The sequence below is a fragment of the Sphingopyxis sp. GW821-FHT02C12 genome, from assembly GCF_059421785.1.
In genome coordinates this window covers 2,984,179-3,040,928 of the sequence record NZ_JBWKVQ010000001.1, presented here as the reverse complement: position 1 = coordinate 3,040,928, position 56,750 = coordinate 2,984,179, and the positions used below count along the sequence as shown (strand labels likewise).

The window sequence follows — 56,750 nt, the reverse complement described above, 5'->3', positions numbered from 1 at the left end:
GGGGTGCTCGACCAGCCCGATTCCACCCGCGCCAATTATCGCAAGGGCGTGCAGGCGGTCATCCGCGCGCTGATGGACTGCGAAGTGCCGATGATCGCGGCGGTCAACGGCCATGCCATCGGCCTCGGCGCCGACCTCGCCTGCACCTGCGACATCCGCATCGCCGCCGAGAGCGCGAAATTCGCGTGCAGCTTCATCAAGGTCGGCATCGTCCCCGGCGATGGCGGGGCGTGGCTGCTCCAGAAGATCCTCGGCTATCCGCGCGCCGCCGAACTATTCCTCACCGGCGACCGCTTCGACGCGGCGCAGGCCAAGGAGTACGGCCTCGTCACCGAGGTGGTGCCCGACGAGGAACTGCTCGACCGCGCGATCGCCATCGCCGAGCGCATCGTGTGCAACCCGCCGCGCGCGTTGCGGCTCACCAAGCGGCTGCTCCGCGAGGCGCAGCACAGCCGGATGAGCGATATCCTCGAGCTGAGCGCCGCCTATCAGGCGATCGTCCACGAAACCGCCGACAACCGCGAGGCGATCAACGCTTTCGTCGAAAAACGCCCCCCCGTTTTTACAGGAGACTGACCATGATCGCCGAGCGCGTCCTGCCGCTGTCCGGCATCCACAATTTCCGCGACTATGGCGGCTATGACGTCGAGGGCGGCGGCAAGTTGCGCAGCGGAATGCTGTGGCGCTCGGCGCACCATCAGGATGCGACCCCGGCCGACCTCGGCACGGTCGATGCGCTGGGGATCGAGACGATCGTCGACCTGCGCGGCGACGACGAACGCGCCGCGCATCCGTGCAAAAGGTCCGACGGTTTTTCAGCGCGGGTGCTGTTCGCCGACGGCAACACCGCCGGCCTCGCCCCGCATCTGCAAGCCGCCAAGGGCACGATCGACAACGACACCGCGCGGGCGCGGATGATCGATACCTATGCCGGCATGCCGTACCGCCCGGTGCTGGTCGCGACGCTGCGGCTCTACCTGTCCGCGCTGGCCGAATATGACGCGCCGAGCCTCGTCCACTGCGTCGCGGGCAAGGACCGCACCGGCTTTGCGGTGGCGATCGTCCACCGGCTGCTCGGGGTGCATGAGGACGATCTGATGCACGATTATCTGCTCACCAACAGTGCGGGCAAGATCGAGGAACGGATCGCGCAGGGCGGCGATGTCATCCGGGCGCGCTACAATGCGGACATCCCCGATGACGCGATCCGCACTTTGATGTCGGTCAATCCGATCTTTCTCGAGGCCGCATTGGCGACGGTGCGCCGCGACCATGGCGACATTCCGACCTATGCCGAGACGGTGCTGAACTTCACCCCCGAGATGCGCGACGCGATCGTCGACAAGCTGGTGGTTTACTGAGCGCCCTCGTCGCCCCCGCGAAGGCGGGGGCCGCTGGAGATATATTCAACGAAGCCGGAAAAGGCCGATAGTGGCCCCCGCCCTCGCGGGGGCCACGGGGATGATCAGCCGCCCTTCACCAGCACGCCGCCCTTGACCACCGCATCGACATCCTCGAGCTGGCGCACGTCGGTCAGCGGATCGCCATCGACCGCGATGATGTCGGCGTAGCGACCGACCGCGATCGCCCCGACGTCCTTTTCGCGGTTCAGCGCCTGCGCGGCGTTGCGCGTTGCGGCCTGAATGGCCTCGATCGGGGTCATCCCATATTCGACCATGACGCGGAACTGCTTGCCGACCTGACCATGCGGCATCACCCCCGCATCGCTGCCGAAGACCATGCGGACACCGGCCTTGTGCGCCTTGCGGAAATTGTCGCGCTGCGCCTGCGCGATCTCGCGATCCTTGCGCAGATTATCCTCGAGCACGCCGTTCTTCGCACCCTCGGCCTGGGTATATTCGGTGTTATAGATATCCATCGAGAACCACACGGGCTGCTTGCGCGCGACGGCGAGGCGGATGCCTTCGTCGTCGACCAGGCTGGCATGCTCGATCGTGTCGATCCCGGCGTTGATCGCGGCGCGGATGCCCGCCGCGCCATGCGCATGCGCGGCGACGCGCAGGCCCCATTGATGCGCCTCGTCGGCGATGGCGCGCAGCTCGACCTCGGACACCTGCAACTGGCCGGGTTCGGTGTTGCGTGAAAAGACGCCGCCGGTGGCGCAGACCTTGATGACCTCGGCGCCATATTTGCGCTGGCGGCGAACCTGATAGCGCAGTTCGTCGGGGGTATCGCCGATCCCCTCCTTCTTCGCGTCCTCCTTTTCGAAGCTCGGCGGGAAGAAGGTCGAATCGCAATGGCCGCCGGTGGCGCCGAGCGCATAACCCGCGGGCACGATGCGCGGCCCGACCGCATAACCGGCCTCGATCGCCTGCTTGAGCCCGATGTCGTTGCGGTCGCTAGAGCCAACATTGCGCACGGTGGTGAAACCGGCGTCGAGCATGTCGTGGGCGTTCTTGACCGCGGTCATGCCCCAGAAGCTGTCGGTGAATTCCAGCCCGTTGTATCCGCCGATATCAGCGGGGCCGTCGAGGTGGACGTGCATGTCGATCAGGCCCGGCAGCAGCGTCTTGTCGCCGAGGTCGATATGCTTGACGTTCGCGCCCCATTTCACGGTGCGCGCATCGGCAACCCCGGTGATGCGGCCATCGGCGCCGACGAAGATCGCGGGATAGTCGATCGTCTTGCCGGTCAGCACATCGACATAGCGCGCGGCGGTGATGACGGTCTGGCCGGTCGAGTCCTGGGCCTGCGCAGGGGCCGCCGCGACGGCCAGAAGCGCGGTGCCGCCAAAAGCGATTCGCCGCAGAAAAGTCCCGAACTTCACACTGGATTGCATGTCTGATCCGCCTGTTTTTGTTGCCCGCAACGGTGATGGCAAAGGCGGGGAAATTAGGACAGCGGAAAATGACGGATGAACGGTCCTCCTTGTGGCCGAAGGCCATGGGGAGGTGGCAGCGCGAAGCGCTGACGGAGGGGCCGACGCCGTCAAAGGCCGGTGCGAGGCCGTCGCCCCTCCACCACCGCTTCGCGGCGGTCCCCCTACCCATCGCTGCGCGACAGGGAGGATCAATTGCTCAGAGGTCGATCTTGAACCGCGCCAAATAATCATAATCCGGCCGGCACGCCTCGGCGACGGCCTGCGCTTCCGCCGTCAGTTCGGGGATCGGCTTGTCCGGAACCCCGAAACCCGTGCTCGACATCACCGCGTCGTACCAATGCGAGGCCCAAATGCCGTCGGTGTCGCGCAGCCCTGCCTGCCAGTGCAGCATCGCCGGGTCCCATTCGATGCCGAGCGCGGCGCATAATTTCGCGAGCATCGCGGGCGGGTCGCGCAGGATGTCTGCGCTGTCGATCACCGGCGGCGCATGGCCCAGCCGGTCGGCCTCGCGGTCGAAAAATTCGACCTGCTTGTCGGTGCCGAGATGGTCGGGGCGTACCGATACGCGCTTCGCGGCATAGCTCGCGACGACGCGCGCCGGGTCACGGATCAGGAAGGCGTGGCGCAGCCCCGGCAGGTCGTCATGCCTTATGGGGCCGACCATATGGTGCGCCATATGTTTCTGGTACCAGATCTGCGTCGCGGCGGTGTTCGGGCCGGTCATGCTGCGCGCGACGCCAAACCAGTCGCAGTCCATCGACGCCATCACTTCGTCCATCATCGGCTGCGGATCGCCAGTGTGCCGCAGGTACGCTCCATAAAAGGGTTCGTCGCTGACATGGGTATCGGTCCGGCTGCCGAAGCTGCGCATCATCGCCGTCGACAGGTTGCGCGGCCCCGACCACATGGCGATGCGGATGGTCATTGCTGCCTTTCCCTTCCTCCGTTTGTGCCGAGCGAAGTCGAGACACGCTTGGCGCCAACGTGTCTCGACTTCGCTCGACGCAAACGGGATTGGGGGTGCGATTTAGCCATTTAACTCGCCCGAAATGTCGCGCTCGATCAATATCTTGTAGAGCCCTTGCAACCGCTCGACCATCGGCCCCCGCCCCTCGGTCAGCACACGCCCGTCGATAGTATGCGCGGGCACCACCCCCGCGAAGGTGCCGGTCACGAACGCCTCCTCGGCGCCATAGACGTCGGTGAGCGAGAAATTCTTCTCATACACCGGGATGCCCGCCTCGCGGCAGATGCGGATGACGTTGCTGCGGGTGATGCCGGCGAGGCAATAATCGCCGCTCGAGGTCCATACCTCGCCCTTGCGCACGATGAAGAAATGGGTCGAATTGCAGGTCGCGACGAAGCCGTGCGGGTCGAGCATCAGCGCCTCATCGGCGCCCGCCTGCGCCGCCTGGATGCACGCGGTGATGCAGTTCAATTTGCTGTGCGAATTGAGCTTCGGGTCCTGCACCGCGGGGTCGCCGCGGCGGACATGGACGGTAAACAGCGACAGTCCCTTTTCGACCGTCGCGGGCAGCGGGTCCTTATGTTCGGCGATGATGACGATCGTCGCGGGCGAGATTACGACGCGCGGGTCCTGATAGGGGGTCGAGCGGATGCCGCGAGTGACCATCAGGCGGATGTGACAGGCGTCCATCTGGTTGCCCGCGATCGTGTCGTAAAGCCGCTGGATCAGCGCCTCTCGCGAAATCCCGATGTCCATCGCGATCGCCTTCGCACCCTCGAACAAGCGGTCCATATGCTGGTCGAGGAAGGCCATGCGCCCCTTGTGGACGCGGATCCCCTCCCACACCCCGTCGCCGAGCATGAAGCCGCTGTCGAACACCGACACGCTCGCATCGATACGGGGCACCAGCGTGCCGTTGACGTTGATCAGGATCGCGTCGTTGCGCGGATCGGGGACGAAATCGTGGGTGCCTTGAGCCATGGCGCGAGCCTAGCCGCTGGCGCGACGCTGTCGAGAGGTGTCAGGCGACCTTGCGGCCGAAACTGCCCGGCGGCGGGCGGTCGAGACGGCCGCGGGCGGCGCCCTCGAGCGGGTCACGGCGCGCCGCCGCGCGTTCCTCGGCGGTGGCGAGCTGGCGCGGCGGCGGCGGGCCGCCCTCGACCGCGCGGCGTTCGTCGAGCACCTTGTGCCAGACCGCCCCCGCCTCGCGGTGCGGCATCGCGAAGATTTCGATCGCTTCCCCGACGAGCGGCACCGCGCGTTCGACGAGCTTCAGATAACCGAGCGGGAGGCGCAGCTTGCGTTTGCCCGCGATGCCGCCCTTGTCGCTGTGGATCACCAGCATCACCGGTCCCGGGATCGGCAGACCCGCCGCGCTGAGAAAGAGCGTTTCGGCGCCGACATGGGTATAATGATCGAAGGAGACGAAACGCTTGGTCCAGAGCGTGCGGATTTCGAGGCCGCGCGCATGCTGGGTGATCGCCGCTTTGTCCGGCGCCATCGCCTTCCACAGCGCGCGGCATCCATAAGCGATCAGATAGAGCCCGAGCGGCGCGCCGATCAGCGTGCCCATCAGCGCAAAGCCGCCGAAGAAAAACAGCAGCGCGCGGGTGACGAGCTTGCCGCCGCTATACTGGACGATCACCATCGGCGATCAGCCGATCTTGCGGCCGAACTGCGGGCGCGGCGTGTCGGCGGGTGGCGACGCTTCCTCGGGTACAGCGGGCGCTTCGCCGCGCTTGCTCATATAGCGCGCGAAAGCGGCGTCGGCGTCGAACCCCTCGGTCGCCGGCAGGTCGTCACCGACCTTGACCGCCGCACCGGGCACGCGGTTCGCGCCCGACGCGACGCGGAGCAGCTTGACCAGCGGGCCGATCAGGAACAGCAGCGCGATGATCGACAGGCCGAGCACGGTCGGACCGAGTCCGATGCCGACGATGCCCTCCATCGAATTGCCGCCGACGCCCATGAAATGCCACAGGAAGAAACCGATATAGGCGACCGGAATCAGCGCCAGCAGCCAGCGGAACACCCCGCCGATCGAACCACCCATAGGAAAACCCTCCTCTTTCCAAAGAGGGTCGTAGCGCCAAGCGGTTAGGATTTTCTTATGTCGCGGGCCGGCCGCGCCGCACCCAGGCGGCACCGAGCAGCGCGAAGGCGGTGCCGAGCATCGTGCCGCCGACGATGTCGCTCGCCCAATGGACGCCAAGCATCATGCGCGAGGTGCCGTTGAGCACGATCATCACCCCCGCAAGGCTCCACGCCGCGCGGCGCCAGCGCGGCGGCACCAGCCAGGCGAGCATCAGATAGACGACCGCGGCGCTCGTCGCATGGCCGCTGGGATAGGAAAAGCTCGTCTGATGGTCGAGATGCGGGATCAGGTCGGGGCGTGCGACGCCGAAAGCCATTTTGAGCAGGCTCGACACGAGATTCGACAATAGCGACGCCCCCGCCAGTGCGACCGCACAGCGCGGCCCGCAGAGCCGCCAGACGAGCGCGGTCAGGCCGATGACGATGACCCAGCGCGGCGCGCCGCCGCCGATCCAGCTCGCGCCCTGCATGAAGGCGATGAAAGCGGGGTCGCTCTTGCCGACATGGAGGACAAGGTCGGTCGAGATGCGCAGGTCGATCGCCCGGGTCCAGCCCGCGACGACCGCGAAGCCTAGCAGGATCACCGCGAGGAGCAGGACGGCGGCGGCGATGAGGAAGCGGTTGGTCTTGTTCGGCATCAATCCCCCTTCGCCATCCCCGCGCAGGCGGGGATCCAGCTGTCCACGTTGAAGGAAAAAGCTGGATCCCCGCCTGCGCGGGGATGACGAGGTTGTGGTCAAATATGCAAAGGCCGCCCGAACGCCGCGAGCACGCCTTCGTGCATCGTCTCGCTCAGCGTCGGATGCGGGAAGACGGTGCCGATGAAATCATCCTCGACCAGCTCGGCGGTCTTGCCGATCGTATAGCCTTGGATCAGCTCGGTAACCTCGGCGCCGATCATGTGCGCGCCGAGCAGTTCGCCGGTCTTGGCGTCGAATATGGTCTTGGTGAAACCCTCGGCCTCGCCGAGCGCGATCGCCTTGCCGTTGCCGATGAAGGGGAAGGTGCCGGCCTTCACCTCGTACCCCAGTTCCTTCGCCTTGGCCTCGGTCAGCCCGACGCTGGCGATCTGCGGGCGGCAATAGGTGCAGCCGGGGATGTTGCGCGGGTCCATGGCGTGCGGGTGGTTGCCGGCGATCGCCTCGACCGAAATGATCGATTCGTGCATCGCCTTGTGCGCGAGCCACGGCGGCGCGGTGACGTCGCCGATCGCCCAGAGGCCGGGCACGTTGGTGCGGCACATCGCGTCGGTGTCGATATGGCCCTTGGTGGTCTTCACGCCGAGCGCTTCGAGCCCGATATTCTCGGTGTTCGGGACGATGCCGATCGCGACGATCGCGTGGCTGAATTCGGCGCTTTCGGTCTTGCCGTCCTTGGTCTTGATCTTCGCGGTAACGCCGGTCGCGGTCGCCTTCAATTCCTCGACGCCGGCGCCGGTGAAGATCGTCATGCCCTGCTTCTTGAGCGATTTTTCGAGGAAGGCCGACACATCGGCGTCCTCGACCGGGACGACGCGGTCGAGCATTTCGACCACCGTCACTTGGGCGCCCATGTCGCTGTAGAAGCTCGCGAACTCGATCCCGATCGCGCCCGAACCGATGACGAGCAGCTTCTTGGGCATTTCGGGCGGGACGAGCGCGTGGCGATAGGTCCAGATGCGCTTGCCGTCGGCGGGCGCGAACGGCAGGTCGCGGGCGCGCGCGCCGGTCGCGACGATGATGTTCTTGGCGGTGAGGGTTTCGCTGCCCTTCTCGCCCTTCACCTCGAGCTTGCCCGGCGCCGTCAGCTTGCCCTCGCCCATATGGACGGTGATCTTGTGCTTCTTCATCAGGAAAGCGACGCCCTGGCTCAGTTGCTTGGCGACGCCGCGGCTGCGCTTCACCACCGCGTCGATATCGGCGCTGATCTGCTGCGCGATCAGGCCGTAATCGCCGGCATGCTGCATATAATGATAGATTTCGGCCGAACGCAGCAGCGCCTTGGTCGGGATGCAGCCCCAGTTGAGACAGATGCCGCCGAGATTCTCGCGCTCGACGATCGCGGTTTTCAGGCCCAATTGGGCCGCGCGGATCGCCGCGACATAGCCGCCGGGCCCCGAGCCGAGGACGATGAGGTCGTAGTTGGTGTCAGCCATTATGGGCTCCTTCTAAAGCCCCTCTCCCCTTACGGGAGAGGGGTTGGGGAGTGAGGTCGGCGCGCGTCTGCGCGCCAAGAGAATCGATGGCGTGCAATATGGCTTCGGCAACGCCGTCGCTATTGTTCAATACGTCGTTGTTCCAGAAACGCAGGATGCGAAAGCCTTGCGCGGCCAGATAGGCGTCGCGACCGGCATCATAGGCGTTTTCCGCATGCTGTCCGCCGTCCGCCTCGACGATCAGCCGATGCTCGAAGCAGACGAAATCGGCGATGTAGAGGTCGTCGATGATGACCTGACGACGCCATCTCAGGTCGGCCAGCCGTTTGGCGCGCAAGATCGACCAGAGCCGACGTTCCGCATCGGTCGGACTGGATCGCATGTCGCGGGCGCGTTCCAGCAAGAGTGATTTTCGGGCGAGAGCGTCGGTTACAGTCTTGTGCGCCGCAGACGCGGCGCGGACCCCACTCCCCAACCCCTCTCCCGCAAGGGGAGAGGGGCTTTGGCCCCTTGCGGGCATTTTACGCCACCAGCCCCAGCGGGTTCTCCACCAGGTCCTTGAACGTCTTCATCAACAACGCGCCATCGGCACCATCGATCGCGCGATGGTCGAAGCTGCCGGTCGCCGACATGACGGTCGCGATCGCGATCGCGTCGTCGACGACATAGGGCCGCTTCTCGCCCGCGCCGATCGCCATGATCATGCCCTGCGGCGGGTTGATCACCGCGGTGAACTGCTTGATCCCCATCATCCCCATGTTCGAGATGCTGGCGGTGCCGCCCTGATATTCGCTGGGCTGGAGCTTGCCCTCCTTCGCCTTCGCCGCGAGTTCGGACATTTCGGTCGAGATTTTCGACATCGACTTGCCGCCGGCATCGGTGATGATCGGGGTGATCAGCCCGCCGGGGATGCTGACCGCGACCGAAATGTCGGCGCGGCTGTACTGGCGCATCACATCGCCGCCGAAGCTGACGTTGCACGCCGGCACACGTTCGAGCGCAACCGCGAGCGCCTTGATCAGCATGTCGTTGACGCTGAGCTTCACCCCGCGGCCTTCGAGGCTGGCGTTGAGTTCGCCGCGCAGCTTAAGCAGCGCATCGAGGCGGATATCTACCGTCAGGTAGATGTGCGGCGATTGCTGCATCGATTCCGTCAGGCGGCGCGCGATCGTCTTGCGCATGCCCGACAGCTTGCTGTCCTCGTGCGGGATGCCGAAATCGGGGATTTCGCCGTGCGCGGCAGGGGCGGGAGCCGCGGCGACGGGCGCGGCCGACGGGGCCGCTGCGGCCGGAGCCGCGGCGGGAACAGCCGCGGCGCCGGCGGGGGCGCCGTCGAGGTCGTCCTTGACGATGCGGCCGCCGGGGCCGGTGCCGGTGATAGTCGACAGGTCGATGCCGCGCTCGGCGGCGAGGCGCTTGGCGAGCGGGCTCGCCTTGATGCGGTCGCCCGATGCGGCGGACGCCGCAGCAGGGGTCGGTGCGGGTGCGGGCGCCGCTGCGGGGGTAGCGGCGGGTGCCGGAGCAGGCTCAGCCTTCGCCTCGGGAGCAGGCGTCGCAGCGGCGGGCGCCGCCTTGGCGCTCCCCGCATCCTCGCCTTCGCCGGTGATCGTCGCGATCACGGTGCCGACCTTCACATTGTCGGTGCCCTCGGCGACCAATATCTGCGCGATTACGCCATCGTCGATCGCCTCATATTCCATCGTCGCCTTGTCGGTCTCGATCTCGGCGAGCAGGTCGCCCGACTTAACCGTATCGCCCTCCTTGACCAGCCATTTGGCGAGCGTGCCCTCCTCCATCGTCGGCGAGAGCGCGGGCATTTTGAGTTCGATCGGCATGGTGAGGCATGTTCCCTGTCAGTCTGGCAGGTTGCCCCTGCCGTTACGGCCTGTACCTCTCCATAAGCGGAGCCGGGGTCAAGGTCCATCGGGTCAAACTTGCCTTTCATACGAATGTGACGCACTCTCCCCTCATAAAAAGCATAGCGGGGGTCGGGGCGATGCGGACTTATCTGGTGGTGATCGACGACAGTCCGGAGGCCAGCCTCGCGCTGCGCTTCGCCGCGCGGCGCGCGGCGCGCACGGGCGGCGGCGTGATGGTGCTGGCGATCATCCCGCCACAGGACTTCGTCGCGTTCGGCGGGGTGCAGGCGACGATCGAGGCCGAGGCGCGCGAACATGCCGAAGCGCTGGTGGCGGCGGCGGCCGACACGGTCGCGCAGGAAGCCAATGTCACGCCGCAGATCATGGTCAAGTCGGGCAAACCCGCCGAGGTCGTGTGCCAGGTGATCGCCGAGAATGACGAGGTCGCTGCGCTGGTGCTGGCGACGGCGGCGAGCGGCGCGCCGGGGCCGCTGGTTGCGCATTTCACCGGACAGGATGCGGGAACGCTCCCCTGTCCGGTGATGCTGGTGCCCGGCGGGATCGATATCAGCCGGCTCGATGCGTTGAGCTAGGCGGTCGCAAGGCGCGGCAGGGCGGCGGCGCCCTTCGCTTCGAAGAAAGCCAGATCGAGCACGACCAGCGCCTGCACCACGACGACCGCGATGCCGAGCCATGTCATCTGGCCGGCGAACACCGCGAGGACGCCGAAGCTCGCGGCGACCCAGCCGATATTGCCGACCGCGATCAGGTTCGCGAGCCCCTTGCTCGGCGCCTTCTGCGTGGCGACGAACAGCATCAGCAGGGCGCTCGGCAGCCCGATCCATCCCGCGACGGTCACGACTTCGGAGGGGAGGCCGAGAAGTGCCGCAACCGTCGCGGTCGCAAAGACGCCCAGCACGAACAGCCCCGTGCAGGTGATGGCGTCGATGATCAGGACATTCTTGAGATTGAAATAGGACATGACGGGTTCTCCTTTCGAACTGGGCCCAATTATGCCGCGAAACAACGCCAGTCGATTACGCCCGAGGTAATGGAAAAGAGGAAGATGGAGGTATAGCTCCCGCAGCGAAGGAGAAGGTCAATGCAGGTTGCACCGCTGGGCGAGCAATTGCGCGAATGGCGTACGCGGCGCCGGATGAGCCAGATGGACCTCGCGCTCGACAGCGAGATTTCGACCCGCCACCTGAGCTTTATCGAGACCGGGCGGTCGAAACCGAGCGCCGCGATGCTGGCGCGGATCGCCGATTGCCTCGAAGTCCCGCACCGCGCGCGCAACGCCATGCTGCTCGCGGCGGGTTACGCGCCCGATTATCAGGAACGCGCGCTCGACAGCGCCGAAATGGCGGGGATGCGCGCGATCGTCGAGCATGTATTGAAGGGGCACGAGCCCTATCCGGCGCTCGCGGTCGACCGCCATTGGAACATGGTCGCGGCGAATGATGCGATCGCGATCCTGATCGAGCAAGTAGCCCCCGCCCTGCTCGTCCCGCCGGTCAACGTGCTGCGGATCGCGCTGCACCCCGACGGGCTGGCGCCGCAGATCGTCAATTTCGGCGCGTGGCGCGCGCATATCCTGCACCGGATCGACTTGCAGATCGAGGCGAGCGCCGACGCGGGGCTGATCGCACTGCGCGAGGAACTGGCGGGTTATGACCGGCAGGCGAACGACAATGACGGCGGCCCGGTGAGCGGCATCGCGGTACCGCTGATCCTCGACACCATCGCGGGGCGGATAGCGTTCGTATCGACCGTGACGATCTTCGGGACGCCGGTCGATATCACGCTGTCGGAACTGGCGATCGAGGCGTTTTTCCCGGCGGATGCGGCGAGTGCGGCGTTGTTGGCAAGGTTGGCGGGGAAATCTTGAACCTCGTCATTGCGAGCGAAGCGAAGCAATCCAGGGCGGTTACCGCCACTCTGGATTGCCGCGTCGCCTTCGGCTCCTCGCAATGACGAGATGCGGTTTAGCGCCGCCGCCCCTTATGCTTGATATTCGCCGGGCGCCCGCGCTTGCCGACGCTGTGTTTGCCCGCCTTGTCCTTCAACCCGTCGCGGCGCGGCGGGCGGCCCCGGAAACCGCCTTCGGGCGCGTCGGGCAGTTCGAAACGCAGAGAGCCGCTGACCGGGTTGGCATCGACCAGCCGCAGATCGAGCCGTTGGCCGGTGGTGAAACTCACCCGCCCATGCTCGCTGTCGAGGCTGCGCGCCGCCTCGTCATAGAAGAAGCGCTCGGCTCCCAATGTCGACACCGGCACCAGCCCGTCGCCGCCGAGGCCGTCGACGGTCGCGAAGAAACCGAACGGCTGCACCCCGGTGATCCGCGCCTGGACGATCTCGCCTTTCCGGCTCGACAGATAGGCCGCGACATAGCGGTCGATCGTTTCGCGCTCGGCCTCCATCGCGCGGCGTTCGAGGGCGCTGATCGCCTCCCCGATGCGCGACAGGCCCTTGGCGTCGGCCTCGCCGAGCCCGGTGCGCTCGGGCAAGCCCTTGGGCTTGCCCGGCACTTCGAGCTTATAGCCATCGACGAGCGCGCGGTGGACGATCAGATCGGCGTAACGCCGGATCGGCGAGGTGAAATGCGCGTAGCTGCCGAGCGCGAGGCCGAAATGGCCGGCGTTGGCGGGACCATAATAGGCCTGGGTCTGGCTGCGCAGGATCGCCTGCATGATTTCGGGCAGCCGGTCGTCTTCGGAAAAGCCGTCGATCAGGCGGTTGAACACCGCGGGGGTGATCACCTGTCCGAGCGCGAAACTCTGTTCGAAGGTTTCGAGATAATCCTTGAGGCTGACGAGTTTCTCACGGCTCGGCGGCTCGTGGATGCGGTACATCACCGGCGATTTCTTCGCCTCGAGCGCCTTCGCCGCAGCGACGTTGGCGGCGATCATATAATCCTCGATCAGCCGCATCGAATCGAGCCGGTCGCGGACGCGGATTTCGGCGATGCCGCCCTTCTCGTCGAGGATGACCTGGCGTTCGGGCAGGTCGAGGTCGAGCGGCGCGCGGGCGGCGCGCGCGGTCGCCAGCAATGTCCAGCAGGCCCAGAGATTGCGCAGCCCCGGCAGCACCTCGGCGTCCCAATCGTCCCGCGCCGTATCGGCATCATAGGCCGCCTGCGCATGTTCATAGGCGATGTTCGCGCGCAGCCGCACCAGCGCGCGGGTGAAGCGCCATGACGTCACCTTGCCATGCTTGTCGATGACGAGGTGGCACGCCATCGCGGCGCGGTCCTGCCCGGCTTTCAGCGAGCAGACACCCGCCGACAAAGTCTCGGGCAGCATCGGCACAACCTGATCGGGGAAATAGACGCTGTTGCCACGCCGCCGCGCCTCGCGGTCGAGCGCGCCATCGGGGCGGACATAGAAGCTGACATCGGCGATCGCGACGATCGCGCGCCAGCCGCCCTTGTTGGTAGCATCCTCGTCGGGCGCCGCCCAGACGGCGTCGTCATGGTCGCGCGCGTCGATCGGGTCGATCGCGACGATCGGCAGGTCGCGCAGATCCTCGCGCCCGTCGGGGGTCAGCGGGAGTTTCGCGGCGACCTCGGCTTCGGCGATTGTTTCGGTGCCGAAGACATGCGGGATTTCATGGCGCGCGATCGCGATCATGCTCAGCGCGCGCGGCGCGAACGGATCGCCGAGGCGCTCGACGACTTTCGCCTTGATCGCCGGTCCGCGGCCGCTCAGTTCGGCGCGCACCAGATCGCCGACATTGGCATCACCCTTGTCGGCAACCGCGAAGTCGTAGCGCGCGCGCTTGTCGGCGGGGCGCAGCCACAGGATCGGCTTGCCGCCGGGTCCCATATCCTCGACGAGAACGCCGATCACAGTCTCGCCGCCCGTCTGCAATTTCTTCATCGGGTGCGCGACATGGCCGCTGCCGCGTTCTTCGGTGCGCGCGAGGATGCGATCGCCAACGCCAAGCGCGCCCTTGCGGCCCTGCTCCATCACGCGCAGCCGCGGTGCGGGACCGGCGGCTTCCCAATGCTCGGGGACGGCCCAGACGGTGCTGCCGTCGATCGAGGTGACGCGCAGCACGGTAACGCGCGGCAATCCGCCGTGCTTGTGGAACGAACGCCCCGCCGCGAGATCGACGAGCCCCTCGTCGGTCATATCCTTGAGCAGCGCCTTCAGCGCGATCTTCTCGGCACCGTGCAGCGCGAAATGCTTGGCGATCTCGCGCTTGCCGACCGGACCGCTGCTCGTTTCGATGAAACGGAGGATCTGGTCGGGCTTGGGCAACCCCGCGGGCCGTTGCGCTTTTGCCAATTAATAGGTCCGTCCTATCAGCACGCGTTCGACCGCGGGTTCGCCGGTGAAGAAGCAGGCGCCGTCGGCGGGTGCGGCATCGAGCGGGGTGTTGCGCATCGTCAGCTTGAGTGCCTTCAACTGCTCGACGATCTTGTCGAGCGCGACGCCGGTCGGGCGCGACCATTGGACTTCGGCCCAGCCGACAAATTTGTCGTCGCCGGCAAAATGCGCTTTCAGATCCGTCACATCGCGGCGAATATTGTCGTCGAGCCGCGCCTTGGCCTCGGCGTAGAGGCTTGCCTGGATCTCCTCAAGCATCGCCACCGCGCCGGCGGCGAACGCGTCCCTGCCGACGAACGCCGTGTTCAGCTTGCCGTCGTCCTTGTACAGCCGGTCGCGGCGGATCACCGCGACATTGCCGCCCGCCATGTCGCGCGGACCGATTTCGACGATGATCGGCGCACCCTTCTTGACCCAGCCCCAGCGCTTGGTCTGCGCCTTGGCGCCGCCGGTGTCGAGCAGCACGCGCACGGGTTCGCGGAAGGCGTCGAGCGCCTTGAGGCTCGCCTCGATCCCGCGGCAATAATCGAGGATCGCGGCGTCTTCCTCATTGTCGCGGAGCATCGGCACGATGACGATCTGGTGCGGCGCGATGCGCGGCGGACAGCGCAGGCCGTCGTCGTCGCCGTGGGTCATGATGACCCCGCCGATCATCCGCGTCGACGTGCCCCAGCTCGTCGTGTGGCACAGGCTGTGGCCGCCATCCTTGTCCTGATAACGGATGCCCGCCGCTTCGGCGAAACCGGTGCCCAGGTAATGCGAGGTGCCAGCCTGCAACGCCTTGCCGTCCTGCATCATCGCCTCGATCGAATAGGTCGCGACGGCGCCCGGAAAGCGCTCATTCTCGGGTTTTTCGCCCGCGACGACGGGCATCGCCAGCACATCCTCGGCGAAGGCGCGGTACATTTCGAGCGCGCGCAGCGTCTCGGCCATCGCGTCGGCCTTGTCGGCGTGCGCGGTATGGCCCTCCTGCCACAGGAATTCGCTGGTGCGCAGGAACATGCGCGTGCGCATTTCCCAGCGCACGACATTGGCCCATTGGTTGACCTTGAGCGGCAGGTCGCGCCAGCTCTGCACCCAGCGGCTCATCGCCGCGCCGATCACCGTCTCCGAGGTCGGGCGGACGATCAGCGGTTCCTCGAGCTTCGCTTCGGGATCGGGGACCAGCTTGCCCTTGTCGTTGGCGATCAGGCGATGGTGTGTGACGACCGCCATTTCCTTGGCAAAACCATCCACATGGTCGGCTTCCTTTTCAAAGAAGCTCAACGGGATGAAGAGCGGAAAATAGCAATTCTGGACCCCGGCATCCTTGATGCGGGCGTCCATCACCGTCTGGATGCGTTCCCACATGCCATAGCCCCACGGCTTGATGACCATGCAGCCGCGGACGCCCGATTCCTCGGCAAGATCGGCTTCGGCAATGACATCCTGATACCAGGCCGCAAAGTCGGCCTGCCGGGTTACGCTGAGCGCATGTTTGACCATGATATTCGTTTTTTCCGTCGCTGAGGGCGGGAGAAGCCCTGCTTATTTCTTCTTGGCGAGTTCGGCCTTGAGCTCTGCTACTTCGGCCTTGAGCGCCGCGATTTCGGCGTCCTTGGCCTTGCTGCCGCCCGCGCCTGGAATGAAGGCGCCCGCCGCCTGCTGGAACATCTCCATGTTGCGGCGCGTCAGTTCGGCGAGCGGGTTGGCGCCGAGCGCGCCTTCGAGCGCCGAGCGCACGTCCTGCTGGTTCTTGCGGAACGCGGTCATCGAGGCTTCGAGATATTGTGGCACCATCGACTGCATTTTGTCGCCGTACATACCGATCAGGTGTCGCAGGAAATTGACCGGCAACAGCGTCTCGCCGCGCGTTTCCTCGTCCATGATGATTTGCGTGAGCACATTGTGCGTGATGTCGTCGCCGCTCTTGGCATCGAGGACGCGGAATTCGCGGCCGTCGCGCACCATCGTGCCGAGATCTTCGAGCGTGATGTAGCAGCTGCGTTCGGTGTCATAGAGGCGCCGGTTCGCATATTTCTTGATGATGACCGTGTCGCCATCGGCGGACGCCTTGGACTTCGCCATGGTGATGCTGCTCCCTGATCCGGTGGCAAAGGCGACCCCGCCGCTCCGGGCTTTTGAATAGTGAGTTACGGGCATTAGCACCAATCTATGATGCATCGCAACATGAGGCGGCGCGGCGGCCGCGATTCGCTTTGGTGCCGTCGCGACACTGTCTTAATCCGCCGGATCGCCCTCTCCCGAACGAGAAGGCCTGACAGGCAGGGGCCGCGGACGCGCTGCCGTTAAAGTAACATAGTTTCAACCGAAACTGTTATTACGACACAATTGTCGTATCAAAGCGTCATGACCGACCACTTCATGTCGCGCTGCAATAAGCTTATTATTTGACGGTTTTTCGACACAAGCCTTGGCCACTGTTGCGAAAATGACACAATGTCATACCGATGCGGCGAAGCGGTCATAAATTTTTCCCCAAGGGCTTGTGTGCTTTCCGTTTTCCGGCTTTCTAGCTGTCAATCCGTTCATCTCTATTTTTGAACGGGCAACCGGGGAGTTACCAAATGAACAAGTCGCACCTGCTTATGGGTGCTGCTGCCTTTGCAGTAGCAATGTCCGTGAGCCAGCCTGTCCTCGCACAGAGCACCGCGGATTGCGTCGACGCCAACGAGAATGGCGTTTGCGATTCGGATGAGAATAAAGAACGCGCCATCGTCGTCACCGGCTCGCGCATTGCCCGCCCGACGCTCGAATCGTCGGTTCCGCTGACCTCGGTCGACGTCAGCGAACTGACCGACACCGGCGACGTCTCGCTCGGCGACGCGCTGAACGACCTTCCGTCGCTGCGTTCGACCTTCAGCCAGGGCAACTCGACCCGCTTCATCGGCACCGCCGGCCTGAACGTCCTCGACCTTCGCGGCCTCGGCACCGCCCGCACGCTGGTGCTCGTCAACGGCAAGCGTCACATCACTGCGATTCCGGGCGACTATCTGGTCGACGTCAACACCATTCCGGTCGACCTGCTCGAACGCGTCGATGTCGTGACCGGCGGCAATTCCGCCATTTACGGTTCGGACGCTGTCGCCGGCGTCGTCAACTTCATCACCAAGCGCAACTTCGACGGTATCAACCTGCGCGCGCAGGGCGGCATCTCGTCGCGTGGCGACCGCGGCAACCTGTTCATCAGCGGCACCTGGGGCAAGAATTTCGCCGACGGCCGCGGCAACGTGGCCGTGTCGGCCGAATATGCCGAAGCCAGCCCGCTCTATTTCCGCGACCGCGACTATCTGACCGGCGCCTACTCGGGCCGGTGCCAGTATCAGTTGACCGACAACACCACCGGTGAACCGGCGGCGGGTGACGGAATTTCCGACACCACCGCATTGTGCGGGGTCAAAAGTGCCTCGATCAGCGACGGCGGCACCATCGGCCTGCTCAGCAACAACAGCGCGCTGCGTTTCGGCGCCGACGGCAACCTGTTCATCGACAGTGTCGATCCGACCAACTCGTTCATCGGTGTCGGCTCGGGCAACTGGTTGGGCGGTCAAGGTTCGACGCTTAACAACACCGGCCAGCTTGCGGCCGGGCTGAAGCGCTATGCGGTCAACCTGCTCGCGCATTATGACGTCAGCGATGCGTTCCGCCCCTTCGTCGAAGCGAAATATGTTCGCGTCGACGCCTTGCAGGAAGGTCAGCCGAGCTTCTTCCAAGGCAGCATCCCGGGCTTCTTCGGCGGCGGCAGCAACTTCAGCTGCGATAACGCTTTCCTGAATGCGCATAGCCGTTCGATGCTGACCAACGTCGCATCCTCTTGCGCCTTTCGCGTGGCCAATCCGGACCCCGCCGCGCCTGCGGGATCGACCGTGATCTTCGTCGATCCTGTCACCGGCACTCGTCGCTTCGACCCTACCCGCACCTTCACCATGTCGCGTTTCAACACCGACTTTGGCGGTCGCGGCGAACAGCATCGTCGTGAGACCTATCGTATCGTCGGCGGTGTCGAAGGCACGTTCAACGACGACTGGAACTACGAACTGTCGTTCAACTACGGCCGTCTCGAAACCAGCATGAAGTCGCTCAACAACCTGAAGCTGTTCGACCTGAACGGCAATCCGGACGGCTTCTTGCTCGCCATCGACGCGGTGCGCAACGCCAGCGGCCAGGTCGTCTGCCGCGTCAACCAGGTGACCGTCACCCGTCCGGACTGCGTTCCGATCAACGTCTTCGGCACCGGTGCTCCGACCCAGGCTGCGCTTGACTTCGTCAACACGACGTCGCTGCGCAAGGAAAAGGCCGAGCAGTTCGTTGCGCTGGCCAGCGTCAACGGTGACCTTTCGCAGCTGTTCGAACTGCCCGGCGGTCCGATCGGCTTCGCTCTCGGCGCCGAGTATCGCGAAGAAACCGCGGAATCGGCCTATGACGAACTGACGGCCTTCGGCGGCACCTTCCTGAATGCCATCCAGCCGTTCGCGCCGCCGAAGCTGACGGTCAAGGAAGCCTTTGGTGAAATCAGCATCCCGCTGCTCGCCAACATGCCCTTTGCCGAAGAACTCACGCTCGGTGCTGCGGCACGCGTTTCGGACTATAACTCCTCGGCGGGCACCGTCTGGGCGTATAACTTCCAGGCGCTGTGGGCTCCGATCCCCGACGTTCGCTTCCGCGCAGCTTATGCACGGTCGGTGCGTGCACCGACGCAGAGCGATCTCTTCTCACCGCAGTCGCAGAATTTTGCCCAGGTCGGCGATCCCTGCGACAGCATCAACATCAACAACAACCCGAACCGGGCAGCCAACTGCGCCGCAGCAGGTGTCCCGACGAAGGCCAATGCCGCTGTCGTCGCGGCTTGCACCGGCACGGCTTCGGCACCGGTGTTGGACGGTCCCTGGGTGAACTGCCTCGCGCGGTCGTTCAGCACGAGCTTCACCTCGGGTGGCAACTCGGCGCTTAACGTCGAAAAGGGCAAGAGCCTGACGCTGGGTGCGGTGTTCGAACCGAGCTTCCTGCCCGGTTTCAACTTCACGGTCGATTATTACAAGATCAAGGTCGACAGCCTGATCGCGGCGCCGAGCCTCGCGAACCTGCTGTCGCTTTGCTTCGACGATGCGTCGCCCTATGCCTCGAACCCGTTCTGTTCGGTCACCGGGGCCGATCCGACGGGTCTTTATCCGCGTGATCCGGCGACCGGTCTGTTCGCCGATTTCGCGGCCCAGGTCGGTGGTGTGAACTTCGCGGCGCAGAAGACCGAGGGCATCGACTTCGACGTCCAGTATCGCCGGACGTTCGATAATGGTCATCGCGTGTCGTTCCGCGCCATCGCGACCCATCTGCTGCGCCTCGACAACTACACGAACATTCTGAACCCGATTGTCCCGAACCGTCAGATGAGCGAACTGGGCGACCCGCGTTGGGCCGCGAACGCCAGCGTCAACTACGATTTCGGCGAACTCGATATCGCTTGGACTGTTCGTTATCTCGGCAAACAGACGATCGCGACTTACGAAACGCAGAACAGCTATCTCGGCGCCTGCCCGGCCAACGGACAGATCCCGGGCGGCGGAACCTGCACCGCAGGTACGGTTGTCAAACTGCCGCCGCTCAACGCCGACGCCAACCCGAAAGTCTATCACCCCGACGCCTTCTATCACAATTTCCGGGCCAACCTGGAAATCGACAAGAAGTTCAATTTCTACGTCGGCATCGATAATGCTTTCGACAAGAAGCCGCCGTTCAGCCTGCTCGGCACCGCCGGTGGCGATCCGTACGACACGTTCGGCCGCTACTTCTACGCCGGCGTCCGCGCCAGCTGGTAAGCCAGTCGGCTTCGGCCACGGAAACGGGCCGCCTTCCTTCGGGAAGGCGGCCTTTTTCTTTGCCTGCGATGGAAGGAAGCGGCCGGGCGACGGCGCGTCCGCGCGGGTCTCAGCCCCAGATGCGCTCGAACCGGCGGCCGAGTCCGGTCAGCAATTCATATTGCGACAAGCCGGTCGCCGCCGCGGTGACCGGCAGGTCGTAATCGAGCGCCAGCCAGTCGCCCTCGCCGATCGCGCCGGCACCGCCGGCGTCAAAAGCGGTCAGGTCCATCGACACCCGCCCGATGAGCGGTAACACGCCATCGTTCCATCTCGCACCGCCGCTGCCCGCGTGGCAGCGCAGATAGCCGTCGGCATAGCCTAGATTGGCGACCGCGATGCGGGCATCGCGCGGCGCGGTCCAGGCTGCACCATAACCGACCGTCTCGCCGGCGCGCACGTCGCGCACCTGCAGGACACGCGCCTCGGGAAAGACGACCTGGCGAATATGGCCAGCCGCCTCGGTCCGCGGCGTACCGCCATAAAGCGCGAGCCCCGGGCGCGTGAGGTCGAACGCGTAATCGGCGCCGAGGCAGATGCCCGCGCTGTTCGCCAGGCTGTAGCGCCGCGCGGGTATCGCATCGCGAAGCGCGCGAAACGCCGCGAGCTGGTCCGCATTCTGGGCGCTGTCCTCATCGGCCGAGGCGAGGTGGCTGAGCAAAGTCTCGATGACCAGCCCGCCCAGCGCGCCGTCCATCACCTCTTCGACGCGCAACCCGAGGCGGCTCATGCTTGTGTCGACCATGACGTCGCACGGCCGCCCGTCTCCGCCGGCGCGCCAGCGCGCGACCTGTTCGACGCTGTTCAGCACCGGACGCACCGGCAGGGTGCGCGCCGCGACCATGTCGGCCTCCCCCACCCCGTGCAGCACCGACAGCGCCACCCCGGCGGGCAGCGGCATCAGCGCCGCCGCCTCCGGCCAGGTCGCGACGAAGAAGTCGCGGCAGCCTGCGGCGGCGAGATGCTGCATCACCGCGCGAGCCCCGAGGCCATAACCGTTCGCCTTGATCGCCGCGCCGCACGCCGCGCCGCCGCCCTGCGCGGCCAGCCAGCGCCAGTTGGCGGCGAGCGCCCCGGCATCGAGGCGGAGGCGGAGCGGCGAGGCGATGTCGATCATCCTCTCGCCCCTAGCCGCGATTTGCGGCACCGCCAATGGCTGTTCAGGCGGGCTGCCCCGGTGACGGCGCGACCTTGTCCCACTGCCCCTCGACCGGGTCCTTGAGCATGAACGCCGCGACGAGGAACGCCACCAGCACCACGCCCCAGGTGTACCACAGCCCGGCATAGGCATCGCCGGTCTTGGCGATGATGAAACTCGCGATCAGCGGCAAGAAACCGCCGAAATAGCCGGTGCCGAGATGATAGGGGATCGACAGCGACGAATAGCGGACGTGCGGCGGGAACATTTCGGCGAGCAGCGCCGCGACCGGACCATAGGTGAAGCCCGACAAGGCGCTGAGACCGAGCAGCGCGAACAAGATCACCGCGATGCCGAGCGGGCCGGGGATCTGCTTTTCGAAATCATAGCCCATCGCCTCGAGCGCGGGTTTCAGTACCGCCGGGTCCTCGCCCGCGACCTCGCGCCCGCCGATGTGAACCTTGACGCTGTCGAAGGCGTTGCCGCTGCTGACCACTTTGTACGGCACGCCGAGCTTGGTGAGTTCGCCGAGCGTCTTGCCGCACGCGGTCGCCTGTTTCGATGCGAAGGGGTCGAAGCTGCACTGCGAGCCGGTGACCACCACCGGCGCCTTTTCGGCCGCCGCGGTCAGCGCGGGATTGCCGACGCTGCCCATCAGCCAGAACAGCGGGAACAGCAGCACCAGCGTCGCGGCATAGCCCCAGACGATCGGCTTCTTGCGCCCGATGCGGTCGGAGAGATGCCCCGCCCACAGGAAAAAGCCCATGCCGAGCGCGGCGGCGAACCCGACGATGATCTCGGCGGCGGTATCCTCGACCTTCATCGGGCCTTTCAGGAAGGCGAGGCCCGAGAACATCGCGGTGTACCAGATCACCGTCAGGCCGGCGGCGATGCCGAACAGCGCGATGAAGATGCGGCGCGGATTGCCGGGGAAGGTGAAGCTTTCCTTGAGCGGGTTCTTCGCCAGTTCGCCCTCGGCCTTCATCGCCTGGAACACCGGGCTTTCGGACAGCTTGAGCCGCATCCACAAAGAGATGGCGAGCAGGATCAGCGACAGCAGGAACGGCACGCGCCACCCCCAGCTTTCCCACACCGCATCGGACATCAGCGCCTTGCACCCGAGCACGACGATCAGGCTGAGCACGAAGCCGCCGACGACGCTCGCCTGGATGAAGCTGGTATAGAAGCCGCGCCGTTCGGGCGGCGAATGTTCGGCCACATACACGGCGGCACCGCCATATTCGCCGCCGAGCGCGAGCCCCTGCAGCACGCGCAGCAGAATGACGATGATCGGCGCCGCGATGCCGATCGTCGCCGCCGACGGGATCATGCCGACCCCCGCCGTCGCGATGCCCATCAGCGTGACGGTGACGAGGAAGGTATATTTGCGCCCCAGCCGGTCGCCGAGAAAGCCGAACAGCACCGCGCCCAGCGGACGAAACCCGAAACCGACCGCGAATCCCGCCCAGACCAGCAGGATTTCGAGCGTCGCATTGTCGCTGGGGAAAAAGGCCTTGCCGATGATCGCCGCGAGCGTGCCGTATATGAAGAAATCATACCATTCGAAGATCGTCCCCGCCGACGAGGCGGCGATGACCATGCGGATATCCTTCTTGGTCGGCGTATAGGCTGCGCCATGGCTGGCGACAGCGGCTGCGTCGGTCATATGCTCTCCCTTTGGCCTCTCGGGCCTTTCCCCTTCCCGTTCGCATCGAGCGAAGTCGAGATGCCTGGAGGGCATGCGCGACGCCAACGTGTCTCGACTTCGCTCGACACGAACGGTTTGCTACGTCTAGTCGGGCGCGAGCGCTGCGCAAGCCTTCTTGGCGTAGCGTCAAACCGGTGGCAGACTGCGCCGCATGACCCAGTTCATCGACCTTTCGATCCCGATCACCAACGACGTCGTCTCCGACCCCCCGGTGATGCGCCCGCAGATCACCTACATGACCCACGAAAACACGTGGCAGCAGATCGCGATGTTCTTCCCGGGACTGACGCAGGACGACCTGCCCGATGGCGAAGGCTGGGCGGTCGAGAGCCTGACATTGAGCACGCACAACGGCACCCATATGGACGCGCCCTGGCATTTCCACTCGACCACCGACCGCGGCGCCACGCCGGCGCCCAGCATCGACGAGGCGCCGCTCGACCTCTTCTTCCGGCCGGGGGTGAAGCTCGATTTTTCGGACCGCCCCGCGGGCCATGTCGTGAGCGCCGCCGAGGTCGAAGCCGAACTGACGCGCATCGGGCATACCCTTCAGCCCTTCGACATCGTGCTCGTCCAGTCGGGCGCCATCTATGGCACCGACAATTTCACCGACCAGGGCTGCGGCATGGGCGAGGAAGCGACGCTCTACCTGACCGAACGCGGCGTACAGGTCGTCGGCACCGACGCGTGGAGCTGGGACGCGCCGTTCAGCCACACCGCAAGGCGCTGGGCCGAAACGCGCGACCCGAAGATCATCTGGGAGGGGCACAAGGCGGGGCGCATCCAGCCCTATTACCAGATAGAGAAACTCACCAACCTCGCGGCGCTACCGCCGACCGGCTGGACGCTGAGCTGTTTCCCGGTGAAGATCGAACGCGCCAGCGCGGGGTGGATAAGGGCGGTGGCGTTGGTGGAAAGTTGAGCCGCGTTTAACCGTCGCCAGCATCCACAAGGTCCATCCGCCCAGCGCCAGCAACGTCCCGAAGGTCGCGACGACGCCGATCTGGCGCGGGATCGGTGCCTTGCCCGGCTCAATCTTCGCATAAAGTCCCGCGATATGCGCGACGCGGCCGATCAGGAAGATCGCGCCGATGACCATCAGCGCCATATGATTGGCGCGCGCACTTTCGAGCAGGCCGAGCAGGATGATTGTGATCGGCGCATATTCGGCGAGATTACCGTGGCTGCGGCTCGCGCTGATCAGCTTCGCGTCGCCATGATCGCCAAAGGCGGCCTGCACGCGCAGCCGCTGGCGCACCGTGTCGATCGCGGTCGCGAGCAAAAGCAGCGCGCAGACGGCGGCCACAAAGGCGGTTACCGGTAAAGTCATGATCGTTTCTCCCCCTGCCCCGCGTCCCAAAGCTCGTCATTGCGAGCGTAGCGAAGCAATCCAGAGCGGTTTACGCTACTCTGGATTGCTTCGCTATGCTCGCAATGACGGTATTTCGGGTAGCGCGATCAGAACAATCGCGACCCGTTCGGCACCACCCGATCCGGCGCGAACAGGATCACCGCGCCTTCCTCATCGGCGAAGCCGAGCGTCAGCACTTCGGACATGAACTTGCCGATCTGGCGCGGCGGGAAGTTCACCACCGCGGCGACCTGCCGCCCGACCAATTCGTCCAGCGCATAACGGTCGACGATCTGCGCGCTGCTTTTCTTCACCCCGATTGCGGGACCGAAATCGATCTTCAGCTTGAAGGCGGGTTTGCGCGCTTCGGGAAAGGGTTCGGCCTCGACGATCGTGCCGATGCGGATATCGACCTTCAGGAAATCGTCGAAGGTGATCGAGGCGGCGGCGGGCGTGTGGTTGTCGTGATTCAGGTGCATTGTCCAATTCCGTCATTGCGAGCGAAGCGAAGCAATCCAGGGCGGCTTGCGCCCACTCTGGATTGCTTCGTCGCTTCGCTCCTCGCAATGACGAAATGCGGGAGCGCTATTCCATCTCCAAAATCACCGCGTCGACCGCCAGGCTGTCGCCCTGCGCCGCGTTGACGGTTTTCACCGTGCCGGTCTTTTCGGCGCGCAGGATGTTCTCCATCTTCATCGCTTCGACCGTCGCGAGCGGCTGGCCGGCTTCGACCTTGTCGCCCTCGTCGACATGCAGCGCGACGAGCAGGCCGGGCATCGGGCAGATCAGGAACTTCGACAGGTCGGGCGGCACCTTTTCGATCATATGCGCGGTCAGCGGCGCGATGTGCCAGGGCAGGGCGCGGACATTGTGGATGCGCCCGCGCGTCGTCATGCGCCAGCCGGTGCGCGTCTTCGCGACCTTCACCGCCAGTTCGCTGTCGTCGATGTCGGCAACGACGAGCTTGTCGCCCGGCGTATATTCGAGCGCGATATCGACCTTGTCGCCGTCGACCTTGATATGCTTTTCGCCGACCTTCACCTTGTGCGGGCTGCCGTCGATCGTCACCTGCCATTTGGCCGGCGGGTTCAGCCGGTCGCCGAGCTGGCCGTCGGTGCGCCGCGCGCGGTCGGCCTCGGCGCTGGCCATGAAGCCCGCGATCGCCGCCAGCGCGCGCGTCACATCGGCGTCGGTGTCGGCGCCGTGGAAGCCCTCGGGATATTCCTCGGCGATAAAGCCGGTGGTCAGATCGCCCGAGCGGAAGCGCGGGTGCTGCATGATCGCCGACAGGAAGTCGATATTGTGGCCGAGCCCTTCGAGCTCGAAGCGGTCGAGCGCCGCGACCTGCAGGTCGGCCGCCTCGTCGCGGGTCTTGCCCCAGGTGATCAGCTTGGCGATCATCGGGTCATAGAAGATCGACACCTCGCCGCCTTCCTCGACCCCTGCATCGACGCGCACGCCGTCCTCGCCGCGCTCGTCGCCTTCCCACGCCGGAACCGGGGTGCGATAGCGCACGAGCCGCCCGGTCGAGGGCAGGAAGCCGCGATAGGGATCCTCGGCGTAGACGCGATTCTCGATCGCCCAGCCGTCGAGTTTCACATCTTCCTGCTTGAGGTCGAGCTTTTCTCCGTAAGCGACGCGGATCATCTGCTCGACCAGGTCGATGCCGGTGATCGCCTCGGTCACCGGATGCTCGACCTGAAGCCGCGTGTTCATTTCGAGGAAGTAGAAGCTCTCGCCCGTCGGGTCGGCCCCCGACACGATCAGTTCGACCGTACCCGCGCTGTAATAGCCGACCGCCTTGGCGAGCGCGACGCACTGCTCGCCCATTGCCTTGCGCATTTTGGGCGTGACGAAGGGCGACGGCGCTTCCTCGACGACCTTCTGGTGGCGGCGCTGGATGCTGCACTCGCGCTCGTTGAGGTAGAGGATATTGCCATGCTGGTCGCCCAGGATCTGGATTTCGATGTGGCGCGGGTTAAGGATGAATTTCTCGATGAAGACGCGGTCGTCGCCGAAGCTGTTGAGCCCCTCGCGCTTGGTCGCCTCAAACCCTTCGCGGACGTCCTTTTCGTCATAGGCGAGGCGCATGCCCTTGCCGCCGCCGCCCGCCGACGCCTTCATCATCACCGGATAGCCGATCTCGTTCGCGATCCGCACCGCATGTTCGGTGTCGTCGATCTCGCCGACGAAGCCGGGGACGACATTAACCCCCGCCGCGAGCGCGAGCTTCTTCGACTCGATCTTGTCGCCCATCGCGGCGATCGCGTTCACCGGCGGGCCGACGAAAGCGATGCCTTCCTTCGCCAGCGCCTCGGCGAAGCTGGTGCGCTCGGACAGGAAGCCGTAACCCGGGTGCACCGCCTCGGCGCCGGTTTCCTTGCACGCCGCGATGATCTTGTCGGCAATCAGATAGGATTCGGACGCCGGCGACGCGCCGATATGCACCGCCTCGTCGGCCATCTGCACAAAGGGCGCACGCGCGTCCGCGTCCGAATAGACGGCGACGGTGGCGATGCCCATGCGGCGCGCGGTCTTGATGACGCGGCAGGCGATTTCGCCGCGGTTGGCGATCAGGATTTTCTTGAACATCTCTAGCTATTGCCTTCCATAAGTCTTGCGACGCTTTCTAGCTCTTCGGTTCGAGCCCGACTCAAGCGATCCTTGCATTGGGCAATCAGTGCCCGCGTCCCCGTTCCGCCGCGGGCTATCCTGCCTTCGAACAAACATTGTTGGTCGAGATATTTGATCCAGTCCGTCTGCGATTCCTGCAACGGGCTGGAAAGCCAATCCCTCGCATCGCCGCCGTAACTTTCTTGCAAGTCGGACGTGTCTGCGACCCGTCGTGCGTGGGCGTAAGCGGCATCGACCTCCGCTCGCGCACCGTCGGCTCGCTCTTGCCAACATGACGTATAATCGAGGTTGGATTCGAGTCCGGAGCATGGACGGGCTTCAGTGGAGGCCGGTTGAGCGGCAGCAGCCAAGAGCAGCATCAACGACATCAGCATCATTCGCCCTCTCCCGTCCGCACGAAATGCACATAGTCGTAGGCGTCGATGAAGCCGTCGGCGGCGTCATCGGGATCGGCCTCGTCATGCTCCAGATAGAAGCGGCCCGTATCGCCATCCTTCACATAATAATTCGGAAAGCCGCAGTTGATCTCGGCCGCGAAGGAGGTGCGATAGCGCTCGACCCGCTTGCCGCGCCGCGTTTCGATATAGCCGGTCTTGCGATAGCCGCTGGCGTCGTCCGCATCTTCTGCGAGAAGATGCCAGGTGCCGGTCACCACCTTGTCGCTGTTCTTGCGCAGCCAGTCCTGCTCGCGCTTCCGTTCCAGCGCCTCGCCCGCCGGCGTTTGTTGCCAGCATGCGAGCGCCGGTTCGGCGGAAAGCAACAGGAGCGCTGCGCTGCAGACGGTAGCCCGGATCATTCGCCCGTCTCCTCCGCCGCCGGCTCGGTCCGATAGATTTTCGACACCTGCCGTGCCCACACCAGGATCAGCGCCAGCGCGCCGATCCACAGCAAATTCTCGGCCCACAAGGGCGACGCCGCGCCGCCTTCGGACCCCATCCGCACCCCCTGCATCCGGTTCGCGCTATAGCCGCACGCGCAAGACGCGGGCAGCAACAGCACCGAGGTCAAAACAGCAAGGAGCGGCTTGCTGGTCACTATTCCGCCGCTTCCATCCGCATCGGCTCTTCGCTCACCATCGGCACGATCCCCAGCTTCGCGAACAGCGCCGCGTCCTTGCTGTCTCCCGCGTTCGCCGTGGTCAGCAATTTGTCGCCGGTGAAGATGCTGTTCGCGCCCGCCATGAAGCACAAAGCCTGCGTCGCTTCCGTCATGCTCTCGCGCCCCGCCGACAGGCGGACCATGCTCAGCGGCATGGTGATGCGCGCGACCGCGACGGTGCGGACGAACTCGATCTCGTCGATCTGCGCCAGCGGGGTGTCGGCGAGCATGTCGCCGAGCACCGTGCCCTTCACCGGCACCAGCGCGTTGACCGGCACGCTTTCGGGGTGGCGCGGCAAGGTCGCGAGCGCGTGGATGAAGCCGACGCGGTCGGCGCGCGTTTCGCCCATGCCGACGATCCCGCCCGAACAGACGTTGATGCCCGCATTGCGGACCTCTTCGAGCGTGTCGAGCCGGTCCTGGAAGGTGCGCGTCGAGATGATATTCTCGTAATTCTCCGGGCTCGTGTCGACATTATGGTTATAATAGTCGAGCCCCGCGACCGCGAGCGTCTGCGCCTGCTCCTTGTTGAGCATGCCGAGCGTCATGCAGGTTTCCATGCCCATCTGGCGCACGCCCTCGATCATCTCGACGATCGCGGGCATGTCGCGGTCCTTGGGGTTGCGCCAGGCGGCGCCCATGCAGAAGCGCTGCGACCCGGCATCCTTCGCCTGCGCCGCCGCCTGCAGCACCGCGCGCACGTCCATCAGCTTGGTCGCCTTCAGCCCGCTGTCGGCATGCTTTGACTGCGAGCAATAGCCGCAATCCTCGACGCAGCCGCCGGTCTTGATGCTGAGCAGGGTGCACAGCTGCACCTGCCCACGCGCATGATGGCGGCGGTGGACGCCCTGCGCCTCCCACATCAGCTCGTCGAACGGCAGGTCGAACAGCTCGGCGATTTCCTCGCGGGTCCAGTCGGTACGGCTCTCAGTCACGCGATAGTCTCCAATGCCTGCGCCAGGTCGGCGATGATGTCGTCGATATGCTCGATGCCCACCGACACGCGCACGACGTCGGGGCCGGCCCCCGCCTGTGCCAGTTCGTCGGCGTCCAATTGGCTGTGCGTGGTCGATGCCGGGTGGATGATCAGCGAGCGCGTATCGCCAAGATTGGCGAGGTGGCTGAACAGCTTGACCGACGACACCAGCCGGATCCCGGCATCATATCCGCCCTTGAGCCCGAAGGTGAAAACCGATCCGGCGCGGCCGCCGAGATATTTGTGCGCCAGTTCGTGATACGGGCTCTCGCGCAGCCCCGCATAGGACACCCAGCTCACCGCCGGATGCGCCTGCAGCCATTTGGCGAGCGCGATCGCATTGCTGCAATGCCGGTCCATCCGCAACGCCAGCGTCTCCATGCCGGTCAGCGCGAGGAAGGCGTTCATCGGCGCGAGCGCGGGCCCCAGGTCGCGCAGGCCCAGCGTGCGCGCGGCGAGGATGAAGGCGAGATTGCCGAACGCCTCGGTGAACTTCAGCCCGTGATACGACGCATTGGGTTCGCTCAGCGTCGGATATTTGCCGCCCTTCGCCCAGTCGAAGCTGCCCGCGTCGACGATCACCCCGCCGATGGCATTGCCATGGCCGTTGAGGAATTTGGTGGTCGAATGGACGACGATGTCGGCGCCATGCTCGATCGGGCGGCACAGGATCGGCGTCGCCATCGTGTTGTCGACGATCAGCGGCACCCCGGCATCATGCGCGACCTTCGCGATCGCCTCAATGTCCTGCACGACGCCGCCCGGATTGGCGAGGCTTTCGATGAACACCGCGCGTGTCTTGTCATTGATCGCCGCGGCGACATTGCCCGCATCGTCGGCATCGACGAACTGCGTGTACCAGGCCATCTTGCGAAAGCTCTGGCCGAGCTGGTTGAGCGACCCGCCATAGAGTTTCTTGGCCGCGACGATCTCGCAGCCCGGCTCCATCAGCGTGTGAAACGCCAGGAATTGCGCGGCATGGCCCGACGCCACCGCCAACGCCGCCTGCCCGCCTTCGAGCGCGGCGATCTTGCCTTCCAGCGCGCCGTTCGTCGGGTTCATGATCCGGGTGTAGATATTCCCGAATTCCTGCAGGTTGAACAGGCGCGCCGCATGATCGACGTCGTCGAAGACATAGGATGCGGTCTGATAGATCGGGGTAATCCGCGCCTTGGTCGTCGGATCGGGAGCGGTCCCCGCATGGACCGACAGCGTTTCGGGCTTCTGTCCGGTCATGCGGCATCCTCCAGCGGCGGCATATTGTGGCCGAGCAGGCGCAGCACGTCGGCCGCGCATTCGACGACGTTCGATCCGGGGCCATAAATCCCCTGCACCCCGGCGTCGCGCAGATAGTCGTAATCCTGCGGCGGGATGACGCCGCCCGCGATCACCTTGATGTCGGTGCGGCCGGCTTCGCGCAGCTTGCCGATCAGTTCGGGGATCAGCGTCTTGTGCCCGGCGGCGAGGCTCGACGCGCCGACGACGTCGACGCCGCTGTCGAGCGCCAGCACGACGGTTTCTTCGGGGGTCTGGAACAGCGGCCCCGACACGACGTCGAAGCCCATGTCGCCGAAGGCCGAGGCGATGATGTTCGCGCCGCGGTCGTGGCCGTCCTGCCCCATCTTGGCGACGAGCAGCTTGGGTTTGCGTCCCATGCGGCGTTCGACCGCCGCGACGCCGTCGAGCACCTGCTGCCAGCGCGCGTCGCCCTCATAGGGCGCGGCATAGACGCCCTTCACCGGGGTCGGCTGGGTGCCGTAACGCTCGAAGCTTTCCTCCATCGCCGACGAGATTTCGCCGAGCGTCGCGCGGGCGCGCGCCGCCTCGACCGCGAGCGCGAGGAGATTGTTCTCGATGCTCGACTGCCCCGCCGCGCCGTCGCGCAAGGCTTTCAGCGCCGCCTGGCACACCGCTTCGTCGCGGTTCGCCTTGGTCTTGTTGATCCGCGCGATCTGGCCCTCGCGCACCTTGGCGTTATCGACCTCGAGCGTTTCGAGCAGGTCCTCGTCCTTCAGACGATATTTGTTCACCCCGACGATGACGTCGTCGCCGCGATCGACCCGCGCCTGCCGCGACGCCGCCGCGGTCTCGATCATCGCCTTGGGCCAGCCCGCCGCGACCGCCTTCGCCATGCCGCCTTCGGACTGGACGCGGTCGATGATTTCCTGCGCCGCATCGACGAGTTGCTGGGTCAGCGCCTCGACATAATAACTGCCGCCGAGCGGGTCGACGACCTTGGTCATCCCGGTCTCTTCCTGGATGACGATCTGGGTGTTGCGCGCGATACGCGCCGAGAAATCGGTCGGCAGCGCGATCGCCTCGTCGAGCGCGTTGGTGTGCAGGCTCTGCGTGCCGCCGAGCATCGCCGCCATCGCCTCGATCGTCGTGCGCATGACGTTGTTATAGGGATCCTGTTCGGTGAGCGAGACGCCCGACGTCTGGCAATGCGTGCGCAGCATCTTCGACCGCTCGTCCTGCGCGCCCAAGGTGGTCATCGCGCGGTGCCACAACACGCGCGCCGCGCGCAGCTTGGCGATTTCCATGAAGAAATTCATGCCGATCGCGAAAAAGAAGCTTAGCCGCCCGGCGAACTTGTCGATGTCGAGCCCAGAGGCGACGCCATATTTCACATATTCCATGCCGTCGGCGATGGTGAAGGCCAGTTCCTGCACCTGCGTCGCGCCGGCTTCCTGCATATGATAGCCCGAGATCGAGATGCTGTTGAACTTGGGCATCTCGCGCGACGTGTAGCCGAAGATGTCGCTGATGATCCGCATCGAGGGCTCAGGCGGGTAGATATAGGTGTTGCGGACCATGAACTCCTTGAGGATGTCGTTCTGGATCGTGCCGTCGAGCAATTTGCGGTCGACCCCCTGCTCCTCGCCCGCGACGATGAAGAAGGCGAGGATCGGGATCACCGCACCGTTCATCGTCATCGAAACCGACATCTGGTCGAGCGGAATGCCGTCGAACAGGATCTTCATATCCTCGACGCTGTCGATCGCGACCCCCGCCTTGCCGACGTCGCCGGTGACGCGCGGATGGTCGCTGTCATAACCGCGGTGGGTGGCGAGGTCGAAGGCGACCGACAGCCCCTTCTGCCCCGCCGCGAGGTTGCGGCGATAGAAGGCGTTCGATTCCTCGGCGGTCGAAAAGCCCGCATATTGCCGGATCGTCCACGGCCGTCCGGCATACATCGACGCGCGCACGCCGCGCGTGAAGGGCGCGAAGCCGGGCAGGCCGGGGTCGGTGGTGACGTCCTCGGCCGTATAGAGCGGCTTGACGTCGATCCCCTCGGCGGTGTGCCAGGTGAGGTCTTTGCCTTTGACTTCCTTGGTCGCGGCGGCGGCCCATTGGTCGAGGGTGGGTTTGTCGGTCATATGCAGTCTCGTTCCATATCTCCTCTCCCAGCGGGAGAGGATACGAAGCCTTGGCCATAGGCCTAGGCGGAGTTGGTGAGGGTCACCGCCCTCTCGATAGGTCTATCCCCTCACCCAGCTTCGACTAGGCGCCTTTGGCGCCAAGTCTTCGCAACCCTCTCCCGACGGGAGAGGGGGTAAGTAGGCTCAATGCGCCTCCTTCGGCGTCTCCATGATCTCGGTCAGCACCCCGCCCATATCCTTGGGGTGCAGGAAAAAAATCAGCGTTCCATGCGCCCCGATGCGGGGCTCGCCGAGCACGCGCTTGCCCAGCGCCTCGAACGCGGCCTTGGCGGCATGAATGTCGGGGACTTCGTAGCACATATGATGCTGCCCGCCCGCCGGGTTCTTCTCGAGAAAGCCCGCGATCGAGGTGTTGCCCGGCAACGGCTCGACCAGCTCGATCTGCGTGCCGTTCAGCGCGCCATCGGCGCCGGGGGTATCGACGAAACACACCTTCACTCCCTGTTCGGGCAGGTCGAACGGCGCGTGGATCTTCGTCGCGCCCATCACGTCGCGGTAAAAGACGATGCTATCGGCGATCGACGGCGTCGCAACGCCGATATGGTTCAAACGTCCCAGTTTCATAAAGCCCTCGATATCCATCCCAAGGTGATCGCGATCCCGATCGCGACGAAAAGCAACGCCAGTCCCGCGACCAGCAACGCGGCGCCGCGTGCCAGCGCAAAGCCGACGGGGTTGGCGTCGCGCGACAGGCCGCCGACCAATCCGCTATCGACCATGCCGCTCGCGCTCCAACTCTGCGCCATCGCCCACACCGCGCGCGCGACGACCCATGCACCGATGGTCCAGCAGACCGAGATGGCGGCCCAGAGCCATTCCATCACGCCGCCTCAGCAACCCGGAACCTGGTCGGTGCCGACCAGCGCATATTTTCCGTCCTTCAGCACATAGCGCTGCGTGAACGACCGCGTGCCGGTGTAACCGACGGTAAAGCTCTTGTCGGGTTCGGCGGCGACGATCCTGCCGTCATATTCGCCGCCCACCTGCCCGGTCCCCGCGCCCGAACTCATCGCGTCGGTAAAACCCACCCGGTCGACCGGGCCACCCGGCGCCAGTTCGGTCAGCGTCGCGGTGCTGATCGCGCAGCCCTGCCACACGCCGCCGCCCGAGGTGACCAGATAGGGGTATTTGCCGATTGCATCGCTGAACGCCCAGCCGGTCGCGGCATTGCCGACGGTGCCGACCGCACCAAGGTTCAGCCATTCGCCGACCCGCTGCCAGCCGCCCTCGGCATCGCGCAGATAATGGACCGCGTTGATGCCGCCGTCGCTATGCCCCGCATCCTCCAGACTGCCGGTGCTGAGCAGCGCCCACAAATGGTCGCCGATCTTGTGCATCGCCACGGGGCGGAAATGATAGCTCCGCTCGTCGATCACCCGCACCGCGTCGAGGTCGCTCGACGAGGCCATCGGAGTCTCGAACGCCTCGACAAAGGCTTCGGCAAGATCGGGGGTCGCCTCGTCGGCGAGCTGGATCGGGAAAGCCGTGTCCGCCGCCTGTCCGGTGGCCGGAGCGACCAGCGCGAGCGCCAGCATGGGGAGAGCGAATTTCAACGTCATGAAGGCACCTTGCAAGACCGCATCAGCAACGAGAAATAGCGGAAATCCTTGTCGGAAAAACCCAAGCTCTTGCCGTCGATGGTCAACTCGCGATTGGCGATCACCGCCGCGTAAAGCGGATCGTCGGCGTTGGTGAAGCCATGGATGCGACCATCGGTCAGCGCGCCTTCGAAAACGCGCGCCTCGACCGCGCCCGAGGACAGCGTCACGGGGTGGTCGCGCGTCGCCGCGACCGACACGCGGACAAAACCGCCCTGCGGCGAGCAGGTGATATAGGTGTCGCTGGCGATGTGATGCAGCCCGCTGGTGACGGTGACCGGGTCGCTGCCGCGCTCCCATTGGTCCGCGGTATCCTGGGCGATTGCGTTGGGCGCGACGAGGCATGCGATAGCGGCGACAAGAAAGTCAATTCCTCCCCGCTTGCGGGGAGGTGGCAGCGCGAAGCGCTGACGGAGTGGGTTCGCGTCCTTGCGCAACGCCGCGTCAGGACGCCAGCCCCCTCCACCATTCGCTTCGCGAACGGTCCCCCTCCCCGTTCCGGGGAGGAATTGGTTGGGGCGGCCAAGTTTCAAATCAAATCCTCATTACTGCCACAACGGCGCCGACGGAAACGAGCGAACCCATCAAGGCGCAAAATACAACATCGACCCAATAGCTGCGCGATCCATGCGGGACATTCTCCCATCGCATGTCCCGTCGGTTCCATGCTTGGCGCGTCCTAAAAGCTCTGGCGCCCTGCCAGAACCAGAAGATTGCAAAGACCAGAAGCGCAATCGCAGCGAGCCAATCCATAGTCACAGCGGAATATTGTCATGCTTCTTCCACGGATTCTCCAACTGCTTGTTCCGCAGCTTCCTTAGCCCCAGCGCGATCCGCTTGCGCGTGTTGTGCGGGTGGATGACCTCGTCGATGTAACCGCGTGACGCCGCGACGAACGGGTTGGCGAAGCGGTCCTCATATTCCTTCGTCCGCTGTGCGATCTTCTCGGGGTCGCCGATGTCGCTGCGGAAGATGATCTCGACCGCGCCCTTCGCGCCCATCACCGCGATCTCGGCGGTCGGCCAGGCATAATTCAGATCGCCGCGCAGATGCTTTGACGCCATCACGTCATAGGCGCCGCCATAGGCCTTGCGCGTGATGACCGTGATCTTGGGCACCGTCGCCTCGGCGTAGGCGAAGAGCAGCTTCGCGCCATGCTTGATGATGCCATTATATTCCTGCGCGGTGCCGGGCAGGAAGCCGGGCACGTCGACGAAGGTGATGATCGGGATTTCGAACGCGTCGCAGAAGCGGACGAAACGCGCCGCCTTCTTCGACGAATTGATGTCGAGCACGCCCGCCAGCACCATCGGCTGGTTCGCGACGATGCCGATCGTGCGCCCCTCGATGCGCCCGAAGCCGCAGAGGATGTTGCCCGCATGCGCCGGCTGCACCTCGAAGAAATCGCCCTCGTCGACCGTTTTGCGGATCAGCTCGTGCATGTCGTATGGCTGGTTCGCATTGGGCGGGATCAGCGTGTCGAGGCTCGGCTCGGCGCGGTCCCACGGGTCGTCGGTCGGACGTTCGGGCACCCCGCTGCGGTTGTTTTCGGGCAGATAATCGAAGAAGTCGCGCGTCGCGAGCAGCGCCTCGATATCGTTCTCGAACGCGATATCGGCGACCGAGCTCTTGGTCGTGTGGGTGATCGCGCCGCCCAGTTCTTCCTGCGTCACCACCTCGTTGGTCACCGTTTTGACAACATCGGGACCGGTGACGAACATATACGACGAGTCCTTCACCATGAAGATGAAGTCGGTCATCGCCGGGCTGTAAACAGCGCCGCCGGCGCAGGGGCCCATGATCAGGCTGATCTGCGGCACCACGCCCGACGCCAGCACGTTGCGCTGGAATACCTCGGCATAGCCGCCCAATGAGGCGACGCCCTCCTGGATGCGCGCGCCGCCGCTGTCGTTCAGGCCGATGACCGGTGCGCCGACCTTCATTGCATTGTCCATCACCTTCATGATCTTTTCGGCGTGGCGCTCGGACAGCGCGCCGCCGAAGACCGTGAAGTCCTGACTGAACACATAGACGAGGCGGCCGTTGATCGTGCCGCTGCCGGTGACGACGCCGTCGCCCGGAATCTTTTGATTTTCCATGCCGAAATCGGTGCAATTATGTTCGACATAGGTGTCGAGCTCTTCGAACGAGCCATGGTCGAGCAGCACGTCGAGCCGCTCGCGCGCGGTCAGCTTGCCCTTGCTGTGCTGCGCATCGATGCGCTTTTGCCCGCCGCCCAAAGCGGCGGCGGCGCGGCGGCGTTCCATTTCGGCGATATTGGCGGACATGCGTCTCTCCGGATAAATCGAACATGCCGTCTGCGCCCACCCGGCCCGCGATGCAAATGCGAATTTGCAAAGTTGCAAAGTGACAGTTTGCAAAGTAGCCTGCGTCATATGACCCCAACCCGCCTCTACGCTGGGCGACAACTTCGCCAACTTCGGGAAACCCGCGCGATCCGCCAGGCCGACTTCGCTGCGCAGCTCGGCATCTCGGCCTCCTACCTCAGCCAGATCGAGCATGACGACCGCCCGCTGACCCCCGCGCTGCTCGACCGGTTGCAACGCCTGTTTCCGCTCGAATGGGAAGAGGTTGCAACCGACACCGGCGACCGCCGCCAGGGCGCGCTGCGCGAAGCCGCCGCCGATCCGCTCTTCGCCGCCTCGCCCCTGCCCCCCGAACAGCTCGAACGCGCGGCGCTGCAACAGCCGCAGCTCGCCGACCAATTCGTCGCGCTCCACGCCGCCTATCGCCGCGCGGGCCAGCGCTTGCAGATCATCGACGAGGCGCTGACCGGCGGCACCGCCGAGGGCAGCCGCCTGCCGTGGGAAGAGGTGCGCGACTGGTTTCACGACGCGGGCAATTATGTCGACAGCATCGACCGCGCCGCCGAGGTGCTGGCGGCGCAATTGCGCGGCAAATCGCCCTCTCCCGCGGTCGAGACGATCGAGCGGCGGCTACGCGACGCGCTCGGCATTTCGATCGTGTACAACCAGACGCAGGCGCTGCGCGATTATGACGCGACGATGCGCCATCTGGTGATCGACCCGTCGCAGCCCGCCGAAAGCCGGCGGTTTCAGTTGGCGCACCAGCTCGCCGCGCTGGCGCTCGCGAACGAGATCGCGGCGGTGGTCGAGGCGTCGCCGCTGCGCACCGCGGCAGCGCGGCAGTTGCTCCACGTCGGGCTGGCCAATTACGCTGCGGGCGCGGTGCTGATGCCCTATGCGCCATTCCGCGCCAGCGCCCGCGCGGTGCGCCACGACATCGACCGGCTGCGCATGGATTATGGCGTCAGCTTCGAACAGGCGTGCCACCGCCTCTCGACCCTCCAGCGCCCCGGCGCGCGCGGCATCCCGATGTTCTTCTGCCGCGTCGACATGGCGGGCAATATCACCAAGCGGCACAGCGCGACACGCCTGCAATTCGCGCGCTTCGGCGGCGCCTGCCCGCTGTGGGTCGTGCATGAGGCAGCGGCGATCCCCGACCGCATATTGTTCCAGCTCGCCGAGACCCCCGACGGGCTGCGCTATGTGTCCATGGCGAAGGGGCTGGTCAAACCCTCGGGCAGCTATGCACGATCCCCGCGCCGTTACGCCGTCGCGCTGGGATGCGAGGCGCAATATGCGGGCGAGTTCGTCTATGCCGACGGGGTCGATGTCGCCGCGCCGCAGGCGGCAACGCGCATCGGATCGTCGTGCCGCATCTGCCCGCGCGACGATTGCGACCAGCGCGCCTTTCCGCCGAGCGACCGACCCATTTTGGTCGATCCCGACCGGCGCGACGTGGTGCCGTACCGGATCGGCTAGCCGTCGATCACCAGCTCTTCGTCGAGGAAATCGAGAAAGGCGCGGATGCGCGTCGCGGCTCGGTCCTCGGGCGCGTAGAGCGCGTGGATATCCTCGCCGTCGCCGGGGTGATAATCGGGCAGCAATTCGACCAGCCGCCCCGCCGCCAGATCGGCGGCGACATGAAAATGGCCGTGGCGCGCAATGCCGCCGCCAGCGACCGCCATCTGGCGCACGAGGTCGCCCGAATTGCCGAAGAAGCTTCCGGGCACCGGGCGGTGGACGATGCGGCCGCCGATGCGGAAGGGCCAGCTGTCGATCGAGCGGCGGAAGCTGAAGCGCAGGCAGTCGTGTCCGTCGAGATCGTCGGGGGTCCGCGGCGTCCCGCGCCGCGCGAGATAGGCGGGGCTGGCGACGAGGACCATGCGGCTGTGCCCGAGCTTCTTGGCGCGCAGGCTGGTGTCGCGCAGCGGGCCGATGCGGATCGCGATGTCGGCGCGTTCCTCGACCAGATCGACGATTGTGTCGGAGAGCGCGAGGTCGAGGATAATCTCGGGATAGCGCGCGGTGAAGCGCGGCAGGATCGGCAGCAACGGCACCCCGATCGACGGCGATGCGTTGACGCGCAGCAATCCGCGTGGCCCCTGTTTCTCGCGACCGAGGTCACTCTCAACCGTTTCGATCTCGGCGAGCAGCACGCTCATCCGGTCGCGATAGGCACTGCCTTCGGCGGTCAGCGCCAGCGAGCGCGTCGTGCGGCGGAAGAGTATCGTGCCGAGCCTTTGCTCCAATCGCGCGATGCTGCGGCTGACCGCCGAGGGTGTGAGCCGCAGCGCCTTTGCAGCCGCGGCAAAGCTGCCGCCGCTCGCCACCGCCAGAAACGTCTCGATATCGCCGAACCTATTGTCCATCACCATTCCTGATTTTGAATCACTTCTGAAATGATAAGCGACATTCTAATCAACAATGGGCTGCTGCGCTATCTTCGTTTCATCAAAGCCCTTTCATCCAAGGAGACGCATCATGGACCTGAAACTCAACGGCAAGACCGCCCTCGTCACCGGCTCGACCGCCGGTATCGGCTTCGCGATCGCCAAGCGCCTCGCCGAAGCGGGCGTCGAGGTCGTCATCACCGGCCGCAACCAGGCGAAACTCGACGAGGCTGCGGCCGAACTCGCGGCGGCGGGCACAATCCGCGCCGTGCTGGCCGATCCCGCGACCGCCGAGGGCGCCGCAGACTTGATCGCCGCGGTTCCCGCGGTCGATATCCTGGTCAACAACCTCGGCATCTATGAAGCCAAGCCCTTCGCCGAGATCAGCGATGCCGACTGGCACCATATTTTCGAGGTCAATGTCGTCAGCGGCGCGCGGCTGTCGCGCCATTATTTCCCCAAGATGCTCGAGAAGAACTGGGGCCGGGTGATCTTCATCGCGAGCGAAAGCGGACTGCTGCCGCCCGCCGAGATGATCCATTACGGCATGACCAAGACCGCGCAGCTGACCATCGCGCGCGGGCTGGCCGAGCAGACCAGGGGTAGCGGCGTGACGGTCAATTCGGTGCTGCCGGGGCCGACGCGGTCCGAAGGGATCGTCGATTTCATCCAGTCGGTGGTGTCGAACCCCGACGCATCCGAAGCCGAACGCGAAACGGCCTTTTTCGAGGAACTGCGCCCGCTGTCGCTGATCCGCCGCCTGATCGACGCCGACGAGATCGGCGCGATGACGGCCTTCCTCGCAAGCCCGCTCGCGGCCGCGACCAACGGCGCCGCGATCCGCGCCGAAGGCGGGATCGTGCCGACGATTGCTTGATGGAAACACCCCTCCCGCTTGCGGGAGGGGTTGGGGGAGGGCGTGTCCAAAGACGCCTACCTTTGGAAGGAAACAGGCCCTCCCCTAACCCCTCCCAATAAATGGGAGGGGGATTTTCAGACCTTCACAATCCCGCGCCCGATCAAATCATGCGCCGTCGCGAGGATCGCTTCCTCGGGCGGGCGCATCGTCCAGCCGAGGCGCTCCATCGCATGGCGGCTGTCGCCGCCGCGGACATTGCCGAGTTCGGCGACGACCTGCTTGAGTTCGGGCCGGACGATCGCGAGCGCCTTGAGCAGCCAGTTCGGCATTTTGCGCGTCGGCACCTTGCGTGCCTCTTCGCCAAGATTGGCGGTCAGGATATACGCAACATCGATGAATTTCAGGAAGGGGCCCGAGCAGACGAAGCGTTCGTCCCGGATCCCCTCGGCCGTCAGCGCGCGATAATGCATGTCGGCGACGTCGCGCACGTCGATGATACCGAAGCCGACGTCGGGGCACATCGGCACCTTGCCTTCGAGCAACTGCTTCACGACCTCGATCGAGGTCGACAGGTCGTCGCTAAGCAGCGGCCCAAACACCGCCGCCGGGTTGACCGAGGCGAATTCCATATCGCCGCCCTCGGCCGCGACCCAGTCGCGCGCTGCGCGCTCGGCGACGGTCTTGGAGCGCGGATAGGGCATGACCTCGGGGTTATCGAGATTGCTCCAGTCGGCCTCGTTATAGAGGTCGCGACCCTTGCCATGCCCATAGGCGACCGCCGCCATCGACGAGGTCAGGACGAAGCGTGTCACCCCGGCAGCGCGCGCGAAACGCAGCGCTCTGAGCGCCCCCTCGCGCGCCGGGATCACCAGATCATCGGCCTGTTTAGGAACATCGAGCGGAAAGGGCGACGCGACATGTGCGACATGTGTGCAGCCCGCCACCGCCTCGGCCCAGCCCGCATCATGTTCGAGGTCGGCGGCGAAGAAGCTCAGCTTGCTTTTGTCGACATCGAGCCAGCCGCGGACCTCGGCCTCGCGTTTCAAGCTGCGCACTGTCGTGTGGACGTGCCAGCCGTTTTCGATCAGCTGTCGTATCAGGAAGCCCGCGATATAACCGCTGCCCCCGGTGACCAATGCCGTGCCCGCCATGCGCCCCTCCCCTCGCTTGTCGCAAAGAGGATAGCACCAGCCGTTCCCCGGCGAAAGCCGGGGTCCATTGCGACTTCCGGGCCCCGGCTTTCGCCGGGGATCACAGCATTATTTCAGCAGCACCAGTTCCTCGGCCATGCTCGGGTGCAGCGCAACGGTGTTGTCGAAATCGGCCTTGGTCAGTCCCGCCTTCACCGCGATCGCCGCCGCCTGCAAAATCTCGGGCGCGTCGGGGCCGATCATGTGCAGCCCGACGACCTGGTCGGTCGCGGCATTGACCACCATCTTGTACAGCGCGCGCTCGTTACGGCCGGCGAGGACATTCTTCATCGCGCGGAAATCGCTGGTATAAACGCGTATGCTGCCCAGCTTGTTGCGTGCCTCGGCTTCGGTCATGCCGACCGCGCCGATCGGCGGGTGGCTGAACACCGCGCTCGGGACATTCTGATAATCGACCACGGTCGGCTTGCCGCCGAACACGCTGTCGGCAAAGGCCTGCCCCTCGCGGATCGCGACGGGCGTCAGTTGGATGCGATTGGTAACGTCGCCGACGGCATAGATGCTCGGCACCGAGGACTGATTGCTTTCGTCGACCTTGATCGCGCCATGGTCGTCGAGGTCGACGCCGACCTCCTCCAGCCCGACCCCCTTGGTGTTCGGCACACGCCCCGCCGCGACGAGCACCGCATCGGCGACGATCGGCTCGCAGCCGCCCAGATGCACGGTCAACGTACCGTCGTCATTCTTGACGATCTTCTCGAAGGGCGCGTTGAACTTGAAGTCGATGCCCTTGGTCATCGAAATCTGCAGCAGCCGGTCGCGGATCTGCTCGTCGTAACCGCGCAGGATCGTGTCGCCGCGATTGACGATCGTCACCTTGCTGCCGAATTCGTTGAAGATGCCGGCGAATTCGTTGGCGATATAGCCGCCGCCCGCGATCACCACGCGCTTGGGCAAGTTATCCAAGTGGAACACCTCGTTCGAGGTGATCGCATGCTCACTGCCCGGAAACTCGGGAACATGCGGCCAGCCGCCGGTCGCGACGAGGATGCGTTCGGCGGTCAGTTCGGTGCCGTCGGCGAGCCGCACCTTCTGCGGCCCCGCGATCGTCGCGCGCGTCTTGAAGACGGTGACCTTATGGTTTTCGAGCGTCTGGCCATAGAGGCCTTCGAGCCGTGTGACCTCCGCCTGGACATTGTCGCGCAGCCGGTCCCAGTCGAATTTGCAGTCGGGGACGTCCCAGCCGAAATGGCGCGCATCCTTCAGGTCCTCGGCGAAATGGGCGCCATAGACGAGCAGTTTCTTGGGCACGCAGCCGCGGATGACGCAGGTGCCGCCGACGCGATAATCCTCGGCCACCGCGACGCGCGCACCGTGCGACGCGGCGATGCGCGAGGCGCGCACCCCGCCCGACCCGGCGCCGATGACGAAGAGATCATAGTCGAAATTGCTCATGGACGGCCCCTGAAGGATGGTGGCTGCACTTCGCAGCGAGCGCCTATGTGGTTACGCGGCGGCAGCTTGCCAATCGAATTTTACGCTCAGACTGTCCAAACTCGTCATTGCGAGCGAAGCGAAGCAATCTCCAGCTATCGACCACGCGCAAGGCCGACATTAAATAGGGACAGTCCCTATTTAATGGCCCCGGCGCTTCCACCTCCTCGAAATGCTCCGAATTAAATAGGGACTGTCCCTATTTATTCGCCCAGCGCCGCCGCCATCAGCGCCTGTGTCGCGGCATCGAACTCGACGGTGCCTTCGGACAGGCCCTTGGCCATTTCCTTACCCAGTTCGACCCCGAACTGGTCGAAGGGATTGATGCCGAGCAGCACCGCATTGGCAAAGACGCGATGCTCGTAAAAGGCGATCAGCGCGCCGAGGCTGCGCGGGGTGACCTGGTCGAGGAGGATCGTCGTCGACGGCCGGTCGCCGGGGTAGTTGCGCGCGCCGTCGCTGCTCGCGCGCCCGGTCATCAGCGCCGCGCCCTGCGCGATGCAGTTGGCGACGAGCGTTTCGTGATGCGCCTCGTCGAGCAGATGATCGGGCTCGCGCGCGACGACGAATTCGACGGGGATCAGGTGGGTGCCCTGATGCAGAAGCTGGAACACCGCATGCTGCGCATCGGTGCCGACCCCGCCCCAGGTGATCAACGCGCTCGCGCGGTCGAGCGGCTTGCCGTCCAGCATCACGCCCTTGCCGTTCGATTCCATTTCGAGCTGCTGGAGATAGGAGGGCAGCAGGCGCAGCCGTTCGTCATAGGCGAAGACCGCGCGCGTCTGGCAGGCGAGGCGGTTGGCGTAGATCTGATCCGCAAAGGCGGCGAGCAGGCCGACATTGTCGGCGCCGTCGCACAGGCGAAAATGGCGGTCCATCTCGGCTGCGCCCTCGAGCATGTCGGCGAAGGCGTCCCAGCCGAGCGCCAGCGCGGCCGGAAAACCGATCGACGACCAGAGCGAATAGCGTCCGCCGACCGATTCCGCGAAGGGCAGGATGCGCGTCTCGTCGACACCCCACTCCATCGCGCGTTCGGGCATCGCGGTGAGCGCGATGACGCGCCCGAACGGATCGGGCACCCCGGCCTCCTCCAGCCATTGCAGCGCCGAGGCGGCGTTGAGCAGGGTTTCGGTCGTGGTGAAAGTCTTCGACGCGACCGCGATCAATGTGCAGGCCGGATCGAACTTCGCGAAGGCCTCGTCGAGCGCGGCGCCATCGACGTTCGAGACGACCGCGACGTCATAGCGCGCCCCGCCGCGCCCCAGGGCATCGACGAGCAGGTCGGGGCCGAGCGCCGACCCGCCGATGCCGATGTGCAGCAAATGGCGGATTTCGCCGAACGCACCGGCCTCGATCGCGTCGATCAGCATCCGCATCCGCTGGTGCAGCGCCTGTGCGCGGTGGACGGATTCGGGCGCGCCGTCGCCGCGTTCGGCGCTATGTTCGGCGGCGCGGTCCTCGCTCGGGTTGGCGACGCCGCCCGCGAACAAGGTCTTGCGGCGTCCGCCGAAATCCTGCGCGGCCGCGAGGTCCGACAATATGGCGATCGCGGCGTCGTCGAGATGGGTCTTGGCGAAGTCGAAGCGGATGTCGGCGACATTGCGGACCAGCTTGCCCAGTCGCGCCGCGGGGTCGGCGGCGACGAGGTCGGTCAGCCGCTGCGGCTGCCAGTCGGCGAGCGCCTGCCAGGCTTGATCGGATCGGGTCATATATCGAACTTCCCTCTCTCCGTTCGTGTCGAGCGAAGTCGAGACACCCCGAAGCACGGCGCCAGGCCGACGGGCATCTCTACTTCGTTCGATGCGAACGGGATGAATAATGGCTCAATCCATAGGTCCGCGCTGCCGCGCACGCCAGTGCCATCCGCCGATATTTGCTTGCGCGAAGACCTATTCATCGCCAAATGCCGCGCCATGACCGACGCCAGCCTGACCGCCAATACGCCGCCCCCCGCCGGCCCCGCGAACCCGACGCCCGCCCCCGCTCCGATGAGCGCGAAGGAAGAGGCGATCGACACGGTGCGCTTCCTCGCCTGGTTGGCGATCGCGGTGCTGATTTTCCGCAGCTTTTTCCTGTCGCCGTTCAATATTCCGTCGGAATCGATGCAGCCGCGGCTGCTGATCGGGGACTATCTGCTCGTCAACAAGATGGCCTATGGCTATTCGAAATACAGCCTGCCGTTCAGCGTGCCGCTGATCCCCGGGCGCATCTTCGCCAAGACCCCCGAGCGCGGCGACGTCGTCGTGTTCAAGGCGCCGCCGGTCAACGACAATGATTATATCAAGCGCGTGATCGGCCTGCCCGGCGACACGGTGCAGGTCCGCGACGGCATCGTCTGGCTCAACGGCAAGCCGCTGCCGCGCGAAAAGATGGCCGATTTCGTGATCCCGGTGACCGCGAACATGATCGACGCCGCGCGCAACGAAGGCACCCTGCCCTGCTTCGCGATGCAGTTCGAGGAAATCGCCGCCGACGGCCAGCGCCAGTGCCGCTATCCGCAGTTCAAGGAAACGCTGCCGAACGGCAAAAGCTATGCCGTGCTCGACATCATGAGCATCGCGCAGGACAATACGACGCTGGTCACGGTGCCCGAGGGGCATTTGTTCCTGATGGGCGACAACCGCGATCGCAGCGCCGACAGCCGCTTCCCCGCCCAGGAAGGCGGCGGCATCGGCCTGGTCCCTGAGGAAAATCTGGTCGGCCACGCGCTGGTCGGCATGTTCTCGACCGATGGTTCGGCAAGCTGGATCAACCCGATCAGCTGGTTCACCGCGGCGCGCTGGGAGCGCATCGGGGAAGGCTTTTGAGCGGCGGCGCCTCCGCCGACACGATCGCAGCCATCACCGGCGCTGAACCGCGCGACCTCGGCCTCTATCATGAGGCGCTGACCCACGGCAGCAGCGGCGCTGCCGATTATCAGCGGCTCGAATATCTAGGCGACCGCGTGCTCGGCCTCGTCATCGCGTCCGAACTCTTTCGCCGCTTTCCCAAGGCGACCGAGGGCGAGCTGTCGTCGCGCCTCCATGTGCTCGCCTCGGGCGAAACCTGCGCGCGGATCGCGCAGGGGCTCGACCTTAACGCGCATGTCCGCTTCGGCACCCAGGCGATCGGCGACGGCGGGCGGTACAGCGACAATATCGCCGCCGACGTGCTCGAGGCGCTGATCGGCGCGCTGTGGCTCGACCATGGCGACGAGCCCGCGCGCGCCTTCATCGTCAAATATTGGGGTGAGATGATCGACGGCCAGGTGTCGGCGCCCAAACACCCCAAGGCGGCGCTGCAGGAATGGGCCGCCGCCAAGGGCCGCAAGCCCCCCGAATATCGCCTGATCCGCCGCGAAGGCCCCGACCACGCACCGCGCTTTCGCGTCGGAGTGGTCGTCGGCAAGCTCGCCGAGGCCGAAGGCGAAGGCGCATCGAAACAGGCGGCTGAAAAGGCCGCGGCGATCGCGATGCTCGCGATCCTGGAAGGATTGAAAGAATGACCCATCGTTGCGGTTTCGTCGCGGTCGTCGGGGCGCCGAATGCGGGCAAATCGACCATCGTCAACGCGCTCGTCGGCCAGAAGGTCGCGATCGTCAGCCCCAAGGCGCAGACGACACGCACCCGCCTGATGGGCGTCGCCATGGACGGCGAGACGCAGATCGTGCTGATCGACACCCCCGGCATTTTTGCCCCGACCCGCCGGCTCGACCGCGCGATGGTCGCCGCGGCGTGGAACAGCCTCGACCAGGCCGAGGCGATCCTGGTGATGATCGATGCCGCGGCAAAGCTCGGCGAGCGCGCCGAACGCGTGTTGCAGGGGATCGAGGGGCGCCCCGAGAAGAAATTCCTGGTCCTCAACAAGGTCGACCTGACCAAGAAGGACAAGCTGCTGACGATCGCGACCCAGCTCAACGAACGGGTCGCCTTCGACGAAACCTTCTTCATCTCGGCGAGCACCGGCGACGGGGTTCCCGAACTCAAGACGACGCTGGCGGCCCTGATGCCCGAGGGACCCTGGCATTTCCCCGAGGACGAGGTCAGCGATGCCCCCGAACGGATGCTCGCCGCCGAAATCACCCGCGAGCAGCTCTATCGCCAGCTCCACGAGGAACTGCCCTACCAGTCGACCGTCGAGACCGAGAAATTCACGACGCGCAAGGACGGCAGCGCCGAAATCCACCAGCAGATTCTGGTCGCACGCGACAATCAGCGCGCGATCATCCTCGGCCACAAGGGTGAGCGGATCAAGGAAATCGGCAGCAAGGCGCGCGCCGAGCTCGCCGAATTGCTCGGACGCAAGGTGCATCTGTTCCTGCATGTGAAGGTGAAGGCAAACTGGGACGAGGACCGCAGCGTCTATCGCGACATGGGGCTTGATTGGGTGGATTGAGGCGGGGCCATGCCCAGCGACCCGTTGAACACACCCGGCACCCGTCCTCGATCAATATTCCTCAATGGAATAGCCTTGGGCGTCGTAGCGATCACGCTGACACTGATCCTGGCCTGGGGCTATATTTCGGCAACTGGCGTAGAAACGGTTGTTCGCGGTACGGTCGTTCGTATCGAGCAAATCGGGACGAGGCAATTGCAGACCCGTACTGTCGTGCGGCTGGCTAATGGGTCAGAAGCCGTCGTGCTGCTGCCTAGCCGAACAAATTGCAGCACTGGATCGGCAATCAGGATCATTCAGCGCGACAACTCCCTCGGCCGGACTTTTCACGCCGCACTGGTGGCCTGCGCCAACTGATAAGATGCTGATCCGAGCATCGCCCGAGATTAAATGGCGCGGATCAATATTTGTCGCTAATCGATCTGCAGCCGCTTCGATCAAGGGGAAAAATCTTGCAACGACCGCCGTCGATCATCCTGTTTGAACGCCTCTTCTGGTCGTCGACCTTGGTCAGCATCGTAACCACCTTCATCACCTGGAACGAGATGGCGACGGCGTTCGACCGCGAGGCCGGCGTCGGCCGATCAAGCGGGTCGTTCGGCGTGGTCTTTGTCATCCTCGTGATCAGCTTGGCGATCGTTTTCGCGCTCTGGTACGCCATTGCGCGGCGCGGCAGCAACGTCGCGAAATGGATTTACGTCGTGCTGACCGCGATCGGTGCGCTGCAGACAATTGCCGGGCTGTTCAATCCCGACGGGTTGGGGACATTGTCGCTCGCAGGCTCGCTGCTTTCGACCGCGCTTTCGGTCGCGTCGGCAGCCGTGCTGTTCCGCGCCGACGCCGTCGCATGGCTGTCCGGCAAGCCACCCGTCGACCCCGGGATTTTCAGCTGACGCGCTAAATCCGCCGACAATCATTCGGCGGCGGTTGCCCATCGAACCGTTCACCGATCCAGCCGATCGTTTCTTGGGCGCTGTCGCGCGCCGCGTCGACATGGCCTCCGGTCATGTCGATCCAACGCAGCGCCGTGCCGCGCCGGCAGACGGACTTGGCGAATTTGCGCGTCACCGCGGGCGCGATGATCGTGTCCTTGCTGCTTTGCGCGATGAGCAGCGGGCCGGGAACGCGCGCGGCGTCGACGCTGTTGGCGCGGGCGAAGCTTCCCCACGGCTCGATTTTGGCGACATCCTTGTTCTTCGTCGCGCGCACGATGGTCAGCACGCCCAGGATCGTGCCGAGCTTCGGCTTCTTTTCCAGGCTGATGCAGTTGTTTTCCGCCAGCCGATGGATGATGCCCTGGTTCGTACGGTTGGCGACGCCGTCCATCGAATAGCCATAAAGCGTCGACCAGCTGTGCAGCGTGAAGGACAGCAGCAAGGCGCGCGCATTCTTGTCGCTGCCGTCGCGCAAATTGGCTGCGAGATCGGTCGGCGGCGCGGCCGCGGCGGTGGCGACGAGGTTCAGGTCGGGGGCGTAGGAGCGCGCCGTGATCGCGGTCCACAGCGCGGCGTGCGCACCCTGCGATTCGCCCCACACGGCAAAGCTGTTGCCCGCCGCCGCGCCGGGGATCGCCCGCGCCGCGCGCACCGCGTCGAGCACCGAATTCGCGGTATCGGGGCCGACGAGGAACGGATGCATCGTCGGGCTCGCGAGGCCGATATAATCGGGCGCGACAACGACATAGCCCTGCCGCACCGCATCGATTCCAGCCGTCACGGCAAAGAAATTGCTGCTTAGCGACGGCGCGCATTTCTCGGCCACGCCCCAGGCGCCGTGGGTCCAGGCGATGACGCGGCGCGGCCGCGGCGGCACCGCCTCGCGCGGCGCGGCGACGAGTCCGGTGACGCGCAGCCGTTCACCCTTCTGGTTGGAGGTCCAATATTGCACGCGCCACGCCTGCACCCCCGGCGGCGTGTCGACGACCGGCTCGGCAGCGATCAGGCTGCCCGCCTGCTGCGCGGCTGCGGGGACGGCGAACGAGGCCGCGAGGAGCAACAGTAAAACCCATAAACGACGCATCGGACACCTCCCGGTTGGGCGCATCCTATCATGACTTCCGGCGGGCGGGAACCGCACGGAGGAGCGAATAATATCTGCGACTTTCTCGCGCAACAACGTCATGCGGCGGTAATATAACAATATTGGTGACGATATTTTCGCGATGCCATCAAATAAAAGTCCGCGCCAGACATGCTGCATGATAATCATCACCATCCGCATCTTGCGGCACAACAGGGGGAGTATCGATCATGTCGCCCAATAGTCCCGTTCCCGTTCCACCGTCCGAAGTCGCGATCAAGCTGCCGCAGGACCAATATTGCCACGCCGAAGCGCCGACCGAATGGTGGTGGCACACCGGCACGCTCGTCGCCGGCGAGCGCGTCTTCGGCTTCGAAATCAACGCCGCGAGCTTCGCGCCGCTCGCCTTTACCGAAATCATGCTGTCCGACGTCGCGAACCAGATCCATTATCAGAGCACCGCGACCCACACCCCCGGCGAATGGGCCGAAACCGACCCGAGCAAGGACTGGTACGTCAAACTCGGCAATCCGGGGATCGATCATGACTGGGCGTGGATGACCGCGCCGCAAGCCGACCCGTCGAACATGACGGTCAAGGCGCAGTTCCAGGACGAGGGGACGGGATCGACGATCCTCTTCGACCTGGTGATGGCGCAGCAGGGTCCGCCGCTCATCGTGTGGGGCACAGGGTGCAATCCGACCCCGGCGAACCCCGGCGGGGTGAAGACCAACAATTATTATTACTCGTTCACGCGGCTCCAGGTCAGCGGGTCGGTGGCGATCGGCGATACGGTGTTCGCGGTCACCGGCCAGACGTGGATGGACCATGAATATGGCCTGTTCGGTTCTTCAGCGAACCCCATCCTGTGGTATCTGCAAGACATGCAGCTCGACAATGGCATCCATATCTCGAGCTATATGACGGTCAGCGCCGAGACCCCGCCGCAGGGCGGCCAGCCGCACCAGTCGAACGCGACGATCCAGTTTCCCGACGGCACGACCTATTTCCTCGAGGATTGCATCACGACTCCCGGCGAGGCGACGTGGACCGCGCCGAACGGACAAGTCTTCTTTCTCGAATTCCTCGTGCAGATCCCCGATTTCGACGCGACGATCACGATCACATCGTCGATCCCCGATCAGGTCTTCGACGCCTTCAACGCCAATGTTTATGAAGGCGTGGCGACCGCGGCGGGCACGTTCGCGGGCGCACCGGTGACCGGCACGGCGTGGAACGAGCAGCGGCCTTAGGGGTCCACCAACCGGTCATTGCGAGGAGCGTAGCGACGCGGCAATCCAGAGCGGTGTAAGGCCGCTCTGGATTGCTTCGCTTCGCTTGCAATGACGAGGCTTATTCTGTCGCCGCGGCCTTCTTTGCGGGCGCCTTTTTCTTCGCCGCCGGCTTCTTCGCCGCCGCCTTCTTGGGCGCCGCCTTCTTCTTGCCCTTCGCGGGCCCCTTCGCGGCGCGCGCGTCGATCAGCGCGATCGCTTCCTCGAGCGTCAGCGCGGCGGGTTCCATCGACTTCGGCAAGGTCGCGTTGGTCGTGCCGTCGGTGACATAGGGACCGAAGCGTCCTTCCATCAGCTTCATCTCGCCGCCGCTCGTCGGGTGCGGGCCAAAGGTATTGAGCGGTTCGGCCTTGGTGCGCCCGCGCCCGCCGCCCGCCGCCGCTTCGGCGATGCGGACGACCGCAGCGTTCATGCCGATGTCGAAGATTTCGGCAGTGCCGGTCAGCTTCGCATATTTGCCGTCATGGAGCAGGTACGGGCCGTAGCGCCCCAGCCCGGCCATGATGACCTTGCCGCTTTCCGGATGGACGCCGACCTCGCGCGGCAGGCTCAAGAGCCGCAGCGCATAGTCGAGGTCGAAATCCTCGCCCGGGATGTCCTTGGGGATCGACGAACGCTTCGCCTCCTTGCCGTCGCCGAGCTGGATATAGGGACCAAAGCGTCCGCTGCGCTTGGTCACTTCCAGCCCGGATTCGGGATCATTACCCATCGTCTCGGGCCCCGTATCGGCGCCGTCGCTACCGCCCGGCTGCGCGAATTTGCGCGTGAACTTGCAGTCGGGATAGTTGCTGCACGCGATGAACGGCCCGAACTTGCCGCCGCGCAGCGCCAGCTTGCCGGTGCCGCAATTAGGGCACAGCCGCGGATCGCTGCCGTCGCCCTTGTCGGGGAAAAGATAGGGGCCGAGGAATTCGTCGAGCGCCGCGGTGATCTCCGACGGCTTGAGTTCCATCACCTCGCCGGTGCGCGGCTTGAAGTCGCGCCAGAAGGCATCGAGCACCGCCTGCCACTGCGCGCGGCCGCCCGACACATCGTCGAGTTCTTCCTCGAGCCCGGCGGTATAGTCATATTCGACATAACGGGTGAAATAACGTTCGAGAAAGGCGGTGAGCAGCCGCCCGCTCTCTTCGGGCATGAAGCGGTTCTTCTCGACCGTCACATAGGCGCGGTCCTTGAGCACCTGGAGGATCGACGCATAGGTCGACGGGCGCCCGATGCCGAGTTCCTCCATCTTCTTGACCAGGCTCGCTTCCGAATAGCGCGGCGGCGGCTGGGTTTCGTGGCTTTCGACCTCGACCCCGGTCTTGGCCGGCGCGTCGCCCTTCGCCATGGCGGGCAGCAGGCGCGCATCGTCATCGTCGCCCGCGTCGTCGCGGCTTTCGTCATAGAGCGCGAGAAAACCGGGGAATTTCACGACCTGCCCGGTCGCGCGCAGCATCGTCTTGCCGGTGCCGTCGCTGAGGTCGATGCTGGTGCGTTCGAGCCGCGCCGACGCCATCTGGCTCGCCATCGCGCGTTTCCAGATCAACTCGTAGAGTCGGCCATGGTCGCCGCTGCCGGCCTTGTCCTTCGAAAAATCGGTCGGACGGATTGCTTCATGCGCTTCCTGCGCATTCTTCGCCTTGGTCTGATACTGGCGTGGCTGGTCGGGGACATAACCGCCGTCGTAGCGCGTCGCGATCGCCTTGCGCGCGGCGCTGATCGCGCTGCCGTCCATCTGGACGCCGTCGGTACGCATATAGGTGATCGCGCCGTCCTCGTAGAGGCCCTGTGCGATGCGCATCGTGTGGCTCGCCGAGAAGCCGAGCTTGCGCGCGGCTTCCTGCTGCAGCGTCGACGTCGTGAAGGGCGGCGGCGGGTTGCGCGTCAGCGGCTTGGTCTCGACATTCTCGACGGTGAAATGCCCCGCCTTCACATCGGCCTCGGCGGCGCGCGCATCGGCCTCGCTGGTGATCGTCAGCCGCTCGATCTTGTCGCCGCGCCAGCGTGCGAGGCGCGCCTTGAACGGCGTGCCCGACATTTCGAACAGGCCGGTGATCGACCAGTATTGCAGTGCAACGAATGCTTCAATCTCGCGCTCGCGCTCGACGATCAGCCGCAGCGACACCGACTGGACACGCCCCGCGGACTTGGCGCCGGGCAGCTTGCGCCACAGCACCGGCGACAGGGTGAAACCGACCAGATAATCGAGCGCGCGGCGGGCGCGGTAGGCGTCGATCAGATCGTCGTCGAGCGCGCGCGGCGCCGCCATCGCGGTGAGCACCGCGTCCTTGGTGATCGCGTTGAAGGTGACGCGGTCGACCTTGGCCGGCAGCGCCTTCTTGCTACGCAGCAGTTCCTGCACATGCCAGCTGATCGCCTCGCCCTCGCGGTCAGGGTCGGTCGCGAGGATCAGGCGCTCGGCACCCTTCGCCGCGTCCTGGATTTCCTTCATCCGCTTCGTCTTGTCGGGATACAGCTGCCACTGCATCGCGAACCCGTCGTCGGGATTAACCGACCCGTCCTTGGGCGGCAGGTCGCGAACATGGCCATAGCTGGCCAGCACCTTGAAATCGCGCCCGAGATATTTCTCGATCGTCTTCGCCTTGGCGGGCGATTCCACAATAACCAATTGCATGTAAAAGCGTTGTCCTGCTGTGCCTCACGTATGTACGCGCGAGGGTGGCGGGCGTCCGGTCCTGTCGTCAAGAGGGTTTCGGCGCGCCCGCCCCAGCAAAGTGGTTGTAAAAATCAGCGCAGCGGCGCGAGCCGTCCGATCAGCATCGCGCTCGCCAGACTCGCCGCCTTGGCCGCGCCTTCTTCGTAATTCCCCGGCTTGGCGGTGAAGGCGAACTTGCGCGTCTTGCCGAAGCGCAAGCCCCCGAACCCCGCGACCGCGGCGAGGCCGCCCACGACATTGCCGGCCGATTGCATCGCCTTGTCGGTGCCGCTCGACGCGTCGCTCTTTTCGACGAACTCGCCCTCGACCGCGACCGGCGCCTTGACGGTGATCACCGACTGCTTGCCGCTCGGCGCGATCAGCGTGATGCGCGAATAGTCGGCGCTGACCGACAGCGCGCTGTTGACCTCCAACCCGCCGAAGCTGAAGGCGCCGGGGCGCTTCTGCTGCGAAAAGTCGATCAGATAGACGACGTCGATCACGCCGACTCCGGCCTGTTTTGCGTAGGCGTTCAGCGCCCCAACCGCCTGCCCCGCCGCCATGTTCATCCCGATACTGCTCATCCCCGACCCGACGAAATCACCCGGGATCATCAGCAGCGAGGGCAGCGCGGAGGGCTTGTAATAGGTCGCCTTGCCCTTGCTGCCCTTTTCGAGCGCGATGTTGATGTCGAGCGGCATGTCCTGCGACTTGGTCTTGGCGAGCGCGGCATGGCCGAACATGTCGGTCGGTGCCTGAACCGTATAGCCGCTGGCGGTCAGCTGCGACACGAAGTCGGCATAGGCGGCGTCGGTGACCGCCTGCATCATTTCGGGGGTTACCCCGACGAGTTCGCTCTTCGCCTTGGTCGTGCCGCCGAACGCCCCCATCAGCCCGCCCGACGCCGCGGTCTGGTCGGTCGATTCAAAGATGAAGCCGACATTGAAGGCGCCGACGGTGACGGTGGTGACACCCTTCGCATTGGCCGGGCCGGCGATCTTCACCGGCTCCTTGTCCTTCGCGATCACGGCGACAGGCTGGAGCAGCATCGCCACGATGGCGACGGCCGACAGCAGTTTTTTCATGGATTGGTCCTCCGACCCTCACGGACCGGATGCATCCGGTCGGCGGGGGTTCCCGAAGCGACCCATGCCCCCGCATCGAACAGATGCGGGGGCAAGTCAACGGCTTACTGGTTCTGCCATTTGAAGTCGGCGGGCAGGATGCATTTGCCGGCGTCGTAATTGCCGACGCTGCGGATGACCTCGCTGTCCTCGGGCTCGATGCGGCGACCGCTGATCTGGCTGTCGATCACCCGGCGGACGAGCGCGTCGAGCCGCGTCACCAGATAACAGTCGATCGCCGGCGCCGCATGGGCATTGCCGACGCCGCTGTCGTCGGTCAGGAACAGATAGCGCGACTGGGTCGCCGCCGCCATCGCGCGCATCGCATATTCGGCCTCGTCGGCGACGCCCGAGGCGGCGACCGGGGTGATATGGATACGCCTGGCGCGCGCCGCCTCGGCGGCGGCCCAGGTGCGGCCGAACTGTTCGTTGTGCGGCGGCGCGTCGGCGACGAGCAGCAGCGATTTCACCGCGTCGGGGCGCCACTCCTGCCCGACCGCGCGGATCAGCGCCTGGTCCATCGCCTCGGGATAATCACCGCCGCCGGTCGCATATTGCGCCGCCAGCGTGCCCTGCGCGCGGCCGATGTCGCGGTCGAACACCACGGTGCGCGTGACATATTCGTCGCCGATATCGCGATAGAAGACAAAACCGACGCGAATATCGAGGTCGCGGTGCTTGGCGGTGATCGACGCGATGATCGCGCGCATTTCCGACTGCAGGTATCGGATCTCGTCGCCCATGCTGCCCGTCGTGTCGATGACGAGCATCAGGTCGAGCTTGGTCGCCTTGGTCGCGGCCTGGCTGGCGGTCAGACCGACGACCTGCCCACCCGGCGCATCGGATACGAGCACCGGCCGCGCATCGGCGATGCTGCGCCCGGCCTTTCGCGCCGACACGGTGATCCGTTCGCTCAGCCGGTCGAGCCCGGGGAAGAAGACCGCGCTGCCGTCGGCCTGCGTCGCCATGGTGATGCTGTTGCCGTCGCTGCAGGTGACGACGACGTCGGCGAAGGGGATCGGCTGGCCGTTGCGGTCGTTCACCTTCACCGTGACGACGCGCATCGTGTCGACGCGCGGCAGGGCGCGGATGTCCTGGCCCAAGTCGGTGCGGTTGACATAGGCCGCATAGAGTTCCGGATTGAGCAGGTCGTCATGCTCGCCCGCGGTCAGGATGCCCGATTGAGGCTGGGGCGGGATATAGCGCGGCGGCACCGGCACGGGTCGCCCCGTATAGTCCGACGACGAGCCGGGAACGGGCGACGTCGACGCCGGCGGCGGGGCGGTCGGGGCCACCCGTACCGACTCGCCGCTGCCGACCGCGCTGACCGCAGCCGACGATCCGGATCGCGCCGAGCCGGTGACGACGACGTCGGCGGCAGCGCTGTCATAGCTGGGTGGTGGCGGCGCCATCGGCGGCGGTGGGGGCGGCGGAGGTGGCGGGGGTGGCGGCGGCGCCATCGGCGCATAGTCGGCGCTCGACTTGTCATCGCGCTCGCGCTTGCCGCCCTTGGTCTTGGGCACGCCCGTCTGTTGCGGCCGGGGCGGCTGTACCTCGGCATCGAGGCGCGGCAGCGGGTCGGCGTTGCGGCAGAAGCCCTGCTGCGGCGCACCCGGCTTGGCATAAGCGATGGTCAGGGGCGCGGGGGCGAGGCCGCCCGCGAGAACGGCGATCATCGTCACGCCCGTCAGAAATCGGCTTCGCATCATCGAACTCCCCGCCATGTGATACAATATCATGAACCTGTGGTCCGGCCGCTGAACCGTGGCTGAACCGCGATGAATGGTTAGATTGCCGCAGGTTAGGCCGCTGTGCGGGTCATCACAGCCGTGAAATCCTGGCGCCCGCGTGGCGCTCGATACGCCCCGCGAGTTCGAGTTCGAGCAGGATCAGTTGCACCGTCGCGGCTGCGCAGCCCGACTGGCGGACGAGCTCGTCGACCGCGACGGGGGTCGGCCCGAGCAGTTCGACGACGATCCGGCGGTCCCCTTCGCCGGCGTCGTGCACGGCGGGCGTCGCGGCGTAGCTGCGCACCGGTTCGCGCACCATGCGCGCATCGATCGGCCCCAGCGCCTCGAGCACATCGTCGACCGTCTGGATCAGCGTCGCGCCTTCGCGGATTAGCAGGTTGCAGCCCTGCGCGCGCGGGTCGAGCGGCGATCCGGGCACCGCCATCACCTCGCGCCCATAGTCGCCGGCGCGGCGCGCGGTGATCAGCGACCCCGACTTGGGCGCCGCCTCGATCACCAGCGTCCCGTGCGCCAGCCCGGCGATGATCCGGTTACGCGACGGGAAATGGCGCGCCAGCGGTTCGGTGCCCGGCGGCTGCTCGGCGATCAGCAACTGGTCGGCGCCGAGCTTTTCCTGCAGCCCGGCATTTTCGGGCGGAAAGGCGATATCGATGCCGCTCGCGATCACCGCCGCGGTGCGTCCGCCGAGCGCGCCGACATGCGCCGCGGTGTCGACCCCGCGCGCCAGCCCGCTGACCACCGTGATGCCCTGCCCCGCCAGCTCGGCCGCCATCTGCCGCGCGAAGCGGCACGCGACCGCCGAGGCGTTGCGTGCACCGACGATCGCAACGCAGGGGTGCCGGAGCATCGCGATATCGCCGCGGACAATCATCACCGGCGGGGCGCCCTCGACCGCGCGCATCAGCGGCGAATAATCCGCCTCGTCACTGAAGACATGACGCGCGCCGAGCGAGGCCACGCGCTCGATCTCACGCTCGGCGATTTCGGAAGGCGCGATACGCGCGCGGCCCGCGCCGCCGCGCAGCACAAGATCGGGCAGCGCGGCGAGCGCCGCCTCGCCCGACCCGAAACGCATCATCAACTGGTGCCAGCTGACCGGACCGACATGCGGCGTACGGATCAACCGCAGCCGCGCCAGCCGTTCGGCGTCATTCACTCGGTGGGTTCTTTCTTCGCCCCAACGCGCGGTTCGGTGCCGGCGCGCAGCCGCGCGATATTCTCACGGTGGCGCCAGAGGACGATGACCGCGAGTCCCGCGAGCCCGATCGCATAGACCGGGAAGCCCAGCGCGAGCGCCGCGACGGGC

Annotated in this window: 53 protein-coding genes (2 of these 53 only partly in view); 14 read left to right on the top strand and 39 right to left on the bottom strand. The window is 65.4% G+C overall.

Features of this window, described 5'->3' with window-relative positions:
- Together AC07U1_RS14475 and AC07U1_RS14470 are read left to right on the top strand one after the other, a co-directional pair.
- A protein-coding gene (locus AC07U1_RS14475) for a crotonase/enoyl-CoA hydratase family protein (protein WP_056347641.1) crosses the window boundary here: on the top strand, positions 1–576 show its 3' portion. It extends 228 nt beyond the left edge of the window; only the last 576 of its 804 coding nucleotides appear in the window; its start codon lies off the left edge, out of view; it ends in the stop codon at positions 574–576.
- A 2-nt stretch (positions 577–578) separates the two neighbouring features.
- Complete coding sequence (locus AC07U1_RS14470; protein WP_495176023.1) at positions 579–1,361, top strand: tyrosine-protein phosphatase; 783 nt, start codon at positions 579–581, stop codon at positions 1,359–1,361.
- A gap of 104 nt (positions 1,362–1,465) precedes the next feature.
- Here the strand turns inward: AC07U1_RS14470 and AC07U1_RS14465 are convergent, their stop codons facing one another.
- From AC07U1_RS14465 to AC07U1_RS14425, 9 genes are all read right to left on the bottom strand, one after another.
- Positions 1,466–2,800, bottom strand: coding sequence for a Xaa-Pro dipeptidase (locus tag AC07U1_RS14465; RefSeq protein WP_495176024.1), 1,335 nt, complete (start codon positions 2,798–2,800; stop codon positions 1,466–1,468).
- Between the two features lie 238 nt (positions 2,801–3,038).
- On the bottom strand, positions 3,039–3,767 hold the full coding sequence (locus AC07U1_RS14460; protein WP_495176025.1) for a sulfotransferase-like domain-containing protein: 729 nt from the start codon (positions 3,765–3,767) through the stop codon (positions 3,039–3,041).
- 102 nt (positions 3,768–3,869) lie between these two features.
- Positions 3,870–4,790, bottom strand: a complete 921-nt coding sequence (locus AC07U1_RS14455; protein WP_495176026.1) for an aminotransferase class IV — start codon at positions 4,788–4,790, stop codon at positions 3,870–3,872.
- 40 nt (positions 4,791–4,830) lie between these two features.
- Complete coding sequence (locus tag AC07U1_RS14450) at positions 4,831–5,457, bottom strand: hypothetical protein (protein ID WP_492738405.1); 627 nt, start codon at positions 5,455–5,457, stop codon at positions 4,831–4,833.
- Positions 5,458–5,463: 6 nt separating this feature from the next.
- On the bottom strand, positions 5,464–5,862 hold the full coding sequence (locus tag AC07U1_RS14445; protein ID WP_056347656.1) for a hypothetical protein: 399 nt from the start codon (positions 5,860–5,862) through the stop codon (positions 5,464–5,466).
- Between the two features lie 55 nt (positions 5,863–5,917).
- A complete protein-coding gene (locus AC07U1_RS14440; protein WP_495176027.1) occupies positions 5,918–6,541 on the bottom strand; it encodes a phosphatase PAP2 family protein in 624 nt (207 codons plus the stop codon).
- 98 nt (positions 6,542–6,639) lie between these two features.
- Positions 6,640–8,037: a dihydrolipoyl dehydrogenase gene (gene lpdA, locus AC07U1_RS14435; RefSeq protein ID WP_495176028.1), complete on the bottom strand. Its 1,398-nt coding sequence runs from the start codon at positions 8,035–8,037 to the stop codon at positions 6,640–6,642.
- Positions 8,030–8,440: an endonuclease domain-containing protein gene (locus AC07U1_RS14430; protein ID WP_495176029.1), complete on the bottom strand. Its 411-nt coding sequence runs from the start codon at positions 8,438–8,440 to the stop codon at positions 8,030–8,032. Before AC07U1_RS14430 ends, lpdA begins: the two co-directional genes overlap by 8 nt.
- Positions 8,441–8,558: 118 nt before the next feature.
- Positions 8,559–9,872: a pyruvate dehydrogenase complex dihydrolipoamide acetyltransferase gene (locus AC07U1_RS14425; RefSeq protein WP_495176030.1), complete on the bottom strand. Its 1,314-nt coding sequence runs from the start codon at positions 9,870–9,872 to the stop codon at positions 8,559–8,561.
- Between the two features lie 161 nt (positions 9,873–10,033).
- Between AC07U1_RS14425 and AC07U1_RS14420 the strand changes: the two genes are divergently transcribed.
- Positions 10,034–10,489 carry a universal stress protein gene (locus tag AC07U1_RS14420; protein WP_056347666.1) on the top strand — a complete coding sequence of 152 codons (456 nt, stop codon included), beginning with the start codon at positions 10,034–10,036 and terminating at the stop codon, positions 10,487–10,489.
- Here the strand turns inward: AC07U1_RS14420 and AC07U1_RS14415 are convergent.
- Positions 10,486–10,878 (bottom strand): hypothetical protein, encoded by a 393-nt coding sequence (locus AC07U1_RS14415; protein ID WP_495176031.1) that lies wholly within the window; start codon positions 10,876–10,878, stop codon positions 10,486–10,488. The genes AC07U1_RS14420 and AC07U1_RS14415 overlap by 4 nt on opposite strands.
- 120 nt (positions 10,879–10,998) lie before the next feature.
- Between AC07U1_RS14415 and AC07U1_RS14410 the strand changes: the two genes are divergently transcribed.
- On the top strand, positions 10,999–11,784 hold the full coding sequence (locus tag AC07U1_RS14410; protein WP_187139859.1) for a helix-turn-helix domain-containing protein: 786 nt from the start codon (positions 10,999–11,001) through the stop codon (positions 11,782–11,784).
- Between the two features lie 97 nt (positions 11,785–11,881).
- Here the strand turns inward: AC07U1_RS14410 and AC07U1_RS14405 are convergent, their stop codons facing one another.
- From AC07U1_RS14405 to phaR, 3 genes are read right to left on the bottom strand one after another with little or no spacing between them, the layout of a single operon-like run.
- On the bottom strand, positions 11,882–14,185 hold the full coding sequence (locus AC07U1_RS14405) for a ribonuclease R family protein (RefSeq protein ID WP_495176032.1): 2,304 nt from the start codon (positions 14,183–14,185) through the stop codon (positions 11,882–11,884).
- Positions 14,186–15,712, bottom strand: a complete 1,527-nt coding sequence (locus AC07U1_RS14400; RefSeq protein ID WP_495176033.1) for an aminoacyl--tRNA ligase-related protein — start codon at positions 15,710–15,712, stop codon at positions 14,186–14,188.
- A 42-nt stretch (positions 15,713–15,754) separates the two neighbouring features.
- Entirely contained in the window at positions 15,755–16,294 is a 540-nt protein-coding gene (phaR, locus tag AC07U1_RS14395) for a polyhydroxyalkanoate synthesis repressor PhaR (RefSeq protein ID WP_492738423.1), read from the bottom strand.
- A gap of 554 nt (positions 16,295–16,848) precedes the next feature.
- Between phaR and AC07U1_RS14390 the strand changes: the two genes are divergently transcribed.
- Positions 16,849–20,040: a TonB-dependent receptor domain-containing protein gene (locus AC07U1_RS14390; protein ID WP_162248579.1), complete on the top strand. Its 3,192-nt coding sequence runs from the start codon at positions 16,849–16,851 to the stop codon at positions 20,038–20,040.
- Positions 20,041–20,149: 109 nt separating this feature from the next.
- Here AC07U1_RS14390 and AC07U1_RS14385 read toward each other — a convergent pair whose 3' ends face one another.
- On the bottom strand, positions 20,150–21,196 hold the full coding sequence (locus AC07U1_RS14385) for an alanine racemase (protein ID WP_495176034.1): 1,047 nt from the start codon (positions 21,194–21,196) through the stop codon (positions 20,150–20,152).
- 43 nt (positions 21,197–21,239) lie between these two features.
- On the bottom strand, positions 21,240–22,883 hold the full coding sequence (locus AC07U1_RS14380) for an MFS transporter (protein WP_495176035.1): 1,644 nt from the start codon (positions 22,881–22,883) through the stop codon (positions 21,240–21,242).
- A 193-nt stretch (positions 22,884–23,076) separates the two neighbouring features.
- Between AC07U1_RS14380 and AC07U1_RS14375 the strand changes: the two genes are divergently transcribed.
- Positions 23,077–23,847, top strand: coding sequence for a cyclase family protein (locus tag AC07U1_RS14375; RefSeq protein WP_495176036.1), 771 nt, complete (start codon positions 23,077–23,079; stop codon positions 23,845–23,847).
- Here AC07U1_RS14375 and AC07U1_RS14370 read toward each other — a convergent pair.
- The 14 genes from AC07U1_RS14370 to AC07U1_RS14305 form a co-directional block, all read right to left on the bottom strand.
- Complete coding sequence (locus tag AC07U1_RS14370; protein ID WP_187139852.1) at positions 23,752–24,255, bottom strand: MAPEG family protein; 504 nt, start codon at positions 24,253–24,255, stop codon at positions 23,752–23,754. The two genes, AC07U1_RS14375 and AC07U1_RS14370, sit on opposite strands and share 96 nt — an antisense overlap.
- A 128-nt stretch (positions 24,256–24,383) precedes the next feature.
- Positions 24,384–24,755 carry a tRNA-binding protein gene (locus AC07U1_RS14365; RefSeq protein WP_187139851.1) on the bottom strand — a complete coding sequence of 124 codons (372 nt, stop codon included), beginning with the start codon at positions 24,753–24,755 and terminating at the stop codon, positions 24,384–24,386.
- A 106-nt stretch (positions 24,756–24,861) separates the two neighbouring features.
- A complete protein-coding gene (locus AC07U1_RS14360; protein WP_495176037.1) occupies positions 24,862–26,868 on the bottom strand; it encodes an ATP-binding protein in 2,007 nt (668 codons plus the stop codon).
- Positions 26,869–26,870: 2 nt separating this feature from the next.
- Positions 26,871–27,287 (bottom strand): lysozyme inhibitor LprI family protein, encoded by a 417-nt coding sequence (locus AC07U1_RS14355; protein WP_492738441.1) that lies wholly within the window; start codon positions 27,285–27,287, stop codon positions 26,871–26,873.
- Positions 27,284–27,706 carry a hypothetical protein gene (locus AC07U1_RS14350; RefSeq protein ID WP_495176038.1) on the bottom strand — a complete coding sequence of 141 codons (423 nt, stop codon included), beginning with the start codon at positions 27,704–27,706 and terminating at the stop codon, positions 27,284–27,286. The genes AC07U1_RS14355 and AC07U1_RS14350 overlap by 4 nt, the downstream gene beginning before the upstream one ends.
- Positions 27,703–27,945: a hypothetical protein gene (locus tag AC07U1_RS14345; RefSeq protein WP_495176039.1), complete on the bottom strand. Its 243-nt coding sequence runs from the start codon at positions 27,943–27,945 to the stop codon at positions 27,703–27,705. The genes AC07U1_RS14350 and AC07U1_RS14345 overlap by 4 nt, the downstream gene beginning before the upstream one ends.
- A complete protein-coding gene (gene bioB / locus AC07U1_RS14340; RefSeq protein ID WP_200938023.1) occupies positions 27,945–28,943 on the bottom strand; it encodes a biotin synthase BioB in 999 nt (332 codons plus the stop codon). The genes AC07U1_RS14345 and bioB overlap by 1 nt, the downstream gene beginning before the upstream one ends.
- Positions 28,940–30,220, bottom strand: coding sequence for an O-acetylhomoserine aminocarboxypropyltransferase (locus AC07U1_RS14335; protein WP_495176040.1), 1,281 nt, complete (start codon positions 30,218–30,220; stop codon positions 28,940–28,942). Before AC07U1_RS14335 ends, bioB begins: the two co-directional genes overlap by 4 nt.
- On the bottom strand, positions 30,217–32,364 hold the full coding sequence (scpA, locus tag AC07U1_RS14330; RefSeq protein ID WP_495176041.1) for a methylmalonyl-CoA mutase: 2,148 nt from the start codon (positions 32,362–32,364) through the stop codon (positions 30,217–30,219). The genes AC07U1_RS14335 and scpA overlap by 4 nt, the downstream gene beginning before the upstream one ends.
- Before the next feature lie 186 nt (positions 32,365–32,550).
- Positions 32,551–32,991 carry a VOC family protein gene (mce, locus tag AC07U1_RS14325; RefSeq protein WP_495176042.1) on the bottom strand — a complete coding sequence of 147 codons (441 nt, stop codon included), beginning with the start codon at positions 32,989–32,991 and terminating at the stop codon, positions 32,551–32,553.
- Positions 32,988–33,248 (bottom strand): hypothetical protein, encoded by a 261-nt coding sequence (locus AC07U1_RS14320; RefSeq protein WP_495176043.1) that lies wholly within the window; start codon positions 33,246–33,248, stop codon positions 32,988–32,990. The genes mce and AC07U1_RS14320 overlap by 4 nt, the downstream gene beginning before the upstream one ends.
- Before the next feature lie 9 nt (positions 33,249–33,257).
- Positions 33,258–33,986, bottom strand: a complete 729-nt coding sequence (locus AC07U1_RS14315) for a hypothetical protein (RefSeq protein ID WP_495176044.1) — start codon at positions 33,984–33,986, stop codon at positions 33,258–33,260.
- The gene (locus AC07U1_RS14310) at positions 33,983–34,462 is read right to left on the bottom strand and encodes a hypothetical protein (protein ID WP_495197719.1); all 480 of its coding nucleotides are present in this window, start codon (positions 34,460–34,462) and stop codon (positions 33,983–33,985) included. Before AC07U1_RS14310 ends, AC07U1_RS14315 begins: the two co-directional genes overlap by 4 nt.
- Positions 34,463–34,780: 318 nt before the next feature.
- Positions 34,781–36,313: an acyl-CoA carboxylase subunit beta gene (locus AC07U1_RS14305; RefSeq protein WP_056347708.1), complete on the bottom strand. Its 1,533-nt coding sequence runs from the start codon at positions 36,311–36,313 to the stop codon at positions 34,781–34,783.
- A gap of 108 nt (positions 36,314–36,421) precedes the next feature.
- On the opposite strand from AC07U1_RS14305, the gene AC07U1_RS14300 reads away from it, so the two are divergent.
- A complete protein-coding gene (locus AC07U1_RS14300) occupies positions 36,422–37,831 on the top strand; it encodes a helix-turn-helix domain-containing protein (protein ID WP_495176046.1) in 1,410 nt (469 codons plus the stop codon).
- Here AC07U1_RS14300 and AC07U1_RS14295 read toward each other — a convergent pair.
- Entirely contained in the window at positions 37,828–38,721 is an 894-nt protein-coding gene (locus tag AC07U1_RS14295) for a LysR family transcriptional regulator (protein ID WP_495176047.1), read from the bottom strand. The two genes, AC07U1_RS14300 and AC07U1_RS14295, sit on opposite strands and share 4 nt — an antisense overlap.
- Positions 38,722–38,833: 112 nt before the next feature.
- On the opposite strand from AC07U1_RS14295, the gene AC07U1_RS14290 reads away from it, so the two are divergent.
- Positions 38,834–39,619 carry an SDR family NAD(P)-dependent oxidoreductase gene (locus AC07U1_RS14290; protein WP_495176048.1) on the top strand — a complete coding sequence of 262 codons (786 nt, stop codon included), beginning with the start codon at positions 38,834–38,836 and terminating at the stop codon, positions 39,617–39,619.
- A gap of 116 nt (positions 39,620–39,735) precedes the next feature.
- Here AC07U1_RS14290 and AC07U1_RS14285 read toward each other — a convergent pair whose 3' ends face one another.
- The 3 genes from AC07U1_RS14285 to pgi form a co-directional block, all read right to left on the bottom strand.
- Complete coding sequence (locus AC07U1_RS14285) at positions 39,736–40,752, bottom strand: NAD-dependent epimerase/dehydratase family protein (protein WP_495176049.1); 1,017 nt, start codon at positions 40,750–40,752, stop codon at positions 39,736–39,738.
- 108 nt (positions 40,753–40,860) lie between these two features.
- Entirely contained in the window at positions 40,861–42,207 is a 1,347-nt protein-coding gene (gene gor / locus AC07U1_RS14280; protein ID WP_492738470.1) for a glutathione-disulfide reductase, read from the bottom strand.
- A 242-nt stretch (positions 42,208–42,449) separates the two neighbouring features.
- The gene (pgi, locus tag AC07U1_RS14275; protein WP_187139832.1) at positions 42,450–43,955 is read right to left on the bottom strand and encodes a glucose-6-phosphate isomerase; all 1,506 of its coding nucleotides are present in this window, start codon (positions 43,953–43,955) and stop codon (positions 42,450–42,452) included.
- A 279-nt stretch (positions 43,956–44,234) separates the two neighbouring features.
- Here pgi and lepB point away from each other — a divergent pair, with 279 nt between their 5' ends.
- The 5 genes from lepB to AC07U1_RS14250 all read left to right on the top strand — a co-directional run bounded on the left by lepB (position 44,235) and on the right by AC07U1_RS14250 (position 47,513).
- Positions 44,235–45,053, top strand: a complete 819-nt coding sequence (lepB, locus tag AC07U1_RS14270) for a signal peptidase I (RefSeq protein WP_056348481.1) — start codon at positions 44,235–44,237, stop codon at positions 45,051–45,053.
- Positions 45,050–45,730, top strand: coding sequence for a ribonuclease III (gene rnc, locus AC07U1_RS14265; RefSeq protein WP_495176050.1), 681 nt, complete (start codon positions 45,050–45,052; stop codon positions 45,728–45,730). Before lepB ends, rnc begins: the two co-directional genes overlap by 4 nt.
- Positions 45,727–46,620, top strand: a complete 894-nt coding sequence (era, locus tag AC07U1_RS14260; protein WP_495176051.1) for a GTPase Era — start codon at positions 45,727–45,729, stop codon at positions 46,618–46,620. The genes rnc and era overlap by 4 nt, the downstream gene beginning before the upstream one ends.
- Positions 46,621–46,629: 9 nt before the next feature.
- The gene (locus AC07U1_RS14255) at positions 46,630–46,977 is read left to right on the top strand and encodes a hypothetical protein (protein ID WP_495176052.1); all 348 of its coding nucleotides are present in this window, start codon (positions 46,630–46,632) and stop codon (positions 46,975–46,977) included.
- 95 nt (positions 46,978–47,072) lie between these two features.
- Positions 47,073–47,513, top strand: a complete 441-nt coding sequence (locus AC07U1_RS14250) for a hypothetical protein (RefSeq protein WP_056347726.1) — start codon at positions 47,073–47,075, stop codon at positions 47,511–47,513.
- A 4-nt stretch (positions 47,514–47,517) separates the two neighbouring features.
- Here the strand turns inward: AC07U1_RS14250 and AC07U1_RS14245 are convergent, their stop codons facing one another.
- A complete protein-coding gene (locus AC07U1_RS14245) occupies positions 47,518–48,639 on the bottom strand; it encodes a lipase family protein (protein ID WP_495176053.1) in 1,122 nt (373 codons plus the stop codon).
- A 230-nt stretch (positions 48,640–48,869) separates the two neighbouring features.
- Between AC07U1_RS14245 and AC07U1_RS14240 the strand changes: the two genes are divergently transcribed.
- The gene (locus tag AC07U1_RS14240; RefSeq protein WP_495176054.1) at positions 48,870–49,892 is read left to right on the top strand and encodes a lipocalin-like domain-containing protein; all 1,023 of its coding nucleotides are present in this window, start codon (positions 48,870–48,872) and stop codon (positions 49,890–49,892) included.
- Positions 49,893–49,992: 100 nt separating this feature from the next.
- Here the strand turns inward: AC07U1_RS14240 and topA are convergent, their stop codons facing one another.
- The 5 genes from topA to plsY form a co-directional block, all read right to left on the bottom strand.
- On the bottom strand, positions 49,993–52,548 hold the full coding sequence (topA, locus tag AC07U1_RS14235; protein ID WP_495176055.1) for a type I DNA topoisomerase: 2,556 nt from the start codon (positions 52,546–52,548) through the stop codon (positions 49,993–49,995).
- Positions 52,549–52,661: 113 nt separating this feature from the next.
- Complete coding sequence (locus tag AC07U1_RS14230) at positions 52,662–53,654, bottom strand: hypothetical protein (RefSeq protein WP_495176056.1); 993 nt, start codon at positions 53,652–53,654, stop codon at positions 52,662–52,664.
- Positions 53,655–53,758: 104 nt separating this feature from the next.
- Positions 53,759–55,399: a VWA domain-containing protein gene (locus tag AC07U1_RS14225; RefSeq protein WP_495197718.1), complete on the bottom strand. Its 1,641-nt coding sequence runs from the start codon at positions 55,397–55,399 to the stop codon at positions 53,759–53,761.
- A gap of 115 nt (positions 55,400–55,514) precedes the next feature.
- Positions 55,515–56,600 carry a DNA-processing protein DprA gene (gene dprA / locus AC07U1_RS14220; RefSeq protein WP_495176058.1) on the bottom strand — a complete coding sequence of 362 codons (1,086 nt, stop codon included), beginning with the start codon at positions 56,598–56,600 and terminating at the stop codon, positions 55,515–55,517.
- On the bottom strand, positions 56,597–56,750 hold the 3' end of the coding sequence (gene plsY, locus AC07U1_RS14215) for a glycerol-3-phosphate 1-O-acyltransferase PlsY (RefSeq protein ID WP_495176059.1). 452 nt of this gene lie beyond the right edge of the window; only the last 154 of its 606 coding nucleotides appear in the window; the start codon falls outside the window, past its right edge; it ends in the stop codon at positions 56,597–56,599. The genes dprA and plsY overlap by 4 nt, the downstream gene beginning before the upstream one ends.

Coding starts and splice junctions, on each gene's coding strand:
- AC07U1_RS14470 (WP_495176023.1), top strand. CDS start 579: ATGATCGCCGAGCGCGTCCTGCCGCTGTCCGGCATCCACAATTTCCGC.
- AC07U1_RS14465 (WP_495176024.1), bottom strand. CDS start 2,800: ATGCAATCCAGTGTGAAGTTCGGGACTTTTCTGCGGCGAATCGCTTTT.
- AC07U1_RS14460 (WP_495176025.1), bottom strand. CDS start 3,767: ATGACCATCCGCATCGCCATGTGGTCGGGGCCGCGCAACCTGTCGACG.
- AC07U1_RS14455 (WP_495176026.1), bottom strand. CDS start 4,790: ATGGCTCAAGGCACCCACGATTTCGTCCCCGATCCGCGCAACGACGCG.
- AC07U1_RS14450 (WP_492738405.1), bottom strand. CDS start 5,457: ATGGTGATCGTCCAGTATAGCGGCGGCAAGCTCGTCACCCGCGCGCTG.
- AC07U1_RS14445 (WP_056347656.1), bottom strand. CDS start 5,862: ATGGGTGGTTCGATCGGCGGGGTGTTCCGCTGGCTGCTGGCGCTGATT.
- AC07U1_RS14440 (WP_495176027.1), bottom strand. CDS start 6,541: ATGCCGAACAAGACCAACCGCTTCCTCATCGCCGCCGCCGTCCTGCTC.
- lpdA (WP_495176028.1), bottom strand. CDS start 8,037: ATGGCTGACACCAACTACGACCTCATCGTCCTCGGCTCGGGGCCCGGC.
- AC07U1_RS14425 (WP_495176030.1), bottom strand. CDS start 9,872: ATGCCGATCGAACTCAAAATGCCCGCGCTCTCGCCGACGATGGAGGAG.
- AC07U1_RS14420 (WP_056347666.1), top strand. CDS start 10,034: ATGCGGACTTATCTGGTGGTGATCGACGACAGTCCGGAGGCCAGCCTC.
- AC07U1_RS14415 (WP_495176031.1), bottom strand. CDS start 10,878: ATGTCCTATTTCAATCTCAAGAATGTCCTGATCATCGACGCCATCACC.
- AC07U1_RS14410 (WP_187139859.1), top strand. CDS start 10,999: ATGCAGGTTGCACCGCTGGGCGAGCAATTGCGCGAATGGCGTACGCGG.
- AC07U1_RS14400 (WP_495176033.1), bottom strand. CDS start 15,712: ATGGTCAAACATGCGCTCAGCGTAACCCGGCAGGCCGACTTTGCGGCC.
- phaR (WP_492738423.1), bottom strand. CDS start 16,294: ATGGCGAAGTCCAAGGCGTCCGCCGATGGCGACACGGTCATCATCAAG.
- AC07U1_RS14385 (WP_495176034.1), bottom strand. CDS start 21,196: ATGATCGACATCGCCTCGCCGCTCCGCCTCCGCCTCGATGCCGGGGCG.
- AC07U1_RS14380 (WP_495176035.1), bottom strand. CDS start 22,883: ATGACCGACGCAGCCGCTGTCGCCAGCCATGGCGCAGCCTATACGCCG.
- AC07U1_RS14375 (WP_495176036.1), top strand. CDS start 23,077: ATGACCCAGTTCATCGACCTTTCGATCCCGATCACCAACGACGTCGTC.
- AC07U1_RS14370 (WP_187139852.1), bottom strand. CDS start 24,255: ATGACTTTACCGGTAACCGCCTTTGTGGCCGCCGTCTGCGCGCTGCTT.
- AC07U1_RS14365 (WP_187139851.1), bottom strand. CDS start 24,755: ATGCACCTGAATCACGACAACCACACGCCCGCCGCCGCCTCGATCACC.
- AC07U1_RS14360 (WP_495176037.1), bottom strand. CDS start 26,868: ATGTTCAAGAAAATCCTGATCGCCAACCGCGGCGAAATCGCCTGCCGC.
- AC07U1_RS14355 (WP_492738441.1), bottom strand. CDS start 27,287: ATGATGCTGATGTCGTTGATGCTGCTCTTGGCTGCTGCCGCTCAACCG.
- AC07U1_RS14350 (WP_495176038.1), bottom strand. CDS start 27,706: ATGATCCGGGCTACCGTCTGCAGCGCAGCGCTCCTGTTGCTTTCCGCC.
- AC07U1_RS14335 (WP_495176040.1), bottom strand. CDS start 30,220: ATGACCGGACAGAAGCCCGAAACGCTGTCGGTCCATGCGGGGACCGCT.
- scpA (WP_495176041.1), bottom strand. CDS start 32,364: ATGACCGACAAACCCACCCTCGACCAATGGGCCGCCGCCGCGACCAAG.
- mce (WP_495176042.1), bottom strand. CDS start 32,991: ATGAAACTGGGACGTTTGAACCATATCGGCGTTGCGACGCCGTCGATC.
- AC07U1_RS14320 (WP_495176043.1), bottom strand. CDS start 33,248: ATGGAATGGCTCTGGGCCGCCATCTCGGTCTGCTGGACCATCGGTGCA.
- AC07U1_RS14315 (WP_495176044.1), bottom strand. CDS start 33,986: ATGACGTTGAAATTCGCTCTCCCCATGCTGGCGCTCGCGCTGGTCGCT.
- AC07U1_RS14305 (WP_056347708.1), bottom strand. CDS start 36,313: ATGTCCGCCAATATCGCCGAAATGGAACGCCGCCGCGCCGCCGCCGCT.
- AC07U1_RS14300 (WP_495176046.1), top strand. CDS start 36,422: ATGACCCCAACCCGCCTCTACGCTGGGCGACAACTTCGCCAACTTCGG.
- AC07U1_RS14295 (WP_495176047.1), bottom strand. CDS start 38,721: ATGGACAATAGGTTCGGCGATATCGAGACGTTTCTGGCGGTGGCGAGC.
- AC07U1_RS14290 (WP_495176048.1), top strand. CDS start 38,834: ATGGACCTGAAACTCAACGGCAAGACCGCCCTCGTCACCGGCTCGACC.
- AC07U1_RS14285 (WP_495176049.1), bottom strand. CDS start 40,752: ATGGCGGGCACGGCATTGGTCACCGGGGGCAGCGGTTATATCGCGGGC.
- gor (WP_492738470.1), bottom strand. CDS start 42,207: ATGAGCAATTTCGACTATGATCTCTTCGTCATCGGCGCCGGGTCGGGC.
- pgi (WP_187139832.1), bottom strand. CDS start 43,955: ATGACCCGATCCGATCAAGCCTGGCAGGCGCTCGCCGACTGGCAGCCG.
- lepB (WP_056348481.1), top strand. CDS start 44,235: ATGAGCGCGAAGGAAGAGGCGATCGACACGGTGCGCTTCCTCGCCTGG.
- era (WP_495176051.1), top strand. CDS start 45,727: ATGACCCATCGTTGCGGTTTCGTCGCGGTCGTCGGGGCGCCGAATGCG.
- AC07U1_RS14255 (WP_495176052.1), top strand. CDS start 46,630: ATGCCCAGCGACCCGTTGAACACACCCGGCACCCGTCCTCGATCAATA.
- AC07U1_RS14245 (WP_495176053.1), bottom strand. CDS start 48,639: ATGCGTCGTTTATGGGTTTTACTGTTGCTCCTCGCGGCCTCGTTCGCC.
- AC07U1_RS14240 (WP_495176054.1), top strand. CDS start 48,870: ATGTCGCCCAATAGTCCCGTTCCCGTTCCACCGTCCGAAGTCGCGATC.
- topA (WP_495176055.1), bottom strand. CDS start 52,548: ATGCAATTGGTTATTGTGGAATCGCCCGCCAAGGCGAAGACGATCGAG.
- AC07U1_RS14230 (WP_495176056.1), bottom strand. CDS start 53,654: ATGAAAAAACTGCTGTCGGCCGTCGCCATCGTGGCGATGCTGCTCCAG.
- AC07U1_RS14225 (WP_495197718.1), bottom strand. CDS start 55,399: ATGCGAAGCCGATTTCTGACGGGCGTGACGATGATCGCCGTTCTCGCG.